The organism is Robinsoniella sp. RHS (assembly GCF_001029355.1).
In the GTDB taxonomy this organism is placed as follows: domain Bacteria; phylum Bacillota; class Clostridia; order Lachnospirales; family Lachnospiraceae; genus Robinsoniella; species Robinsoniella peoriensis.
In genome coordinates this window covers 57,672-115,342 of sequence record NZ_JNGB01000030.1, presented here as the reverse complement: position 1 = coordinate 115,342, position 57,671 = coordinate 57,672, and the positions used below count along the sequence as shown (strand labels likewise).

Annotated in this window: 53 protein-coding genes and 2 pseudogenes (2 of these 55 cut by a window edge); 5 read left to right on the top strand and 50 right to left on the bottom strand. The window is 41.6% G+C overall.

The features are described from left to right. The 6 genes from RHS_RS14920 to RHS_RS14895 all read right to left on the bottom strand — a co-directional run. A protein-coding gene (locus RHS_RS14920) for an FGGY-family carbohydrate kinase (protein WP_047833606.1) crosses the window boundary here: on the bottom strand, positions 1–1,064 show its 5' portion. 427 nt of this gene lie to the left of the window's left edge; 1,064 of the gene's 1,491 nt are visible here — the first part of the coding sequence; its start codon is at positions 1,062–1,064; its stop codon lies beyond the left edge, outside the window. Between the two features lie 25 nt (positions 1,065–1,089). Further along, the gene (locus RHS_RS14915; RefSeq protein WP_052377765.1) at positions 1,090–2,145 is read right to left on the bottom strand and encodes a DUF4432 family protein; all 1,056 of its coding nucleotides are present in this window, start codon (positions 2,143–2,145) and stop codon (positions 1,090–1,092) included. Between the two features lie 66 nt (positions 2,146–2,211). Further along, on the bottom strand, positions 2,212–3,246 hold the full coding sequence (locus RHS_RS14910; RefSeq protein ID WP_027293732.1) for a substrate-binding domain-containing protein: 1,035 nt from the start codon (positions 3,244–3,246) through the stop codon (positions 2,212–2,214). Between the two features lie 222 nt (positions 3,247–3,468). Further along, positions 3,469–4,704, bottom strand: coding sequence for an ABC transporter permease (locus tag RHS_RS14905; RefSeq protein WP_047833605.1), 1,236 nt, complete (start codon positions 4,702–4,704; stop codon positions 3,469–3,471). A 112-nt stretch (positions 4,705–4,816) separates the two neighbouring features. Next, positions 4,817–6,691, bottom strand: coding sequence for an efflux RND transporter periplasmic adaptor subunit (locus RHS_RS14900; RefSeq protein WP_395022486.1), 1,875 nt, complete (start codon positions 6,689–6,691; stop codon positions 4,817–4,819). Positions 6,692–6,733: 42 nt separating this feature from the next. Then, complete coding sequence (locus RHS_RS14895) at positions 6,734–7,420, bottom strand: ATP-binding cassette domain-containing protein (RefSeq protein WP_047833637.1); 687 nt, start codon at positions 7,418–7,420, stop codon at positions 6,734–6,736. 354 nt (positions 7,421–7,774) lie between these two features. Between RHS_RS14895 and dnaK the strand changes: the two genes are divergently transcribed. Continuing rightward, positions 7,775–9,517, top strand: a complete 1,743-nt coding sequence (dnaK, locus tag RHS_RS14890) for a molecular chaperone DnaK (RefSeq protein ID WP_047833604.1) — start codon at positions 7,775–7,777, stop codon at positions 9,515–9,517. Between the two features lie 103 nt (positions 9,518–9,620). Here the strand turns inward: dnaK and RHS_RS14885 are convergent, their stop codons facing one another. The 13 genes from RHS_RS14885 to RHS_RS14825 all read right to left on the bottom strand — a co-directional run bounded on the left by RHS_RS14885 (position 9,621) and on the right by RHS_RS14825 (position 23,928). After that, positions 9,621–10,571 (bottom strand): sugar-binding transcriptional regulator, encoded by a 951-nt coding sequence (locus RHS_RS14885; protein ID WP_395022483.1) that lies wholly within the window; start codon positions 10,569–10,571, stop codon positions 9,621–9,623. Between the two features lie 167 nt (positions 10,572–10,738). Continuing rightward, entirely contained in the window at positions 10,739–11,014 is a 276-nt protein-coding gene (locus RHS_RS14880) for a BMC domain-containing protein (protein ID WP_027293728.1), read from the bottom strand. 100 nt (positions 11,015–11,114) lie between these two features. Further along, entirely contained in the window at positions 11,115–12,179 is a 1,065-nt protein-coding gene (locus RHS_RS14875) for a galactitol-1-phosphate 5-dehydrogenase (RefSeq protein ID WP_047833602.1), read from the bottom strand. A gap of 18 nt (positions 12,180–12,197) precedes the next feature. Then, a complete protein-coding gene (gene deoC / locus RHS_RS14870) occupies positions 12,198–12,848 on the bottom strand; it encodes a deoxyribose-phosphate aldolase (RefSeq protein ID WP_047833636.1) in 651 nt (216 codons plus the stop codon). Between the two features lie 150 nt (positions 12,849–12,998). Beyond that, positions 12,999–13,751 (bottom strand): triose-phosphate isomerase, encoded by a 753-nt coding sequence (gene tpiA, locus RHS_RS14865; protein ID WP_395022481.1) that lies wholly within the window; start codon positions 13,749–13,751, stop codon positions 12,999–13,001. A gap of 259 nt (positions 13,752–14,010) precedes the next feature. Continuing rightward, positions 14,011–15,048 (bottom strand): alcohol dehydrogenase catalytic domain-containing protein, encoded by a 1,038-nt coding sequence (locus RHS_RS14860; RefSeq protein WP_395014352.1) that lies wholly within the window; start codon positions 15,046–15,048, stop codon positions 14,011–14,013. Then, the gene (locus RHS_RS14855; protein ID WP_027293723.1) at positions 15,029–15,553 is read right to left on the bottom strand and encodes an ureidoglycolate lyase; all 525 of its coding nucleotides are present in this window, start codon (positions 15,551–15,553) and stop codon (positions 15,029–15,031) included. Before RHS_RS14855 ends, RHS_RS14860 begins: the two co-directional genes overlap by 20 nt. A gap of 16 nt (positions 15,554–15,569) precedes the next feature. Continuing rightward, positions 15,570–16,649 (bottom strand): alcohol dehydrogenase catalytic domain-containing protein, encoded by a 1,080-nt coding sequence (locus RHS_RS14850; RefSeq protein ID WP_047833601.1) that lies wholly within the window; start codon positions 16,647–16,649, stop codon positions 15,570–15,572. 14 nt (positions 16,650–16,663) lie between these two features. Then, positions 16,664–18,205: an FGGY-family carbohydrate kinase gene (locus RHS_RS14845; protein WP_044292958.1), complete on the bottom strand. Its 1,542-nt coding sequence runs from the start codon at positions 18,203–18,205 to the stop codon at positions 16,664–16,666. Positions 18,206–18,266: 61 nt separating this feature from the next. Further along, complete coding sequence (locus tag RHS_RS14840; protein WP_081820458.1) at positions 18,267–19,223, bottom strand: ABC transporter permease; 957 nt, start codon at positions 19,221–19,223, stop codon at positions 18,267–18,269. Positions 19,224–19,365: 142 nt separating this feature from the next. Further along, a complete protein-coding gene (locus tag RHS_RS14835; RefSeq protein ID WP_027293719.1) occupies positions 19,366–20,859 on the bottom strand; it encodes a sugar ABC transporter ATP-binding protein in 1,494 nt (497 codons plus the stop codon). Between the two features lie 154 nt (positions 20,860–21,013). Further along, entirely contained in the window at positions 21,014–22,234 is a 1,221-nt protein-coding gene (locus RHS_RS14830) for a substrate-binding domain-containing protein (RefSeq protein ID WP_052377762.1), read from the bottom strand. Between the two features lie 170 nt (positions 22,235–22,404). After that, the gene (locus tag RHS_RS14825; protein ID WP_047833600.1) at positions 22,405–23,928 is read right to left on the bottom strand and encodes a ribulokinase; all 1,524 of its coding nucleotides are present in this window, start codon (positions 23,926–23,928) and stop codon (positions 22,405–22,407) included. A 375-nt stretch (positions 23,929–24,303) separates the two neighbouring features. Between RHS_RS14825 and RHS_RS14820 the strand changes: the two genes are divergently transcribed. After that, positions 24,304–25,467, top strand: coding sequence for an iron-containing alcohol dehydrogenase (locus RHS_RS14820; RefSeq protein WP_044292960.1), 1,164 nt, complete (start codon positions 24,304–24,306; stop codon positions 25,465–25,467). A 340-nt stretch (positions 25,468–25,807) separates the two neighbouring features. On the opposite strand, the gene RHS_RS14815 is transcribed toward RHS_RS14820, so the two are convergent. The 9 genes and pseudogenes from RHS_RS14815 to RHS_RS31085 all read right to left on the bottom strand — a co-directional run. Further along, positions 25,808–26,452, bottom strand: coding sequence for an ABC transporter ATP-binding protein (locus tag RHS_RS14815; RefSeq protein WP_047833599.1), 645 nt, complete (start codon positions 26,450–26,452; stop codon positions 25,808–25,810). 17 nt (positions 26,453–26,469) lie between these two features. After that, positions 26,470–27,063: a hypothetical protein gene (locus RHS_RS14810; protein WP_395022477.1), complete on the bottom strand. Its 594-nt coding sequence runs from the start codon at positions 27,061–27,063 to the stop codon at positions 26,470–26,472. Positions 27,064–27,331: 268 nt separating this feature from the next. Beyond that, positions 27,332–28,135, bottom strand: a complete 804-nt coding sequence (locus RHS_RS14805) for a hypothetical protein (RefSeq protein WP_047833597.1) — start codon at positions 28,133–28,135, stop codon at positions 27,332–27,334. Then, entirely contained in the window at positions 28,132–29,205 is a 1,074-nt protein-coding gene (locus RHS_RS14800; protein ID WP_047833596.1) for a hypothetical protein, read from the bottom strand. Before RHS_RS14800 ends, RHS_RS14805 begins: the two co-directional genes overlap by 4 nt. A gap of 273 nt (positions 29,206–29,478) precedes the next feature. Further along, positions 29,479–29,892 (bottom strand): hypothetical protein, encoded by a 414-nt coding sequence (locus tag RHS_RS14795; RefSeq protein WP_047833595.1) that lies wholly within the window; start codon positions 29,890–29,892, stop codon positions 29,479–29,481. A 184-nt stretch (positions 29,893–30,076) separates the two neighbouring features. Beyond that, positions 30,077–30,802: a LytTR family transcriptional regulator DNA-binding domain-containing protein gene (locus RHS_RS14790; protein ID WP_047833594.1), complete on the bottom strand. Its 726-nt coding sequence runs from the start codon at positions 30,800–30,802 to the stop codon at positions 30,077–30,079. 169 nt (positions 30,803–30,971) lie between these two features. Continuing rightward, on the bottom strand, positions 30,972–34,514 hold the full coding sequence (nifJ, locus tag RHS_RS14785; protein ID WP_027293712.1) for a pyruvate:ferredoxin (flavodoxin) oxidoreductase: 3,543 nt from the start codon (positions 34,512–34,514) through the stop codon (positions 30,972–30,974). 272 nt (positions 34,515–34,786) lie between these two features. Beyond that, positions 34,787–35,143 (bottom strand): hypothetical protein, encoded by a 357-nt coding sequence (locus RHS_RS14780; protein WP_395022473.1) that lies wholly within the window; start codon positions 35,141–35,143, stop codon positions 34,787–34,789. Between the two features lie 24 nt (positions 35,144–35,167). Continuing rightward, positions 35,168–35,242, bottom strand: a pseudogene (locus RHS_RS31085) (alpha-L-fucosidase); the annotation flags it as partial. Between the two features lie 37 nt (positions 35,243–35,279). On the opposite strand from RHS_RS31085, the gene RHS_RS14775 reads away from it, so the two are divergent. Further along, on the top strand, positions 35,280–35,639 hold the full coding sequence (locus RHS_RS14775; protein ID WP_395022471.1) for a substrate-binding domain-containing protein: 360 nt from the start codon (positions 35,280–35,282) through the stop codon (positions 35,637–35,639). 14 nt (positions 35,640–35,653) lie between these two features. Here RHS_RS14775 and RHS_RS14770 read toward each other — a convergent pair whose 3' ends face one another. The 14 genes from RHS_RS14770 to RHS_RS14705 all read right to left on the bottom strand — a co-directional run bounded on the left by RHS_RS14770 (position 35,654) and on the right by RHS_RS14705 (position 47,148). Next, on the bottom strand, positions 35,654–36,217 hold the full coding sequence (locus RHS_RS14770) for a biotin transporter BioY (RefSeq protein ID WP_027293704.1): 564 nt from the start codon (positions 36,215–36,217) through the stop codon (positions 35,654–35,656). 126 nt (positions 36,218–36,343) lie between these two features. Beyond that, positions 36,344–36,820, bottom strand: a complete 477-nt coding sequence (locus RHS_RS14765) for a YbaK/EbsC family protein (protein ID WP_027293703.1) — start codon at positions 36,818–36,820, stop codon at positions 36,344–36,346. 263 nt (positions 36,821–37,083) lie between these two features. Next, a complete protein-coding gene (locus RHS_RS14760; protein ID WP_044289309.1) occupies positions 37,084–37,629 on the bottom strand; it encodes a BMC domain-containing protein in 546 nt (181 codons plus the stop codon). Positions 37,630–37,643: 14 nt separating this feature from the next. Beyond that, positions 37,644–38,972, bottom strand: a complete 1,329-nt coding sequence (locus tag RHS_RS14755) for an SLBB domain-containing protein (protein WP_047833592.1) — start codon at positions 38,970–38,972, stop codon at positions 37,644–37,646. 15 nt (positions 38,973–38,987) lie between these two features. Next, positions 38,988–39,266, bottom strand: coding sequence for a EutN/CcmL family microcompartment protein (locus RHS_RS14750; RefSeq protein WP_027293699.1), 279 nt, complete (start codon positions 39,264–39,266; stop codon positions 38,988–38,990). Between the two features lie 211 nt (positions 39,267–39,477). Continuing rightward, positions 39,478–40,125: a phosphate propanoyltransferase gene (locus RHS_RS14745; RefSeq protein WP_395022499.1), complete on the bottom strand. Its 648-nt coding sequence runs from the start codon at positions 40,123–40,125 to the stop codon at positions 39,478–39,480. Between the two features lie 174 nt (positions 40,126–40,299). Next, positions 40,300–40,575 carry a BMC domain-containing protein gene (locus RHS_RS14740; RefSeq protein ID WP_027293697.1) on the bottom strand — a complete coding sequence of 92 codons (276 nt, stop codon included), beginning with the start codon at positions 40,573–40,575 and terminating at the stop codon, positions 40,300–40,302. A gap of 180 nt (positions 40,576–40,755) precedes the next feature. Further along, on the bottom strand, positions 40,756–41,052 hold the full coding sequence (locus RHS_RS14735) for a BMC domain-containing protein (RefSeq protein ID WP_027293696.1): 297 nt from the start codon (positions 41,050–41,052) through the stop codon (positions 40,756–40,758). A gap of 38 nt (positions 41,053–41,090) precedes the next feature. Continuing rightward, on the bottom strand, positions 41,091–41,366 hold the full coding sequence (pduA, locus tag RHS_RS14730; RefSeq protein WP_027293695.1) for a propanediol utilization microcompartment protein PduA: 276 nt from the start codon (positions 41,364–41,366) through the stop codon (positions 41,091–41,093). Positions 41,367–41,452: 86 nt separating this feature from the next. Then, positions 41,453–41,758, bottom strand: a complete 306-nt coding sequence (locus RHS_RS14725; protein ID WP_027293694.1) for a BMC domain-containing protein — start codon at positions 41,756–41,758, stop codon at positions 41,453–41,455. A 21-nt stretch (positions 41,759–41,779) separates the two neighbouring features. After that, positions 41,780–42,982 carry a zinc-binding dehydrogenase gene (locus tag RHS_RS14720; protein ID WP_330572559.1) on the bottom strand — a complete coding sequence of 401 codons (1,203 nt, stop codon included), beginning with the start codon at positions 42,980–42,982 and terminating at the stop codon, positions 41,780–41,782. Between the two features lie 18 nt (positions 42,983–43,000). Further along, entirely contained in the window at positions 43,001–44,413 is a 1,413-nt protein-coding gene (locus tag RHS_RS14715; RefSeq protein WP_044292972.1) for an aldehyde dehydrogenase family protein, read from the bottom strand. A gap of 14 nt (positions 44,414–44,427) precedes the next feature. Beyond that, the gene (locus RHS_RS14710) at positions 44,428–45,237 is read right to left on the bottom strand and encodes a class II aldolase/adducin family protein (RefSeq protein ID WP_047833590.1); all 810 of its coding nucleotides are present in this window, start codon (positions 45,235–45,237) and stop codon (positions 44,428–44,430) included. Between the two features lie 225 nt (positions 45,238–45,462). Continuing rightward, positions 45,463–47,148 carry a diguanylate cyclase domain-containing protein gene (locus RHS_RS14705; RefSeq protein WP_044292974.1) on the bottom strand — a complete coding sequence of 562 codons (1,686 nt, stop codon included), beginning with the start codon at positions 47,146–47,148 and terminating at the stop codon, positions 45,463–45,465. A 323-nt stretch (positions 47,149–47,471) separates the two neighbouring features. Here RHS_RS14705 and RHS_RS14700 point away from each other — a divergent pair. Continuing rightward, a pseudogene (locus tag RHS_RS14700) lies at positions 47,472–49,110 on the top strand (ABC-F family ATP-binding cassette domain-containing protein). A gap of 106 nt (positions 49,111–49,216) precedes the next feature. Here the strand turns inward: RHS_RS14700 and RHS_RS31080 are convergent. The 7 genes from RHS_RS31080 to RHS_RS14670 form a co-directional block, all read right to left on the bottom strand. After that, positions 49,217–49,372: a hypothetical protein gene (locus RHS_RS31080; RefSeq protein ID WP_156042869.1), complete on the bottom strand. Its 156-nt coding sequence runs from the start codon at positions 49,370–49,372 to the stop codon at positions 49,217–49,219. Positions 49,373–49,644: 272 nt separating this feature from the next. After that, on the bottom strand, positions 49,645–50,253 hold the full coding sequence (locus RHS_RS14695; RefSeq protein WP_044292975.1) for a manganese catalase family protein: 609 nt from the start codon (positions 50,251–50,253) through the stop codon (positions 49,645–49,647). Beyond that, positions 50,253–50,549 (bottom strand): spore coat protein CotJB, encoded by a 297-nt coding sequence (locus tag RHS_RS14690; protein ID WP_044292976.1) that lies wholly within the window; start codon positions 50,547–50,549, stop codon positions 50,253–50,255. The genes RHS_RS14695 and RHS_RS14690 overlap by 1 nt, the downstream gene beginning before the upstream one ends. Further along, complete coding sequence (locus tag RHS_RS14685) at positions 50,539–50,733, bottom strand: spore coat associated protein CotJA (protein ID WP_044292978.1); 195 nt, start codon at positions 50,731–50,733, stop codon at positions 50,539–50,541. The genes RHS_RS14690 and RHS_RS14685 overlap by 11 nt, the downstream gene beginning before the upstream one ends. A 154-nt stretch (positions 50,734–50,887) precedes the next feature. Then, on the bottom strand, positions 50,888–51,481 hold the full coding sequence (locus RHS_RS14680) for a zinc dependent phospholipase C family protein (RefSeq protein WP_044289308.1): 594 nt from the start codon (positions 51,479–51,481) through the stop codon (positions 50,888–50,890). A 324-nt stretch (positions 51,482–51,805) separates the two neighbouring features. After that, positions 51,806–55,003, bottom strand: coding sequence for a carbamoyl-phosphate synthase large subunit (carB, locus tag RHS_RS14675; RefSeq protein ID WP_044292980.1), 3,198 nt, complete (start codon positions 55,001–55,003; stop codon positions 51,806–51,808). Continuing rightward, positions 55,003–56,076 (bottom strand): carbamoyl phosphate synthase small subunit, encoded by a 1,074-nt coding sequence (locus RHS_RS14670; protein ID WP_044292982.1) that lies wholly within the window; start codon positions 56,074–56,076, stop codon positions 55,003–55,005. Before RHS_RS14670 ends, carB begins: the two co-directional genes overlap by 1 nt. Positions 56,077–56,579: 503 nt before the next feature. On the opposite strand from RHS_RS14670, the gene RHS_RS31075 reads away from it, so the two are divergent. Continuing rightward, complete coding sequence (locus RHS_RS31075; RefSeq protein ID WP_395022465.1) at positions 56,580–56,756, top strand: hypothetical protein; 177 nt, start codon at positions 56,580–56,582, stop codon at positions 56,754–56,756. Between the two features lie 307 nt (positions 56,757–57,063). Here the strand turns inward: RHS_RS31075 and RHS_RS14660 are convergent, their stop codons facing one another. Next, positions 57,064–57,671, bottom strand: partial view of a DUF554 domain-containing protein gene (locus RHS_RS14660; RefSeq protein WP_395022463.1) — the 3' portion only. It continues 106 nt past the right edge of the window; 608 of the gene's 714 nt are visible here — the last part of the coding sequence; its start codon lies beyond the right edge, outside the window — the gene reads right to left on this strand; its stop codon occupies positions 57,064–57,066.

Sequence of the window (57,671 nt, the reverse complement as noted above, 5' to 3'; positions counted from 1 at the left end):
AATCCAGTCAGCGTCCCTTTTGCCCTGTCGTCCCATACAGGGCATCCTGCTCCCGTGAGATAAGGGAAAAACATAAGCTCTTCCTCTCTTCCTAACTTTTGGACAGCTCCGTCATTTAAGGCTTCATAGGTGAATCCCCCCATCTGGTCTTTCCACCAGTCCAGTACAATACCACCGCCACTAATGGAAGATAAAGCTCCCCACAGCCCCGGCACAACATGTCTGGCAGGTGAGATTCCGGATTTTGTCAGCATGGGTCTATCCGTTATACTCATCACTGCCCATGCCGTGCCTGTACCAAGGAGCAGATCCCCATTTTCCACGCTGCCTGACCCCAGTGCACAACAGTACTGGTCATGGGCTCCGTTAAATACTTTTACCTCAGCCGGCAGCCCTAATTCCACAGCGGCATTCCCTGTCAATGTTCCCAGATATTCCCCTGTCCTTTTTATTTCCGGAAGCAGCTCTGACGAAATGCCGATATCCCCCAATATCTTTTCATCCCACCTCCAGGTCTGTATATCCATCATCTGGCGGATTGCTGCATTGGTAGGATCGATTACCGCATTTCCTGTCAAATGATAATTCATATATTCCAGGGTGGAAATAAATTTTAAAGCCCGCTCTGCATCTTCCCTGCGATTTCTTTTCAGCCAAAGCATTTTACAGGCATCCAGGCTGGCACTTAATTCCCATCCTGTTTTCGAATAATAATACCCTTTGCCTGCCTTTTTTTCTAATTCCTCCACCTCTTTCATAGCTCTTTTATCCATCCAGGTAACCGCATTTCCAATGGCGTGGAAATCAGCATCCACCAGCAGGGAACTGGCTCCCTGAGTAGAAAGCGCCAGTGCAGCAACCTGGGATTTTTCACACCCTGCACAGGCTTCTTTAACTGCCTTAACGGAAGCCTCCCACCAGTCTTCTGCCCTTTGTTCTACGATGCCCCCCTCTCCCGGAATCGTCTTGTAGCCCTGATATCCTCTGCCCTGCTGCTTTCCGTTTTCATCTATCAGCAGAGCCTTTGTCCCAGTCGTCCCCACATCCAGTCCAATCACAAACATGCTGCCACACCTCATTCCTTTCGATTTACAAGGGTGCGCCTGAATGATACTCCAGACACACATAAGCTTTTAGATGAGTCTCAATACTCATTCCGGCTTCTATTTTAATTCCCGCATCTTCTCTTTCCACTTCCTCCATGCTCTCCGCCAGCACCGACCAGGGTTCACAGCCCAGGGTATAGTTTCTTCCGTACCAGGGATACCCCTGTGCCGCACAATTCGGCTCCCAGATCCAGAGATACGGAAACATATCTTTCTCCCACTCCATTCCAAATCCAATGTGCAATCCATGGTTCCAAACGCAATACCTGCTGTCTTCTATTCCGGAAATCCCATATTCCAGATACTTCTTTTCTCCCGGATTACGCACTCTGGATAAATCCAACTCATTTCCGTTAACATCTTTTACCACCGGCCAGTCCATCTGCCTGTTTGCCGGCAGTGCACTCTGTATATTTAAAGTATGTACCTTACAGTCACCATTTATAATAATCTCGCAGTTCCCATCCAGAAACGGTGCACCCAGAGCAGGATGATGTCCCCACATAAACTGCAGTGGCACCGCACCTTCATTAGTGACACGCTCACGTATATAAAGAGTAGGGTCACCGCTTTTTAAGGTCATCCATTTTTCCAGATAGAACGGCGTCTTCGCAGTGCGGATCTCAAATTTCACCGTTATCTCTTCCTCGGTATCTTTTTCAATCTGGTAATCCCACTGTGCTACACAGACCTCACCGTGGATACCAAGTTCTGCATTCATATAGGTACTTGCCGCCCCGTAGTTGGGAAATAACTCCTGCCACCCGCCTTCGTATAAATCTAAAAATCTTCCATATCTGCTGTTCTTGGTCGTTACAAAAGTCTGCGGATTCTTTACCCCATGAAAAGAATGCCACATAAAATCCAAATCCATCGGCTTATAAACAAATTCAAAGATATCACTGCCTTTCCCTGCCAGAACCCCAATATGCAGGTATTCATTTTCCAGATTAACCTGCCTTACCCCCTGATACACTACTTCCCGGATCCTGCAGTTATAATTTCGCTGGTTCCGATAGCTTTCCACTGACTGATACATCTTTCCTCCTTCGTGCACTCGAGTGCACTATGTTTGTTAAAGGAAAGAGTAACCGAAAATTCTTCGTTACTCTTCTCTATACCGCAAACACTCACTAGTAATAATTGATACATCTGTATATATATTTTTCTTAACTTTTACCCCATAAGAAATATAATCACACATTTTCTGCAATACTTTATAAGCCTGTTTATCCGGATTCTGACTGAGCACCACTTTAAAATAGTCCTCTTTCAATAGCTGTTCTGTGTCATCTGACAAGTCAAAACCCATAGCAGTAATATCCCGGTTCTTAAGATCCCTCAGAACATTTCCAACAATATAGCAATCCGCATCTGCCCCCAGAATCCCCGATACCTGCTGGGTTTCTATCAGCCTGCGTACCTTGTCGTAATACTCTTTTTCATTTTTCTGTACCGTAATCTGCTGCACTTTCACCTCTGGACAATATTCCATTATATAATCCATAAATCCCCGGTTACGTTCTACCGTCTGCATCTCTTCTATACTTTGGTTAACGATAAAAACATTTCCCTTTTTCCCAATATAATTCACCATGATCTGCGCCGCAATCCTGCCTGATTCATAGGCTTTGGGTCCTACGTAACAGATGCGGTCACTGGAGGGAGCATCCGCCCCAAAAGTAAATACCGGCTTTCCTTTTTTAACCAGGGCATTGATCTCCCGGTTCAGACCGCTCATGCTGCAGGCATGCATAATCACTGCATCAATATTGTCATTATCCTGCAACTCCTGTAAAAGCTCCCTGGAAGCCAGAACTGATTCATTGGCGGGCGTAAAAAACTCAATACCAATCTTCAGTTCCCGGTATTCCCGGTAACACTTCCCAAAACCAGCTTTCGCCTCAGGAAAGAAGTACTTAAAATCGCCAATTACAATAGCGATATTATGCACCTTATTTGTAGCCAGAACACTTGCCATCCGGTTCTTGCGATACCCCAGTTCCTTGGCTACCAGTAAAATATGTTCCTTTGTCTCCGGTCTCACCGTCTCATCACCGGATAAAACTTTTTTGACCGTCCGAAGGGAAAACTTCGACTTCTCTGCTACATCTTTTAATGTTATCGGTTTCTCATACACACAACCCACGTCTCCTTTATTTGCACTCGAGTGTAATTTCTTATATCATAGCATTCCAAAGGGGGTTTGTCAAGACAAAACATCCTCCGGCAGGAGGAAATTATAGAGATATAAACAATATACCGGAGGTGATGGAAAGCGCAGGGAACACGTAAAGAAAAGCAGAGGAACCGATATCTAATATCTACGTTCCTCTGCTGCATATTGCATTTATTAATTATACTAATTTCTTCTCAATGCTTCAATCGGGCTGAGTTTCGCTGCTTTTCTAGCCGGATAAATTCCAAAGAAGATACCAACTGCACAGGCAAAAAACGTTGCCCCCAGAATTGTTCCTGCACTAATTCCCGGACTGATGGTACTTCCTAAGGAAACAGTCATAATACTGCAGATACCAAAAGCTGCTATTACCCCTAAAATGATGCCAATCACTCCGCCCAGTGCTGTAATAATTGCCGATTCAGCCAGGAATTGTACCATAATAGAAGAAGTCTTGGCTCCCAGAGATTTTCGGATACCGATTTCCCTGGTACGTTCCGTAACGGAAACCAGCATAATATTCATAACGCCAATTCCTCCTACCAGCAATGAAATCGCTGCTACAAATGAGATAAATGCAGTAACCATACCCATCATACTGTTAATACTCTGCAGCACATCCTGAAAGTTCTGAACCCGGTAGAAGTCCTCTCCCGCACTCTGATGCCTGGATTCCAGTATGTGAATTACGGAATTTGTAATTTGTTTTGCATCCATCGTCTTATCCGCAAATACATAAATACTGTAAAATGGCTCCGGATCATAACCATAATTTGTCAGTGAAGTATACGGAATATCAAGGGTAACCGGCTGCCCTTCGTAACTATAGCTTACAAATGCTGTATTTTCCTTTGCCCCGGTGATTCCCACGATACGGTATGCATATGTCATACCATCCATGGTAACATCAATATCCATTCCCACTACATCGTCAGATCCAAATAACCGTTTGGCATCTGTGTCGGTCAGAACGCAGACGTTCTTTCCTTCCTGTACATCTGCATCCGTGAAATATTTTCCTCTTTTCATCGTAAAGTTGCTCATTCTCTGCAGCATCTGTGTTCCTGCACTGAGACTCAGCTGAAATTCACCTTTTCCGGTTACCGTAGATCCACTGCTTCCGGAAGCCGGCGTAACACCTTCCACACCTTTTACTTTCGAAGTAATAGCTTCCATATCAGCCGCTGTGATCATCTGATTGGCATTTACTGCATCTTCACTACAGGATACATAGATCTGTCCGCCTCCCACATCGTTTGCTTCCGCTGTCATGGACTCCGTGGTTCCGGCGCCCACTGACATAATTGCAATAACAGAAGCAATACCAATAATGATACCCAGCATAGTCAGGAAAGAACGGCCTTTATTTGCAACAATACTTTTTATTGCCATTTTAAAATATTCAAGCAAACTACTCATATATGTGCCCCTTTCATTTTTTACTCCCGAATAGCGCAAGCTGGCTTGTGCTATTCCTTAATCAGTAGTTTGAAAGCGATTTCCTTTCAAACTTTGCAAATATCTGCTGTTCTTATGATTCTGCCTGAACTGCTCCGCCTTCCGAACCGCCGGCACTTCCTGTTCCTGCATTCATGCTGTTTTCATCCATTGGCACAACCGGGCTTCCTTCCTGATACATTCCGATATCCGGAATTATCTGGTCTCCGGGCTCCAGTCCTGATTTGATTTCAATATAACTGTCTGAGGACACACCTGTCTCAACAATCTGCTTCGCCACTACACCATCTTTTACGATATAGCAGAATGAACCATCGTTTCCGGTATTGACTACCTCAACAGGAACAATCGGAACCTGTTTCGCTTCTGCCGCCTGAATCGATACCTTTGCTTCTACGCCCAGAAAAATATCTTCATCCGGATTGTCAATGGATACTGCCGCACTGATGATCGGCGTTCCCTTTTCATTTGGAATTGCGATATGACTGATCTTACTCACAGTACCTTTGTATTCTTTTGCTCCAATCTTAACGGTTGCTTTTTGTCCCTTCTGGACTTTTTCAAAATCATATTTGGAAAGTGAGATGTTTACATCTACATCCTGGGTACTCTGAAGCGTAAACATTTCACCACCCTGTGTAACCATACCTCCCTGTGCAACCTTACTATCAGAAATAACTCCGCTGAATTCTGCGGTAATGCCCTGTTTTCCCTTTATAATTAGTTCTTCTAATGTTTTACTCTCCAGTTCCTGGAGGTTATTATTTACTTCCATCTGCGCTTTGGATTCATCTGATAAAGTTGCCCCATCTGCTTCTGCAATCGCCTTTTTAGATGCCAGATCCGACTGTAATTCAGCCAGCGTTGACTGGGCATCCTGAAGTTCCATCTGAAGATCCGTAGTATCTGCCTCTCCTGTCTGGCTCATGCCGTTTCCGGACAGATCTGTTCCTCCGGTCCCTCCCTGCGTCCCCACCTGGGTGCTGCTCTCAGGAGATGACAATTTCTGAATCTGTGCCTGGTATTCCGCTATCGGATTGTCGAAATCCTGTGCAATCTTGGCATTCAGCTCATCTGCCTTTGCCTGAGCGGCAGGTACCTTGTTGTCCTCCAGCTCATGTACAACTGCCATCTGGGCTTTTAATGCCTGGCTTGCCGTTTCAATCTTTGCCGCATCCCCTAAACCGCTTGCTTCATCATAGCTCTGCTGCAGGATGCCCTGTTGGAATTTTGCATCGTTCAACTGTCCCTGAAGCTGTGTTAAAGTCTGAACCGCCGCATTTAATTTTACGGTATATTCTGCTTTCTTCTTGGTTAATTTTTCGATTTTGTCCTTTAATTTATCTGTCTCTGCTTTGATTTCTGCTTTTGCTGCCTCTGCCTGGGCTTTAGCCTCAGATTCAGCCTGTGCCGCAGCTTCCGACTGCTTTTGGATTACTTCAGCCTGGGCATCTTTCGTCTTCTGTGCGATGGCACGGTTTAAATCCGTAACTCTCTGTTTCCACTGATCCACCTGTGCCTGCAGACTGTTTACCTGGCTGGCTGCATCTGCTTTATCGTTCGCAGCTTTATTCGATTTATTTATCGTATCCTGATATCCGTATTTGCCGGATAACACATTTAATTCTGCTTTTTTATTGTCCTTTTCCAGATTTTCCAAATCAAAAGTAATCAGCATATCACCTGCTTTCACAGAATCTCCACGCTGAAAATTCAGATTCTTTATTGTTGCATTGACTGGTGAGAAAAAGGTTTTCTTAGTACGGCTCTCAACCGTTCCACTGGTATCTACATATTCCTGCACATCTCCGGTAGTTACCGGTACTACTGCTACGGCCTGTGTATTCACCGCCTGGGTTCCCTGCCCTCTGAGGGCAAAAAAACCGACGCCCGCCACTACGACGACGCCTGCAATAATAAAAGGTAATTTTTTATGTTTCTTTTTCATAATGATCTCCTCCATCTTATTTGACTACCCGTGACTATTGACTCACTCATTCATTGTATCTGATTCTATCTTCCCATCCATAATCCGCACAACCCGTCGTGCCTGGTCTGCGATTCCATTATCGTGTGTAATCAATATGACGCTTCTTCCATCTTTATGTAAATTTTTCAATATTCCCAGTATTTCTTTACTGGATGCAGAATCCAGGTTACCGGTAGGCTCATCCGCCAGAATAACCGGTGGTTTTGCTGCGATTGCCCTGGCAATTGCTACTCTCTGCTGCTGTCCTCCCGACATTTCAGTAGGTTTGTGGTGCATGCGCTTTTCCAGCCCCACCATCTTTAGTGATTTTATTGCCAGCTTCTTTCTTTCCCTCATGTCAACTCCCCGGTATATCAGTGGAAGTTCCACATTCTCCACCGCAGTCAGATTGGCAATCAGATTAAATCCCTGAAAGATAAAACCGATCTCCCGGTTTCTTACCGCCGCCAGCTCATTATCTTTCATCGTTGATACATCCACACCATTTAAATAATATTCTCCGGATGTGGGCACATCCAGACATCCCAGCATATTCATCAGCGTAGATTTTCCGGAACCTGACTGACCGATAATCGCTACAAACTCACCTGTATTGATTTCCAGGCTGACATGATCCAGGGCACGCACTTCATTCTCTCCCGGATTGTATATCTTACTCAAATCCTTTACCTGAATTAACGACGCCATGTATTCTGCTCCTTTCCGCATTTCCATAATGGATACGTGATCACACATAACACTTTTCCATAGTCATCAATTATTTTGATTCACAAAGAACTATATCATATATAACGTCGTTTTGCTATACAAATAAAAGTTAACTTTTCATTAAACTTTCATTAAACTTCTAAAAATATTGTAAATATAAACAATTCATAAAATGATAGGGTAATTATTTTTACTTTCTTTAGAAACCATACATAAAGGTGTCACATTTATCCAATATGCTATTTGTAGAAAAGACGCCCCGGCTGTGTCGGCATCTGTCGAAATGGGGTTGTATCAAAAAGAAAAGATGAGATGAGAAAGAGGTATATGAAAATGAGTAAAATTATTGGCATTGATTTAGGTACGACGAACAGCTGTGTGGCTGTTATGGAAGGGGGCCAGCCTGTCGTAATTGCAAATGCAGAAGGATTTCGCACAACTCCATCTATTGTGGCTTTTACCAAAAATGGTGACCGCCTTATTGGCGAACCGGCTAAGCGTCAGGCTGTGACTAATCCGGATAATACTATTTTTTCCATAAAGCGGCACATGGGTTCTGACTATACAGTAAAAATAAATGGCAAAAAATATTCTCCACCGGAAATCTCCGCTATGATTCTGAAAAAATTAAAAACAGATGCTGAGAGTTACCTTGGTGAAACAGTTACCGATGCAGTTATCACGGTTCCCGCCTATTTCAGCGATTCACAGAGACAGGCTACCAAAGATGCCGGAAGGATAGCAGGCCTTAATGTTCAGCGTATCATTAATGAACCGACTTCAGCTGCTCTGGCTTACGGCCTTGACAATTTCGCACCTCAGAAAATTCTGATCTATGATCTGGGCGGCGGAACTTTTGACGTGTCCGTGATTGAGATCGGTGAGGGTGTTGTGGAAGTGCTTGCAACTGCCGGGGATAATCAGCTGGGTGGTGATGATTTCGATAAACGCATCTGCGATTACCTGATCAGTGAATTCAAAAAGCAGGAAGGTATCAACCTGACGAAAGACAATGTTGCCATGAACCGTATCCGGGAAGAAGCCGAAAAGGCCAAGAGAGAATTATCTGCAGCTACTACCGTGAATATCAATCTTCCTTTTATCAGTACTACCCGTTCCGGTCCGGTACATCTGGATATGAACCTGACCAGAGCAAAATTTGAGGAACTGACCAGTGACCTGGTGGAACGTACTGCCCTCCCTGTCCAGACTGCCTTAAATGATGCAGGAATTTCCACCTCTGAGCTTGGCAGGGTACTTCTGGTTGGCGGTTCTACACGTATTCCGGCTGTACAGGAAAAAGTAAAAATGCTGACCCGCCACGATCTGAGCAAGAATTTAAATCCGGACGAATGCGTTGCACTGGGTGCTTCTATCCAGGGTGGAAAGCTGGCTGGGGACGCAGGCCTGAACGAAATCCTCCTGCTTGACGTCACGCCCCTTTCCCTGTCCATAGAAACAGTGGGCGGAGTATGTAACGTACTGATTCCCAAAAATGCAACCATCCCCAGAAGGGAATCAAAAATTTTTACCACCGCCGGAAACTTCCAGACTTCTGTCGACATACATGTTCTTCAGGGAGAGCGACAATTCGCCAGAGATAACAAAAGTCTTGGCAAATTCCGTTTAAGCGGTATAAAACGTGCTATGGCAGGAGGGCCACAGATTGAAGTTACCTTTGATATAGATACCAACGGCATTGTACATGTCTCTGCCAAAGATCTGGGAACCGGAAAAGCTCAGGATATCACTATTACTGCGGCTTCCAACCTGTCAGAAGCCGATATTGAAAAAGCAATTCAGGATGCCCAGCAGTACGAATCCCAGGATTCCAGGCGTAAAGGCTCACTGGATACAATAAATGATGCCCAGGGAATGATTATCAAAGCAGAACAGCTTTTATCCGAACGAAAAAAAGAATTGACAAAAGATCAAAAGAATTTCTTGAAAAATGATATCGCAAATATAAGGAAACTATTGAAAAAAGCAAAACCGGAAACCATCTCAGATGTGGAAACGGATGAAATTAAAGCATCCGCGGATGCTCTTCAGCGTTCCATTGATATGGTAGGGTAGCACGAACAGTTTATGGGGGCATTCACCAGAAATGCATCAGTATTTCCTGGTGAATGCCCGCGTGCCGCTACGCTTAACACTTCCTTAATCACATTCCATCTTCTCAATTTTTATTCCAAACTAATTCCGCTGTCTCTTCATTCGTAATTAATACATTTATCAGCCCGCCATTTAGTGCTCCACAGATGGAATCGATTTTACTGGTTCCCTGTGCTACACCAATGCGGTATTCTTTTTGCCTGATTACATCCAGAGGCACTGCGATCGTTCTTTCGTCTAATTCCATATCACAGATATTCCCGTTAATGTCAATAATATGGGAACAGATATCCCCTACCGCACCTTTTTGTGAGAGTTCTTCCATTGTGCGGTCACTTAAGTAGCCTGCACGTACAATTGCGCTTTTCAACCCAAATGCCCCCATTGTGAAAACTGCAATGTTGGCATCATATCCATATTGGAGTACTTTTCCCATATTGTGATCCCGCTGGATAATATCCTTCATTTTTTTATTATCCACCACTGCCGGAAGGGGCAATACATAAGATGAGGCTCTTAGCTTGTTAGCAAAATTATTTGCAATTTCTGTAGAATAGATATTTTTCTTTAAATTACTGATACCGCCGCAAAGAAGCACTGCTGTTACATTTTCCAGGTCTTCTCTTCCAATCAGGGATTTAGAGCACTCAAATAAGGTATCGCCCCAGGAAAGCCCCAGAATATCACCATTTTTTATAATACTGTTCAGATATCTTGCCATTTCCATCCCAATGCGGGACAACGGATTCTCATCGGCATTCGATGGCGTTATAATCACTTTCTTCAAATTGAATTTATTCCTGAATTTCTGCTCCAGCTTGCTCTCTACGCTCATAGGGTCAATCACCTGGACGCGAACAATGCCCACCTCTTTCGCTTCATTCAAAAGTTTCGATATGTATGGTCTGGACAAACTTAACTTCTTTGCCACCATCTCCTGGCTATAGTCGTTTTCATAATAGAGTTTAGCAACCTGAACCAAAAGCTCTATCTTCTTATAATCATTCATCATCATTCTCCTCCCGACAATCATCTCCCTATTTTATATAAAAGGACAGTATTTGGATATTATTTAGGTATTATAACATAGTTCTGTTTTATATCCAATAATGAACAATAAGAAAGACAGGGCTTTCCATCTCAAGACCCTGCCTTTTGTCCTTATCTTATATTGTCTGGAATTTATGCCTGGGGCAATATCTTTTCCACATCACCATGAGGTCTTGGTATCACATGTACCGCAACCAGTTCCCCCAGCTTTCCTGCTGCCTGAGCTCCCACTTCAGTTGCAGCTTTCACCGCTCCCACATCTCCCCGTACCATGATCGTAACTAATCCGGATCCGATTTTCTCTGATCCCACCAATGTTACATCTGCAGCTTTTACCATCGAATCAGCTGCTTCAATTGCCGCTACCAGACCTCTTGTTTCTACTAATCCTAACGCTTCCTGTGTCATTTACTTATCCTCCTGCTTGGTTTCTATTTATTAAATATCTCAAATTTCCCGCTCCTGATGTTTCTTAAAAATGCTTTCTGCATAATGTACCGTCCACCCGTTACATCTCCGGTTTAAAGAGTACTTTCGTAAATACCTCTGTTCGGTTAAACATCATATCAAATACTTCTTTACAATCTTCCAGGCGCACCCTGTGGGTAATTAACGGGTCTACGTTCATCTGTCCGGTATGTATAAATTCCAGGGCACTCTTCCATTCGTTAATCGGCAGCGGGTTAATGGATGAGTTCCAGCTTCCGTGAATGGTCAGTTCCCCTCTTAATATAGATGCTATGACACTGTTGGGGAACGTTACATCATCATAAGTGATACCGCCGTATACGACCTCGCCATTTTTCTTACAGGAAGCTACTGCCTGTACATGGGTATATTTACTACCAGCAAATTCGATTGCAATATCTACCCCTTCCCCTCCTGTCAACTCTTTAATTGCCTTTACTGCGTCCAGGTCTTTTCCGTTTACACCGGCTGTGGCACCAAGCCGCTTAGCCAGACGAAGCTTGTCATCGGATACATCTACAGCAATTACCGTTGTGCATCCAAGGGATTTCAGCCACTGAACCGTAATAAAGCCTATGGCTCCCAACCCGAATACTGCTGCCGATTTTCCAGCTTCTATTTTTGTTTTCCGCACTGCATGCAGTCCTACCGATACGGGATCCGTAAAGGAACCTTCTTCGTAATCTACTCCGGATGGGAGTTTAAGACAGTTTTCTGACTCTACCACGATATATTCTGCCATTGCACCGTCTCTTCTGGAACCATAGTAGTCATATGTGTCGCAGAGATGTGACTGCCCTACTTTACAGTATTGGCATTCACCACATGGAATTAAAGGCATAACCGATACCCGGTCCCCCACATCCAGCTGGTTTTTCACCTTATCACCGCAGGCTATAATCTGTCCTGCAAACTCATGCCCTATTGTAGTTGGAAAATGATAGGTTCCCTTTACCATAACTCTGGGAATATCAGATCCGCATACCCCACAGCTTTTTACCTTAATCAAAACCTGGGTATCCTTTTCAATCTGGGGTACATCTACTTCCACACAACGGATATCTTTTGGTGCAAACAATCTTACAGCCCTCATTTTTTGTGCCATTTCCTTCACTCCTCTCCTTTAATAATTACTGCTTCCGGTCAAACCATTTATGATTGCAATACCGGAACTGGTACCCAGCCTTGTTGCTCCCGCCGAAATCATTTCTTTGGCTGTTTCTGCACTCTTTACACCGCCGGATGCTTTTACGCCCATCTCATTCCCAACCGTTTTCCTCATAAGTGCCACGTGAGCTGCGGTAGCCCCTCCGGTGGAAAATCCGGTGGATGTCTTTACAAAATCTGCACCAGCCGCTTTACAGATCTGGCATACATGTACAATTTCTTCCTCCGTGAGCAGGCAGGTCTCCAGGATTACTTTTACAATTGCTCTTCCATGTACAGCAGTAACCACATCTGAAATATCTTTTTTTACAAAATTCCAGTCTTCTGATTTCACTTTCCCTACATTAATCACCATATCTACTTCATTCGCTCCGTTTTCGATGGCTTCATTCGCTTCAAAAACTTTGGATTTCGTTGTAGTGGCACCCAGCGGGAATCCGATGACGGTACATACTTTTACGTCTGTCCCTCTCAGCATTTCATAGCAAAGGGGAACGTATCCGGGATTTACGCACACTGAGCAAAAATGATTATCTTTTGCTTCCTCACACAATTTTTTGATCTGTTCTTCGTTTGCATCCTGTTTCAGCAGCGTATGGTCTATCATACCTGCAATAGATCCGGACGGGGAAGATTTCAGCCCTCCCTGGCTTTCCAGCTTTCTTAAAATCTCATCTGCAATTTTTGCAACCAACTGTTCCATTTCCATATGTATGTCCTCTCTTCCTAATATATTATCTTACGGCACATTGAACTTTCAGACACTCTCCTGAATGTGGTTTAATTTCCCGGCATGAATCCCTGCACTTCCAATTAAAAATCCATCTACGGAAGGAATACTGCCAATGGCTGCCGCATTCTTTTCATTTACACTGCCTCCATAAAGTACTGGCACTTCCACACCTAAGATCTCCCGGATAATTCCTTTTAAATATACATGTGTTTCATGAATCTCTTCTATCGATGCACTTGCACCTGTTCCGATCGCCCAGACAGGTTCATATGCGATATGTAATTTTGAAACCGCCTCACAGGGCAGTCTTGCCAGATCTTTTTGAAGCTGGCTGCGAAGCGTCTCTTTCCACATGCCCTCCTGGCGTTCCTTCATACTTTCCCCAATGCAAAGCATGATTTCCATAGATGCCTGTGCAGCGGAAAACACTTTTCGATTAATTTCCTCATCCGACTCATAATTGTATATTCGCCGTTCGGAATGACCTGCCATCAGATACGTACACCCTAGCTCACGAAGCATGGGAATAGAAATCTCTCCGGTAAAGGCACCTCTCGGCTGATCGTGGAAATTCTGCGCTCCCATGAGAATATGACGCCCGGAAAACTCCTCTGCTAATGCTGCTAATGTTGTGAAGGGCGGGAAAATGACAAGTGGTACATCCGGAATATATTTTAGATCCTCTAAAAATTTCCTTCCCTCCGCTATTGTCATATTCATCTTCCAGTTTACTGCAATTATGGGCTTTTTTTTTCTGATATCTTTGGATGGTATCACGGATAATTCTTTCTAATTCTTCCTTATCTATCATCTATCCACAGCTTTCTATTTACATTTGTTCATGTTATAGTAAATTATGTTACTTTAAAATTATAATAACACAACGCATATTTAAAGTCAACAATTTATATGCGTTGTCTTATCCTGACACAATTTATATGCATTGTCTTATACTGAATTAACTGATTTATTCTTTGCTATTTATCATTTAACGGTTTACAAATGTTCCTTTAAGCAATACTTTCCATTGAAATCTTTATGGGTGGATAATTGCTTTTAGAATCCGGCCCGCCTTCAAATGTTCAAAAGCTTCCAGGATTTCTTCTAATGGGTATTCTTTCGTAATATATTTTTCCGGCTGCAGCTGTCTCCTGGCTATTTTTTCTAATATCTCCCTGTTCTGCCTGCTGGTCGAAGCATGAACACCAAAGACCCCCAGTTCTTTATAATGAATATCGTTGGAGTCTAAAAATCCCTTTCCGTCTCCCGGTATTCCTCCAAACAGGCTGATCCGGCCATGCTTTGCTGCTATCTTCAGTGCGTCCGTATGTACCTGTCCAACTGAACATGCCGTAATTACCACATCCGCCCCATTGCCGTCTGTTTCTTCCATAATTCTGTCATAACAGTTTTCCGTCTTAGAATTGATGACAATAATATCCGGGATTAATTCCCGTGCCTGACGGATGCGAAAATCCGATACTTCCATCATCATGACCTTAGATGCCCCCGCTGCAAATGCAAGTTCTGCATGGGAACAGCCGATGAAACCGGAACCAAATACAGCAACGGTATCCCCCTCTTTGATATTGCATATTTGCTGTGCATTGTAAGCACATGCCATTGGTTCTGCAAGCGCCGCTTCATTTGCCGTCACATGCTCGTTCACCTTATTGACATTCCCCTGGTGAAAGGCATCGGCAGGTATCTCCATATATTCTGCAAAAACTCCATCAAATTCAAAACCGATTGTCCTTAAATGGTCACACATATTCGTATTCCCTTTTTGGCAGGGCCTGCACACACCGCATCCAATCGCAGGCGCGATCTGAACCCGGTCCCCAAGTGCAAATCCCGGCACTTCTCTGCCGATCTCTACAATTCTTCCGCAGCACTCGTGCCCGATAATCCTGCCTGGAGTGATCTTTGGGTTTCCATTGGCATAAGTTCTCACGTCCGTTCCACAGATAGATGCAGCTTCTATTTTAATCACTGCCGTATCTTTTGATGCAGACGGTTTTTCCCTGTCTTCGATACGAAAATTTTTATCCCCATTATAAACAAATGCTTTCATAGTCTCCTCCTGTTTTGACGGTTAATAAGCTATCCCCTTCAAAGTTTACCGCTGTCAGGTCATTCCAGTAGGTGCGTTCCGGAAGTACGATCAGGACATGAACTTCTTCCTTGTTTAACGGTTGGGGCATGTAATGCCAGGTACCGGGATTCAAATGGATCATGGTACCACAGGGTATAAAAAATGCACGTATGTCTCCGGTTTCCGGTCTCCCGGTATTCCCTGCAGGCGCAAGGCACAATACGGTATCATCATCCATAGGCATCATGATTTCAGCCGTGTGATCATGATATTCCAGTGCCGGAACCAGGAACCGGACTGACCTCTCTACCTGGAGGGTTGAAAATGCAAGTGCTGATACCGGCGGTACCATGCGGATACTGTCGCGGTAAAACGTAAAATTCTGATCTCCAAAACATGCGCCTTCCTCTGCGCACATAGGATGGAACTGGCCAAATATATCAAAACTCTCTTTGCTTAACTGCTCTGCCTGTACTGTAATCATTTTCATTCCTCCATTATCATGGTTTTATAACAACCTTAAGAGATCCATCTCCTTTGGCATTCTGTTCAAAAGCCTGCTGCCACTGATCCAGGGAAAATGTATGAGTCACTACACCATCCGTATAAATGGTATTATCAGCAATCCATTCCGTTACCACATCAAAACAGTAAGGTCCTAAATGTGCTCCCAGAATATCCAGTTCCTTTCCATCACCGATTACAGACCAATCCACACTTACTTTTTGTCCGAATACGCTGAACTCAATAAATCTCCCCAATTTCCGTATGGCATCTAAACCCTGCTGCACACTGGAAGGATGTCCCGTTGCTTCTATATAAATATCACAGCCATAACCATTTGTCATGCTCTGAATCTCTTTTACTACGTCACACTCTGACGGATTGAGGCAGATATCCGCACCAAAACTTTTGGCAATCGCAAGCCTGTCTTCCTTCATATCAATTGCAATGAGCTTTTTAGGCCTTCTCAATCTCGCATAATTAACCATTGCCAGCCCCAATGTTCCCACTCCGGAAATTACAACTACATCGGTATTGGAAATATCCGCACGGTCCACTGCGTGCTTTGCACAGCTGTACGGTTCAATTAAGATGGCTTTTTCTAATTCCAGATCCTTAGGAATCTGATAAATCCTTGTCTTTTCAGGCAATATCATATATTCCGCCATGGCACCATTGACGTGGGCACGGAATCCAAAGATATCTGCCTGGTCACACATCCAATAATGCCCGGTCCTGCAGAACATGCACTCCCCGCAGGGTACAATCTGTTCACCGGTTATCCGGTCACCTGCCTTTGCACATCCCTGGTAACCTTCAGCCACCTCGACTACTTCTCCCACAAATTCATGCCCGGGAATAAACGGTGTTTTTACCCAGGGCTCTGATTTACCATCTCCCCAATAACCTTCTGCTCCATGCCAGTTTTTAATATCACTTGCGCACACACCGCAAGCCTCCACTTTAATCAGTACCTCACCCTTTTTTAATTCCGGTACCGGATAATCTGACTCCAGCCGATAATCATTCTTTCCGTAAACAACCAGTGCTTTCATTGTTTTTACTGTCTTAGCCATATTTCCTTCTCCTTCTATACCATATTATTGGATAATTGTCCTATCCGCTCATAGAAATCATGAAGCTCCACCATGTAATCCTTATATAAATGCAAGTAAGGCATATACGCTTCTCTTTTTGTTAAATCCGGTAGGAATTCCCGTTCTACTTTCACATGCTTTAATGCGGTCTCTTTTAAATCCGGAAAAACACCTATGGCATTTCCAGCCAGAATTGCAGCTCCCCACATGGCAGCATCCTCCCGGTTCAGAACCTCATATCGCTTTCCCTGGACATCGGCACACATCTGCGTCCATACCGGCGATTTGGCGCCCCCTCCAATGATTCGGACATGATCAAGCTCATATTCCGGATACAGTTCTTCCATTCGCTGCATGCACAGGGTAAAATCATAGGTAAAACTTTCTAACAGCGCTTTATAAAAATGCTCTTTGGAATGGCTCCAGTCGAATCCCATCCACATACCCCGCAGTGAACCATCAAGCGGCATAGAGCTGCCGCCCAGCAGCCCGATTCCCATCAGACCATTGCATCCCGGCGCAATGCTGCTCATTTTATGTTCCATATCTGCAAACATTTCTTTCGTACTGATGCCTGCCTGTTTTACGAAAGTATTCATAAACCAGTCTAAAGTAATCCCGGAACCTGCTGCAAAATGAGTGGCATAAAACTCTCCCGGTACCGCTGATGGAATGACATCCAGACGCCTTTCATCCATATCCGGACGATATTCACTGACACAGCAGCTCACTTCTCCATAGGACGAAGCTTCAAATATCATATCTCCATAGTTTACAATTCCAGCCCCCAGACAGCCCGCAGGCTTATCTCCTGCACCGGATACCAGAACAACCCCTTGTTTTAATCCCGTCGCTGCTGCCATTTCCTTATTTAGCCGTGCACAGATGTGGTTAGAATTCACAATTCTAGGCAGATATTTCTCATCCAGTCCAATCTCCCTGCAGATTTCCTGTGACCATCTGTCATTTTGTACATCAGCAAGTCCGGTCCACTGGGTAAAGGATCTGTCTATTACCGCATCTTCCACGGATATATCACCTAATTTTCCAATCACGTACCCACTGATCATCAGATATTTTGCAATCTTTTTGCTCTGTTCCGGATATTCCATTTTGAACCACTCATATTTTGGTGCCATTTGGGGAAAGTTCGTTCCCCCAATACATAAAAATGGATCTCTTAGTTTTTCCATTTGTTTTTCTGCATAAGGCATATACCGGCTGTCCAGAGAACAGGACCAGGTGGTGATATCATTCCAGTTTTCATCCACTCCCATGAACCCTGACATCTGTCCGGTAAAGGCAATGGCTTCAATACATTCTGCCCTTCCCTCCAGTGCAGCACATACTTTTTTCATACAGGTGATTACGGATGCTAATAATTCTTCTCCCTTTTGTATAAATACGCCGGGACCAGGTCTATAATCTTTTACCGGTTCTGTCTCCAGGGTAATACACGTACTGTCCGTATCATAAACTCCAACTTTTATAAAACTTGTGCCCAAATCCACTGCCATCAGTAAAATATCTTTCATTGCAATGCTCCTCTCTGTCAAACCATGACGTACAGCTATTAGAAAGCTATTTTATAACACTCTAGACTGTTTTATTTTTAGAAGTAAGACCCTGTAATAGCACAGAAATGATAATAATAATGCCTTTTATGATATCCTGGGGATAAGAAGGAACTGCGAGCAGATTCATGATATTGCTGATCAGTGCCAGCACCAGTACACCTACAACGGTCTTAATACAGGACCCTTCTCCGCCCGACAGGCTTGCGCCCCCAATCACGCAGGCTGCAATAGCATCCAGTTCCAATCCCTGTCCTATAATCGGTGTTCCGATAGCCGTTCTGGAAGATGCGATAATGCCACCAATAGCAGCACAGATTCCGGAGATAGCATACACGGACATTTTATACCGGTTTACACGGATTCCCGCTAATTTTACGGCCGTTTCATTACTTCCTATGGCAACTATGATACGTCCAAAAGCAGTATACTTATGAATAAACGCAAATATCAAAATAACAACTACCGCAATGACTGCCAGCCATGGAATCACGCCCCCGATCATCGCTACACCCAATTTACCAATGGTATCCTTTGGTGTCTGCACCGGCTGCCCATTGGATATAACAAATGCCAGACCTCTTGCAATGGTCATCATTGCCAATGAAGCCACAAAGGCTGCCATCTTGGCATAAGATACCAGAAATCCGGTAGCTGCACCTAATACACACCCAACCAGAACCGGTAGGAGAATTGCAGCTCCCATACCCAGACTGTGGGTTGTCAGTGCAAATGCCACCATTACGCTTCCAAGTGCCAGAATAGATCCAACAGATAAATCAATTCCCCCAGTCAGAATTACAAACAACATCCCCATACAGACAACGGTGGTACCTGAATACTGGCGCAGGATATTAATGATATTCTGTAAGGTAAAGAAATCCGGCGATATGCAGATACAGATAACCACTAACAGCAATAGCATAAAATAAGTATTATGTTTGACAAATAATTTTGCAGCTTTATTTTTTGTATTCATTTTTTCACCCATTGCATACAGCAGGCATGCCTGCTGTACTGCCACAACTAAATCAATTTGAAAGAATCAAAATGTGGCTTCCTTTCGATTTCATATTTTTCTTTCAAACCTAAACCCATGAAAACCTCAAGCCGGCTTACACTTAAACCCCCATTGCGTATTTTATCAGCACATTTTCAAATAATTCTTCTCTGGCAACTTCGCCGGTAACTCTGCCCTGCCTCATAATGATAACCCGGTCGCACATTCCGATGATTTCCGTCATCTCCGAAGAGATCATAACGATTGCAACTCCCCGTCCCGCCAGATCATTAATTACTTTATATATTTCTACCTTTGCCCCGACATCCACTCCACGGGTAGGCTCATCCAGTATCATACATTTACAGTCAGCCGCCAGCCATTTTGCAAGAGCCACTTTTTGCTGGTTGCCTCCGGATAGACTGGATACATCATCCTCCATGGATGCATATTTCGTAGACAATTGCCCCAGGATATTTTCTACTGTCTGTTTTTCTTTTTTTCCGTTGATAACGTCCATGGCGTATTTTACCTGTTTCAGGGAAGCAAGGGTCGTGTTAATACGTATGGATTGATTTAGCAGTACCCCCTGCTGCTTTCTGTCTTCGGGCAGGAATCCCAGCCCGCGTTCCACTGCATGCTTAGGCGCCTTAAACGACACCTTTTCCCCTGCCAGCGTAATTTCACCGCTTTCTTTACGGTCTATTCCAAATACGGCACGCATAGTCTCTGTCCTTCCTGCCCCCACCAGTCCGCTGAATCCCAGCACTTCACCTGCCCGAACAGAAAAAGACACATTTTGTACCATATTTCCGCAGTTCAGGTTTTTCACATCCAGAACCACCTCTCCCAGCTTCACTTTTCTCTCCGGATACAGGGTAGACATTTCCCGACCGACCATAAGATTGATCAGCCCATGCTTATCGATATCTCCGGTAGAAAGCTCTTTTACAAACTTCCCGTCTTTAAATACCGTTATTGTGTCGCATAACTGGAATATTTCTTCCAACCGGTGGGATATGTAGATGATGCTGACTCCGTCTTTTTTCAAAAGGTTCACCAGTGAAAAGAGTTTTTCAATTTCTGTAAATGTCAGCACTGCAGTTGGTTCGTCCAGAACCAGAATCTTTGCATCCCGGCTGAGATTCTTGCAGATTTCCACAACCTGCTGATATGCCACCGACAATTCCGCAACCTTTTGTTTCGGGTCAATTTCTCCAAATCCCAGCTTCTTTAATATTTCGGAAGCGTCTTTATTTAATTTTTTCCACCGAATAGCCGCTCCGCCCTGATTTAACCGGTCAATAAATATATTTTCAGCAACCGTTAAATGAGGCGCCAGCATAAACTCCTGATATATCGTTGCAATCCCCAGGTCTTTCCCTTCTCTTGGAGAGGTGATCTTTACCTCCTGCCCGTCAATCCGAATAGTCCCTCCATCCCGTAAAACCGCCCCGGATAAGATTTTCATCAAAGTAGATTTTCCTGCACCGTTTTCTCCGATTAAAGCATGGACTTCTCCTGGCTTTACCCGCAAAGAAACATCCTTCAGTGCATAGACGCCGCCAAACTTTTTGTCAATATGCTCCATCTCAACCCGATATTCACTACCCATCGCCTACACTCCTCATCATTTTCTGTGTTTCTGCTGCTTTTCTTTTTTGGGGATGCCGCATCGTTATCTTTCTTCTGATAAACTGACACAACACCCCCATTTTTGATTCCTTTATTCCCGCGGCGGTGTATTACACCTGCCTTACATTACGTTGTTAAAATGCCGCATTTTCATCATAGTAGTCTTTTGCATTTTCAATGGTATAACAAAGAGGCGGTGTCCGTGTGATATCCTCATAATCGTCTGCTGTCTTACCATTCAGTAAAACATCGTCTGCAACCTGCATAGCCATAGCCGCAACCGTCTTTGGATTATTATCCCCAGTAGCAATATAACCCGTATTATCTGCGATTAGTTTGATTGCTTCCTTCTGTCCGTCTGCTGCTGCCGCGAGTTTAATCTTATCGGTTAAGCCTGCATTTTCAATAGCAGTCATAGCTCCTAATAACATATTGTCATTCTCGCCTAATACCAGGTTGATATCCTTATTTGCTACCAGTAAATCCTCCATTGCCGGAAGACCTTCATCTGCAGTCCAGTTACCCCAGCCCTGGCCGTTGATCTTGAAATCTGCATCCGCATTTTCTGCTTTACCTTTGTCCATCAGCTCCTGTTCCATTGTTTTTGCTGCAGCCCAGGCTTCATCTTCCGTACAGCCTGTTCTCTGTTCAATAATTCCGCACATAAGACCGGTACGTCTTTCCTGAGATACCACCGCACCTTTTACACCGGATAGGAGTACGGATACAATCGGGTCTTTCCCGAACTGCTCACCAACATAGAGTCCTACTGCTCTTCCGTTTCTCAGGTTATCGGAACAAACGGTCGTAATATTATCAGCCGATGTATCGCAGGCATTATCTACATTGATTACCGGAATACCTGCTGCTGTTGCATTTGCAATCGCCGGAAGACAGGCCTCGGAATCTACACAGTTCATAATAATACAATCATAATTCTGGGAAACGAACGTTTCCATATTTTCCATTTCCTTGGAAATATCTTCGGAAGCATCCAGGCTGGCATAAGACCATCCCCTTGATTCGACTTCTTCTTTGAGGGCTGCATCCAGAGCTACAAAATATGGGTTATTTAAGGTCTTATTTACATAGCCGACTTTAAAACTTTTACCGGAAGCATCCGCTTTTTTCTCTGCTTCCGTGACTGCCTCTGATGCTGTTTCTTTTGCTGATTCCGTTACTGCTTCTTTTGTTTCTGCTGCCTTTGTCTCTGCAGCTTTTGTCTCTGCCTGAGCCTCTGTTTTTGCCGCGGTGTCCGCATCAGAACTCTTCGTTGTGCCTCCACATGCCGACAGCATGGAAACGGACATTGCCACCGTTAATAAAATCCCCAACATCTTTTTGTACCTTCTCATTTTATTCCTCCTTAGAATATGAATATTTTCGGCTGCTGCTATTCTGGTGCGTGTCAGAAAAGTTTTCTGTTTCTGCAAGATTATGCATTCCGCTTATTGTGGCGGATCGCTGAATCTGCAACAGGCTCCCGGAAGCAGTCTGCCATATATTAGATTTATTTAGCACCATGCTAAATAAGGCTAATCTCCTGGGTATCATGCATCAAATCCTTCAAACTCCGGTAAAGCTTCAGATATCTCCGGAATGGTTCCTGATACAATTTGTGCTTTTCCATATCGGGTTTGATCACTATTTCGGGCACTACCATCTTATCTGCTGCATCCTGAAAACTATGATAATGTCTTCCTTTTGATGCAGCTGCCACACAGCACCCCAATACCCCTGCCTGGCTGTTCCGATTGATAATAATCTTTTTACCGGTTACATCCGATATCATCTGAATCCATCCACGGTCTTTGGTAACTCCCCCGCAGACAGTCAGCGAATTTATTTCATATCCCTGGGTTTCATAATTCCGTATAATGTTGTATGTACCAAATGATACGGATTCCAACACAGCATGGTAAATATGTTTCCAGGTATGTTTGACATTCAGTCCATAGATCACACCTTTGGCCATTGCATCCTTATACGGTGTTCGGTTTCCCTGGAAAAAATCCAGAACCGTTAACCCGTCAGATCCTGGATCGACTTCCTCTGCCGCCCGAAGCAGTCTGGCATAAGGATTACCGTCTTCTTCTCCGATATGAAAATTTTTCCGAAACCAGTTTACCAGTCCGGCAGCCGATATCTGACCTCCTTCAAGCAGCCAGAGTCCGTCTACCAGTGCACTGTCATAAGGCCCCCAGATGCCTTTTAGATCCGGCTTCTCTTTGGACATACACAGATGTACAAAACTGGTTCCCATAACAATACCCAGTTTATGAGGCTTAATAACATCCAGTCCAAACATCGCCATATGGGCATCAATTCCTCCCTGTACCACCACTAAATCAGGATTAAATCCAAAACGCTCTGCCAGTCCGGGTCTTATTTTCCCCACAACCTCACCGATTTTATCTACCTGTGTGACGATTTTTTCCTTATAATCTTCAAAACCTATCCGTTCAAAGTATTCTTTCTGGTAACCGCCTTTTGATTCTATGTAATTCCATTTGCATGTCGTATTGCAGATGGAACTGGATAGCTTTCCGCATAACATGTAATTAATCCAGTCCAGTTGTTCTACCAGCCGGAAACACTTATCGTAAATATCCCTGCGGTGTTTTTTGATCCATAATGCTTTTGGAATCATCCATTCAAAGGATGTCTCCTTCCCACAGTAATCCAGAACCGGATCATGCGTTTCATTGATCTCATTCATTTCCTCCCGGGATCTGGCATCCATCCACATCATGGCATCCATAAGAGGCTTTCCCTGTTCATCGATAGCCAGTACCGTAGAAGATGTAGCACAGACACAGCACGCCTTCACGGATTTCTTCTGCTCATCCGTCATTTCACGGGAGCACTGTTTTAGCACCTCCAGAATGCTCTCCCACCAATCCATAGGATTTTGTTCTGCCCAGCCGACTTTAGGATAAGAAGTTTCCCACTTTTTTTCATGGCTGATCAGCATTTCACCATCTTCATCAACAATTCCAACCCGTACTCCCTGAGTCCCCGTATCAATTCCAATAAAATACGATTTCATTCCCTTGTCCTTTCAAACATATTATAGGAACATATGTAACTATATGATTATCATTTGTATACATGGATAATACTATAAGTTTTGTGCATTGTCAATATAAATTGCAATTATTTTTATAATATCAGGGCATTTTGTCGATTTTCATAATTTTTACACTTAAAATTCAGTAAACATTTTATAGCTTTATATCATTAAAGCAGCTCTCCCTGGGTAATTTGTTGAGAAAGATTTGCTATTACCCTATTACTGGCATTTTGTAACCTTGCCTCATTGACTTTCCATTTAATTTATGCTATTTTAGTTTTAATAACATATGTTTTTATTGCACTATCATTTGTTCATGAAATGCTATTAAATGTATAGGAGGGTGTTTAAATGAATTATCGAGAATTGTACCAACCGGCACATACGTTGATTGGTAAGGGCTGTATTTGTGAAATACCGCGGCACATTGATCTTATATCAGGTAAGAAAGCTTTTATTGTCACTGATAAGCCGCTTGTAGATATTGGAACTGTAAAGAAGGTCACTGATGTGCTGGATAGTGCCGGTAAAGACTATACGATTTATGACGGAGTTAAACCGAATCCGACTGTTTCTATCGTAAATGAGGCTAAATCACTTTTTGACCGGGAACACTGTGACTACATGATCGGGATTGGAGGCGGCTCTTCCCTGGATGTTTCCAAGGCTGTCAGTATACTTGCTAATAATGGCGGGGATATTGCCGCTTATAACGGATTGAATAAATCAAAAAACCCCGGTATTCCGCTTATTGCCATTAATACAACTGCAGGGACCGGCTCAGAAGTAACCCGGGCTTATGTGGTTACGGATGAAATTAATAAAGTAAAAATGCTGATGGTTGATGCCAACTGCCTCTCTTATCTGGCAATTAATGATCCCATGCTGATGCTGGATATGCCTGCCTTTTTGACGGCATCTACCGGAATGGATGCTCTGACACATGCCATTGAGGCTTATACTGCCAAATCTCATTTTCCTTTTACCGATGGAATCGCACTTGAAGCAATTCATTTAATTGGTATGTCCCTGGAAAAGGCCGTATTTGAAGGCAGAAATATAGAAGCCCGTACCGACATGTGCTGGGCAGAATATATGGCTGGTCTTGCATTTTCTAATTCGGGTCTTGGAATGGTACACGCTATGGCTCACCAGCTGGGCGGTTTTTATAATACCCCTCATGGTGTTGCAAATGCTATCCTGCTGCCCTATGTTATGAAATACAATACATCTGTATGTAAAGAACGGTATTCCCGGATTGGTCAGGCACTTGGTATTGACACTTCCCGGATGACGGCAGATCAGGGGGCAGCCGCAGCTATCTGCCACATCCGCGAACTATCACAACGGATCGGAATTCCTAAATTGAACACAACATCATTTCGGCCTTCTGATGTGGTGACTTTGTCTTTACATGCTCTGGAGGATACAGGAATGCCTGAAAATCCGAAAGAGGCTGCACTGGTAGATGTGCAGAAGGTTTATATGGACGCTTATTATGACAGTGCTCCCTGATCCAGAATTATTATTTCTTCATATAAAAAACCGGCTGCAGCAGCCGGTTTCAGATTGTAGATAAAGTAAATTATGCTATATAGCACTGTATATCAAGAGAATAGGGTTCTTTCTCATGTTTGTATATTTTGTATCAATTGGCAATTCTGATTTTCTTATGCCAGAATGCATTATGCAAAATTAGGAGTCCATTGAATATCCAAAGTTAAGTAAGAACCAGAGAATAGATATACAGTGCTCTATTTTTGTTTTTTTTGATATCATTAAATAAACGGGAATTACGTTAAGCAACTGCAAGAATCTGATACTACCGAAATAATTTTCGTCCCAACGGTAAATTTTAGAATCTCTTCATGATTCCCCTGTCTATTTCATATACTTCATCGCATAACACATTGATATCCTCTTTGTTGTGACTTGCCAGCAGAATCGTTTTGCCACACGCCTTCAGTTCCAGGAATAACTCTCTCATTTCAAGGACTCCCTGGTTGTCCAGTCCGTTCATGGGTTCATCCAGGATTAAGATTTCCTTGTCCTCCATGATCGCCTGAGCTATGGCCAGCCGTTGCCGCATCCCCATGGAATAATTCCCCACCTTTTTTTTAGAAAGGGCATCCAAGCCTACCTTGTTAAGAATACGAATAAGGTGGTCTCTGTTCTTTTTGTTGTTAATCATGTAGAGGTATTCCAAATTTTTATATCCATTTTCATTTTTTAGAAAAGCAGGTTCTTCAATAATAATTCCGCTGTTGGTTAAAAGATCAAGATCCTGTCCCATCTTTTTGCCTTCAACCCGTATCTCCCCTTCATCCAGTTTCAAAAATCCGCAGATGCATTTGAACAATACCGTTTTACCTGATCCGTTTCTCCCAATAATGCCATATATTTTACCCGGTCTGCACTCTAATGAAATATTTTGTAAAACTTTTTGATTTTTAAAGCTTTTTGAACCATCCACAATTTTAATAATGCTTTCTGTTAACATTCATTTCTACTCCTTATTTATTCTTCCTTGTTCCATTTTAACTCAATGTACTTAAATCTGATTAGTATGAGAACCGACATTAGTATAATCAAGATGCAAAGTGCCGGAATGCTGTAATGCAATGGCGGGATAGTTCCATAGCCAAATCGAGTCTCCCCAATTCTTGTAATCTGCATCCATGCCAGGGGCAAAAAATAGTATAACCCTTCCTGAATTTTCGGATGAAAGTTTTCAACTATCACAACCCCAGTTAACAGAACCATAGTTATGCTGATTGCAACAGTACGATTTAGGAAAACACTGAAAAAGAACATAAAAATTCCCGTAAAAGAAATGGTAAGTCCGCAAACGCCCCATGCCAGCAGCATGGCGGGAATTGGCTGTATTTTATTTATTAAATTATAAGAAATGGCAAAAGACAAATTGTATCCTACACCCAGGTCCGTAAGGGAAAGAGTATGCAGCAGCTTCCCCCATTCACTGGTAAGAAAAACCCTTGGCGCAAGTATGATGACTGAGAGAAATAACGCTGCCGCTGCAAGAGTGAATCCGCTAAAAATAATGCTTATGATCTGGGAAATACACCAGCGATAACGTCCGCTGCGAATCATTTGGTACATACCTGCATGATTTAAGAACGGTGCATTTGAGTAAAAATATATAATTCCCAAAATAAATGTAAATAAAAAGTACAGGTGTGACATCAAATGTGGAAAGACCCAGGGCGATATTTTATATCCAGTGTCCTTGGATACAGCCTTCAGCGGCGATATATATACGAAAATCAGAAAAGCTAATAGTATTAGAAAAGTAACGCTGCGTTTAGAGCATATCTTATGCCGGGTTTCGCAATATGTTAAGTTTAGAATAGATAAAATATTATGCACTCCGGATCCTCCCCCTGATTTTTTTGTATATAAGACCCATCAGACAGCCAGAAAAAATACCTCCGAAAAGAATTGGCCAAAAAAAGGATATAAGGTCATTTTCCCATACATTATATCTGGCATCAAAAATAATAGAAATATTAAATATAGAATCATGGCCCCATATGGAATTTCCTAAATACAGTAAAAAATAGTATCCCATAACGGGAATTGACAATACCAGAAGAGAATTAACAATATACAAAGACGCATACGCTGCCAGAAGGGATAAAGAAGCAGCAAGGATTCCCTTTTGCACCGTGAATAGGAAAAAATATACCGGGTACCTGCCAGGGGTAAGAAAATACCGCAATCCTCCTACTTCCTGAAGTAAAGATATCGAGGTAAAATTAACATCCTCCCAGGGCATTCTGCACCGCAGATACAGGACAAACAGCATTGTTCCAAAGGAATAAGTCAACAGGGCAGTTAGAAATATCGTGATAGACCTGGATAAAGTATACAGGAAGACAGATCCCTTCTGAACCATAAGATACGCATAACGATTCTCCATATCCTGACAGAAACTGTTTGCATAGGGATAGGCACAAAACAGCATTACGATCATAACAGGCATACCAAACTGTATCTGATCAAAAACAAAGAAAACCGTTGTATCCAGGGTAATATCATCCAACGTACCAAACATCAGGGTAAAGAAGACACCCGCGATGCCCAGAAGAAATTCTCTGGAACAAATTCCTCTGCTTATGTCCATCCGCAGATATCTGAATAATTTCTCACAGGTCTTTATCATTGGATGATCTCCTCTCCCGTAACCGCATTTACGATGACCTGGTTCAATACCGAGTGCTCCTCAGCAGAACCTTCCCCAGACTGCAGCTTCAAATTCTCGGTAACGTCGAATACCCATACAGGGGTTAACAGATAACTCTCATTCTTCTCCTGCCGTGCCATCATCATTAACTGGGCCTTGGTAACAATATAATTATCATCTGATATAATATTTGCATACTTGTACTCCACAGTGCCTGCAATTTCCTCAAAGTGCTTTAATTTTAGCTTTGTATCCTCTTTTTGAAATTTAAAGGTCTTGTCCATCAAAAGATAAAACAAACCATCTTTTGAATAGGCAGCCTGTACTTGCGCAAATGCATCGGAGGCCTCTTTATAAATATCGCTATAGATATAATAAATCGGCAACGATTGGCATGTCTGGCGCAGGGCAAAATAATAACAGTCATCGTCAGGAGACCAGTTCTCCTTGTATTGTGAGGTATCCGCCTCTCCTTGCATCCCTAATACTGTCTCTTCATTTTTCATCGTTTGATAGTCCAGAGAATACCCACTATAACTATAATCATTCCCAATCATTATGCCCATTTTTGAAAGTATGTCCAATATATCTGTCAGCGCTGTTTCCCGTGTAGCGAAAGAAAATTCCTCCGACTGTGAATATTTGTTCCCATTATAATTATATTTGTAGGATAGACTGAGTACTCTTGGCAAATGGTCAGCAAAAGATTTGTATAAATGAACTGATTCAGGATATATCAACAATGTTTCCCCATTCTGCCCTGCATAGTAATAGTCTGTCTGACCAGAGTCGTTTGTCGTGATCTCTTCCTGGTAATCAATTCCGGAAAAAAGTGTATTCAGGGTATTAGAGGGGTCCGGGTGCTGTTGGGTAGCTGTATAAGCGTAGATTTCATTAGGGTTAAAATCCTTATTCAGCTCAACCTTGGTGTTAAATGTAATGTTTCCCGTTTCCTTTTCATACTTTTTGGGAAAGATGATTCCGTCATTGTCTGAAGGGGATGTATCTTCCGCTATATCAGTTTCTTCAGAAGAGTTCACTACGGGCATATCACTTTCCTGGCATCCAGTGTATAATAATGAGCTTATTATTAAGATGCCCCATACTAAAATTGATTTTTTATTTAACATATGTAATCCATTTCTTTTTGTTTTTTCAGTTTATTGATTTTAATATTTTCACGGAGTAAACAGTTAAAAATTTAAAAACAGAATACTTCACTATTTTTTAAAAATTTAACTGTCATAGTCCGCAAGATACGAGTCTGGCTTTTCATAAGTATCTAAAGCTATTTTTAAAAACAAGGTCGGAATAATTAAAAATTATGGACAATATTTTCCCCAGGCATTGACTGTCATAGCTTCTGAAGAGCCACGGCGTGAACTCATGTAAAAAAGCTGATGCCGTTTAGCCGTTCCATTTTTATAAGAGTTAGAATAACGCCTTTCACCCGCAGAAGAAAGATGTGCAGTACATTTTGTCTCGTAAGAATCAACTCCGCCATTCGCTGGAACAGATTTGACAAGAATGCTTCCGGTTCTTATGTTAAAACCTGATGTTGTTACATAATATGTCTGAGCGTTGTCATCTTTTGCCTCACGATAAGAATATGGATCTGGGTTTGAGTTTACACCAACCGTAACATCAAACGCTATCGTACCGGCAAATGCTACTGACCCCATACTCAAAGCTAAAGCCATAATGCTGGGTATTACTAGTAGTTTTTTCAGTTTCATTTTGTTTCTCCTTTCCAGTCTTATCTGATGGTATTGCTTTTCTACCACCATAAATTAAATTGTAATATGTAAAAAAGACGTCTTTCTTTATATTTATAACACATTTTACCCGATATTTCTTTTATGTGGTAAAAAATGCATATTTTTTTGGTAAAAATAGACTGTAAGTAGATCAATGTTTTGTCTATACATCACCAACAACACCCATATGGCTTAATATCCTTTCTCTTATATCTTTTCGATATGTCTTACTGATAGCCAAAACCTCACCATTACTCATTTTCACAGATTCAAAACAATATTCTTTTATATAATTTAAATTAATAATATACGATTTGTGGATTCTTATAAATTTTTGCAGAGGAACCTCAGACATAATCAGATCAATTTTCCCATAGAATTCTTTGCTATGATCATCTAAAATAATATATACTTTTTTACCTTCACTTTTAAAATAAAGAATACTACTATATAATATTCTATGATAAGTCCTGCCATTTTTATATTGATAGCAAAGGTTTTGTTTTTCAATTAATTGTACAGCCTTATGCAGATTTTTCCACATGGCTGAATCATAAACAGGCTTAATCAAAAAATTTAGCGGCCTTATCTGAAATAATTTCATAGCGTGATTGGTACTCTCGGAAATATAAATGAGATGTGTTGCATCATTTCCCAGCTTCTCCCTCAAATAGAGTCCCACATCTATCCCACTCATTTTCTGTAATTGAATATCTAAACAGATCAGATCATAATAATTAGAATTTTCTAAAGACTTGCACAGAGCTTCACCACTATAATAAATGTCTATTTCCACATTAATAGCATTTTCCCGGGCATACTTTCGAATAATATGTTCCATAAACGAACATATCTTGTTATCTACATCACAAACTGCAATATATATCATAAAATCATCTCCCATAAATAGTATAGCATAAAAATAAATCGCTCCATACTATTTTATCATCAAACTCATAACTTCCCTTCTTCCCTCATACCTTTTCCCTCACACCCTTAAGAAAAGACCGGACAGCCAATCGCCATCCGGTCTTTATTTTCTTTAAAATATTTCTATCTTATTGTTCTCCACCATACAGTGTAATTAATTTCTGCAGGTAAGCATATCTTTCTTTTGCGTATTCTTCAGATTTAGCGAAGAGTACAGCAGCTTTTTCAGGATTAGAACGTTTCAGTGAATTGTAACGAACTTCTCCGTCTAAGAATGCCTGGTAATCTCCTGTTGGAGCTTTGCTGTCTAAGCTGAATGCAGCTTTTCCTTCTTCAGCCAATGTTGGGTTGAAGCGGAAGCAATGCCAGTAACCAGCTTTTACTGCGTTATCTTCTTCTGTCTGAGCTTTGCTCATACCGATCTTGATTCCGTGGTTGATACATGGAGCATAAGCGATAATTAAGGATGGTCCTGGATAAGCTTCTGCTTCCGCAATTGCTTTTACAGTCTGATTGTAATCAGCACCCATAGCGATCTGTGCTACATATACATAACCATAGCTCATAGCGATACTTGCAAGGTCTTTTTTCTTCGCTTCTTTACCACCGGCAGCGAACTGTGCTACAGCTCCTGTAGGTGTAGATTTGGAAGACTGTCCGCCTGTATTAGAGTAAACTTCTGTATCGAATACCATGATGTTGATATCCTGTCCGCTTGCTAATACATGGTCAACACCGCCGAAACCGATGTCATAAGCCCATCCGTCACCACCGAAGATCCACTGGGATTTCTTAGCTAAGAAGTCTTTGTTATTTACAACTTCTTTGCATGTATCGCAGTCTTTGCCTTCTAAAGCAGCTACCATTCTGTCAGTTGCAGAACCATTTGTAGCGCCAGAATTAAAGGTATCGATCCAATCCTGGCAAGCAGCTTTTACATCAGAGTCTTCTGTATTTGCAATGATTTCTTCAACTTTTGCTTTTAAGCCGTTTCTCAGGGCTTTCTGAGCTAATAACATACCATAACCAAATTCTGCATTATCTTCGAATAAGGAGTTACACCATGCTGGTCCCTGTCCTTTTGCATTTACAGTATAAGGTGTGGATGGTGAAGAGTTACCCCAGATAGAAGAACATCCTGTAGCATTTGCAATGTACATTCTGTCACCAAATAACTGAGTGATTAATTTAGCGTAAGGTGTTTCACCACAACCTGCACAAGCTCCTGAGAACTCAAGTAATGGCTGTTTGAACTGGCTTCCCTTTACGGTATTTTCTTTGAATTTTTCAACAACATCTGCTTTTGCAGGTAATTCTACAGCGTAGTCAAAGTATTTCTGGCAGCCAGCATTTGCTTCCATATTTTCAAGAACAAGTGCTTTTTCACCCTTCTTACCTGGACATACGTTCGCACAAGATCCACATCCTGTACAGTCATAAGCAGAAACGGTTATTGCAAATTTATAATTTGGCATACCTGTCATTGGAATGGTTGTCATTCCTTCCGGTGCTGCAGCAACTTCTTCATCTGTCATAGGAACCGGACGGATAACTGCATGAGGACATACATAAGCACATCTGTTACACTGGATACAGTTTTCTGGTTTCCAAACAGGGATATCTACTGCGATACCACGTTTTTCATATGCAGAAGAACCGGATGGTGTAGATCCGTCTACATATTCTTTGAATGCAGATACTGGTAAGGAGTTACCTTCCTGTGCATTTACTTTGCTCTGGATATTGTTAACGAAATCAACAACGTCTTTTCTTCCGCCTTCAGCGTGAGACATTGCAAGTCCTTCGTCAGCAGAATCTTTCCAGCTGTCCGGTACAGTGATTTCAACAACCTGTTTCGCACCGGCATCAATTGCATCATAGTTCATCTGTACAATCTTATCGCCTTTTCTTCCGTAAGTAGCTTTTGCAGCTGCTTTCATCAGGTCAATAGCCTGTTCTTCCGGAATGATGTTTGCAAGTTTGAAGAATGCTGACTGAAGAACAGTATTGATACGTCCGCCAAGTCCGATTTCTTTACCAATCTTGATACCGTCGATTACATATAATTTAATACCGTGGTTAGCGATAAAGCTCTTAACCTGTCCTGGTAAATGTTTCTCAAGACCTTCCATATCCCATGGGCAGTTTAATAAGAATTTGCCGCCGTCTACTAATTCCTGAACCATGTTATATTTATTAACATAAGATGGGTTGTGACAAGCAACAAAGTTAGCCTGACGGATTAAGTAAGTAGATTTGATCGGGCTCTTACCAAAACGTAAATGGGACATGGTAACACCGCCGGATTTCTTTGAATCATAATCAAAGTAAGCCTGAGCGTACATATCTGTGTTATCACCGATAATCTTAATGGAGTTCTTATTAGCACCAACAGTACCGTCAGCACCAAGTCCCCAGAATTTACAGTTGATTGTTCCTTCTGGTGTAGTAACAAGCGGTGTTCCTAATTCAAGAGACAGATTTGTTACATCATCCACGATACCGATTGTGAATTTCTTCTTTTCTGCATTTTTGTATACAGCAACGATCTGAGTAGGTGTTGTATCTTTAGAACCTAATCCGTAACGTCCAGAGTATACCGGAACTGCATCAAATTTAGTTTCTTTTAATGCTGCAACTACATCTAAGTATAATGGTTCGCCAAGTGCGCCTGGTTCTTTTGTTCTGTCTAATACGGAGATCTGTTTTACAGTTTCCGGAATAGCATTAATCAAAGCTTCTGCGCTGAATGGTCTGTAAAGACGAACTTTTACAACACCGACTTTTTCGCCTGCTGCTGTTAAGTAGTCAATTGTTTCTTCGATTGTGTCACATACGGAACCCATAGCGATGATTACGTGTGTAGCATCTGCTGCTCCGTAGTAGTTGAATAATTTATAATCTGTACCGATTTTTTCATTTACTTTGTCCATGTAGTCCTGAACGATAGCCGGTAAAGCATCGTAGCTCTCGTTACAAGCTTCTCTAGCCTGGAAGAAGATATCAGGATTCTGTGCAGAACCTCTGTGGCATGGATGATTTGGATTTAAAGCATGTTTACGGAAAGCATCAACTGCATCCATATCTACCATATCTTTTAAATCTTCATAATCCCATGTTTCGATCTTCTGGATTTCATGAGATGTACGGAATCCGTCGAAGAAGTTGATAAATGGAATACGTCCTTTGATGGAAGCGAGGTGAGCAACAGCTGTTAAGTCCATTACTTCCTGTACGCTGGATTCACAAAGCATAGCGCATCCTGTCTGACGACATGCATAAACGTCAGAATGGTCACCGAATATAGATAATGCATGGCTTGCAAGAGCACGTGCGGAAACATTGAATACACCTGGTAACTGCTCGCCTGCAATTTTGTATAAGTTAGGGATCATAAGTAAAAGTCCCTGAGATGCTGTATAAGTAGTTGTTAAAGCACCTGCTGCAAGGGATCCGTGAACGGTACCGGCAGCACCTGCCTCAGACTGCATTTCAGTTACCTGAACTTCCTGTCCGAAGATATTTTTTCTTCCCTGGGTTGCCCATTCATCAGTTGCTTCAGCCATAACAGATGATGGTGTGATCGGATAGATTGCTGCTACGTCTGTAAACGCATACGAAGCATGAGCTGCAGCATGATTACCATCCATGGTCTTCATTTTTCTAGCCATTTGTGTTTTTCCTCCTTATTATTTAGAATCCCCGAAAGGATTCATTTGTACATATGGATTTATGATTTTCCTCATATGAACTAATCATAGCACATTTCGGGATACTTGTCCATTTGCCTGGTACTTAATTTAACATTTTTTTTGTACTTTTCACAATACACAAAAAATTAGGGATGCACTGCCAAAAGAGCGTATCTTAAAATATTTGAGTCTGTACTGTCCGCTTCACACAAGCGTCAGACAGGTGCAATTATTCTAAGACACGCTCTATACTATCCTCTTATCGGTTCAAATACCGGATCTTTTTCCTCTGTCTCAAGGCAGACACAGTAATTTTTTTCATCCCATAATTCTTCCGGGACTTCTACTTCAATCACACCTGCTCCCTCACAGGTAACGGAACACTCGTATTCCAGTTCCTGTCCATTGCTTACTAAATATGCACTTTTTACTTTATTGCCTACATTAAGCAATTCAATACGGCGCCTCGGAGCTAAGACATGTACAAATAACTTATAATCTTTCTGTGTAAATTGAGCCCACTCTAATTCATAAGCATAGAGGTCTACTCTTCTGGTTCCAAAGATACTGTCCGCATTATCCTGAACATATTTTCCCACCTCGTCCAAAATAGCGATGCTTCTGTCCGGTACATGTCCGGTTGCATCCGGACCGATATTCAGAAGGTAATTGCCTCCCCTGCTGGTTACTTTCAGCAGAAGCCGGATAATATCGTCCGGGTTCTTCCAGTTATGGTCATCCTTGTTGAATCCCCCCCATTCCGGAGCTGTACAGCTGCGCCGTATGTTAGAGCTGACCCCTCGCCCTACTGCAGTTTTAATTCTGGGCTATATCACGACACTGGGTGTCATTATGGAACTCAATACCCTTGGTATATCTATTCCCCAAGACCTGTCTATCCTGACATTTGACGACGATGAAATCTTCTCTGCCTTTGAGCCGCCCATTACAGCTATCGTACAAAACTTGCAGGAAATGGGGAAACAGGCAGCAAAACTACTGCTCAAACGCATCAATGGATGTGAGACCAATTTCCCCGTGGTAAAAATGATCGACACCAATTTTATCGAACGAAAATCCGTACGTAATATTACCAAAATATAACACCGGACATTTTCTTAGAATGTTTTTGCATAGGTTAAAATATTGGCAGCATTCAATGATTTTCGCAATACGGCTCCTACTACAAAAGCAAGTACTATAGAAATAATGTCTTTAATCAGATACGGAACAGAAACCAACACGGCTGATGACCAGAATGACATATTCATCAACAGCATAAACTGCAGGATACCAAGTATATGGCAGATCAGCAGACCGCATACGGCAAATACTCCGCCAATCACCCTATTTTTTATACTGACGGCCAGTCCGCACAGAAGGGAAAGGAAAATAAATCCAAATATGAATCCTCCTGTTTTGCCAAATAAAATCCCTAATCCCCCCGCTAAGCCGGAAAATACAGGAACACCAACTCCACCCAGAACAATATAGATTACCGTTGCCATAGTTCCTTTTTTCCACCCCAGTACACACCCGGTTAAAGCTACTGCAAAGGTTTGCATTGTTACAGGCACCCCTGACGGCATCGGAATTGAAATCTGGGATAGTACTGCCAGGATAGCGGCAAACATTCCCACGAGAACTATAGACTGCGTTTTTATATTATTTTTCTTATTCATAAGATCCCTTTCATTGTAAACTAATATGTATATTTTGTTGACAATCACATTATAAACGAAGGCATACCTATTGTCAACCTTACTTTTAATAAAGTTAACAACAGCCATGCCTCTTTCAAAAACTTCTTATTCCCAGCCTTTACATACGTCGACCCATTCCTTTGCCTTTGCATATAGCTCTAACTGGGAACAGGTCAGTTCTATAGCGCTATTGCTGCTGCCACACGCCGGAAAGACAGTATCAAACCTTTTTAATGATTCGTCCAGATATATTTCTGCCGACTCTGGCACTGCAAAAGGACATACCCCTCCTATAGCATGACCCACCAGATCTTCCACTTCTTCCGGTGCCAACATCTTCGCTTTCATGCCAAAAAAGCCCTTGAATTTGCTGTTATCTATTTTCGTATCTCCCGCCGCAACAATTAAAACTGCATGATCTCCGGACTTACTCTTAAAAGAAAGTGTCTTTGCTATTCTCGCCGGCTCTACTCCCGCTGCCTGGGCAGCCAGTTCCACGGTCGCACTGGAAGTATCGAATTCCAATACTTGATCATCCATATTAAATACTTTTAAATAAGCCCTAACTTTCTCAATTGCCATGATGTACACTCCTTTTCTGGTCGTCTTTTTTCTTTTTGTGATTTTTCTTGTTCTATCAGCCGTCTGATCTTTAAAAACTACTTATCATTATAATCAGAATATGCTAAATATTCAATCCCCCAGTTCATAGAAAGTGGATTAATCCCCGTATTCCACCATACTGTGAAAATCAGCCTTGTATCAATAAAATGCATCGGAAAACCATATCCATATAATGCGAAAAAAAGCCCGGTGATAAACACCAGGCTTTTTTCCGACAAGGTTTAAATTAAGGTTTTTACAAACTCTTTAGAAGGACTAGGAATGACTGCATAATCCAGTACAAGACCCTCTTCTTTTATTAAAGCAACAGCAGAGGTTACAGATTCTGTAACTGCAGATACTGTTCCTGTTAATAACACATATGATTTACCGCACATACCTCTTGCAATTCTGATTTCAAAAAGGTCTACTTCTGCGGTTTTTGCTGCGTGATCAGCAGCTACAATAGCCGATGCTCCGGTAAAGGTTTCAATTACACCTAAAGCTTGAACATCTTCGATATCTGCTGTGCAGTTAAGTGCTTTAAATACGGATTCGTGCGGGTTACCCAGCACGAAGCTGTCAATCATGCTTTCCGGATACTCTTTTTTAGCAGCATCTACGGAAACTCTGATTGCACTTAGATCGCCGGTAAATAAGATAATGAATTTACCCGGGCAAACTGTTTGAGCCTGAATCAGCTCAACATCAGCTGTTTTCACAATAAGGTCTGCCGCCTTAATACCTGTGGAAACAGTTTTATATTCCACCATTCCAATTGCTCTCATTGTTCTCATCTCCATTATGATTTAATGCTGATAAAGTTATCAGTAACTGCCGTAACTTTTCCGGCAATACTTGCATGTAAACAGGTTCCTAAAGCGCCTTCCGGCGGTGCAGCGATTTGTTGTCCGACAGTCACCTCATCTCCCACCTTTACAGATGGTACACAAGGTGCGCCAATATTCTGACGAAGCATTAATTTTACTTCGTTAATTTCAATCGGACAGCCTTTCATCGGTGCCGGAATATCAAATTTAGCCAGACCAAGCCTGAGCATCAGACGGTGTTCCGGAACTTTACGTTCCTCACGCATACTGCTTGCCACGCCTTTCCCTGCTTTATCCGGTATCTTCACGCCTTTGCTTCTCAGACCCGTTTTATATGCATCCAGTAATCTTCTTGGAGATAAATCCTGATGACAAGAATACAGTTCACATAATCCACATGAACAACAGAAGAAAGAGTTCAGGAACGGCTCTACATTATAAGTAGTTCCATTTGCGATCGCTCTCATAAATTCATGAGGTTTAATTGACTGTCCAAGTAAATTCCTAGGACATAAACTTGTACACATGGAGCATTGTGAACAGACAGACATTGCATTTCTAAGGTCTAACTTATTGCTTCTCTGTCTCTTAACGACTGGCGGACAGGTAGGAGGCAATACTAAAATTGCTTTTGTAGTCTTCGTTACAATATCTCTCGCGGAACAAATGCGTCCCGTCATAGGACCACCCATGATTATCACATGATCTTCCGCAGAGAATCCACCTGCCATGTCTACTAATTCTTTAACCGTAATACCAATCGGCACTTCTACCGTAAGCGGATCGTTTACCAAACCTGCTACCGTTACAAACTTCGTAACAACATTGGTATCGCTTGTTACCTTGCGATACAGGTTCAATACTGTCTCCACGTTAACAACAACACATCCAACCAGGATCGGAATCTTACCCTGGGGTACGATTTTTCCCGTGGTTTCATAAATTAATACGACTTCATCTCCCGCCGGATAGATGTCCGGTAAAATATGAAGGCGAAGTTTATTATAATTACCAATGCAACTGTTTACTGCCTCTATGGAAGCAGTATAAGACTTTTTCACAGCGATGATTCCTTCGTTGGCACCTAACGTATCAGCAAGCATCTGCATGCCCGAAAGTATTTCGTTTATGTAATCACTCATGAGCTGTCTGTCAACCTTGATCAAAGGTTCACACTCTGCACAGTTCAAAATGATTGTCTCTGCCTGGTCTGAAAGTTTTGCATGAGTCGGGAAACCTGCTCCGCCTGCTCCTACAACACCGCCATCGAATAAAGCCTTTTTCATATCTACCATATTCATTGCGTCCACTCCAACCTATTCTACTATGACTATTTTTTGCGGGTCATCTACAATACCTACAATACATGCATCAATCGGAGAATCCGGATCACCACAGCCAAGCCGCGCAGAACTACCTGTTGTCACCAGCACGATATCACCGATACCAGCTCCTACGTTATCCACAGCAACAAGACGATTACTATTTTCAGTTTTCATCTTTTCCATTGGATCTACGATCAGGAATTTGCTTCCAACAAGATCATTATTCTTTCTTGTACAAATTACCGTTCCTACTACTTTGCCTATAATCATGTTTTCCTCCTATGTCGCATTTGCTGCGTCATTCGTCACACTACCGCAACATTTGCCGCATTTGCTGCGTCATTTACCGCACTCACTGCGTCATTTGCTGCATCTGCTGCGACATTACTTTATCGGGAATATCCGCTAATTCATACTTTTTCCTCATGCAGTCATCCATAATTATATGGATTTATACGAATGCCGATCGGGTTTCATCGAATTATTTAATTAAAATTCCCTTATCTTTACCGATACCCAAGCCATTTGCTTCATCGGTATCTATATGCATCTCTAATGTAAATGTATTATCTACTCTGATTACAACATCTTCAAAAACACCGCCGCGGCCGCTGTCAAAACGTACTTTAACAACCTGCTTATCTTTTACGCCATATCTGGCTGCATCTGCCGGTGCCATATGAATATGTCTTTTGGCAACAATACATCCTTCTTTCAAATATACAACACCCTTTGGACCAACCATAGCAATTGGTGCGGAGCCTGCAAGATCCCCTGACTGACGAACCGGCGGGTTTAATCCCAGACGTATCGCATCTGTCTTGGCAACTTCAACCTGAGACTGGATTCTCTCCGGTCCCAAAACTCTGACATTTTCAATTGCTCTTAATTTTGTTCCAACGATGGTTACACACTCCTGGGCTGCGAACTGTCCGCCCATAAGTTCTTTTTTCTTATTTAACTGATAGCCCTTACCAAATAAGGTTTCTACATCTTCTCTGCTAAGATGCACATGTCTTGCAGAAATTCCAATAGGAATCTCATCTGCCGGGTTATATACATCAACACTATTTTTTAATTGCTCAGCTACTAACCTTGCAATCTCATCTACTAATTGTTGTTCCTGCATTTTTTCGGTCCCTCTCTTCATGGGGTTATTCAATTCATAGAGCATCCTGGACACAGCTACCATATCCATTATGTTGGATTTCAAAAAATCACTTCCTGACATATAAAGTCAACTGCATGCCTCTTCCCGGGCAATTATCTGTCCGCGAAAAAAGCATGCAATGTCATTTGTTTATTAAAACTGTGGAAGGATCTTTTCTACATCTGTATGAGGTCTTGGGATTACATGAACAGCGATAACTTCGCCTAATCTTCCAGCAGAAGCGCTTCCAGCTTCAACAGCTGCTTTCACTGCTCCAACATCGCCACGAACCATAACACTTACAAGACCGGAACCGATTTTCTCTGTTCCAACTAAAACTACATTAGCTGCTTTTAACATAGCATCTGCTGCTTCGATTGAAGCAATAAGTCCTCTTGTTTCTATCATTCCTAATGCCTGAAGTTCCATTCTGATATCCTCCTTAATTACTGGTTTTGCTGCCGGTGCGGCAGCATTCGCATTTTTGCGGGTTGTTCTTGGTTTTCTTTTTGCAGGAGCTTTCGCAGCTGCAGTTTTTACATTTTTTTCATCGGCCATATCTTTTACCTCGATTTATCCTGAAGTCTTAGAATCTGTTTATAACAGATTTTAATCTTCCTGTAGAAATTTATATTTCTTTCTACTGATTTCTACAAGGTTCATCGTTTCTTCATGTGGATTTGCTATTACTGCAGATGCCACAATATTGCCTACTGCACTTCTCTTTGCAGACTCTATTGCTTCCGTCACCGCAGAAACATTGCCTTGAACGATTATGGTTACCAGTCGTCCGCCTAACTTCTTTTCCCAAGTCAGGAACCTGATATCTGCTGTTTTCAGCATGACATCAAGAGCCTGAATCGCATCCGTAATATTAGGTAATTCAATTAATCCAATTGATTTCATATATCTTTCCTTCTGTTTTCAGGATATTGGAGCACGTTTTAGATGCTTGGTAATATTTTTTCTACGTCTGTGTGAGGTCTTGGGATAACGTGTACTGCTACTAACTCGCCAAGTTTTCCTGCTGCTGCTGCGCCTACTTCTGTAGCTGCTTTAACAGCTCCAACATCTCCACGAACTAAAACTGTTACAAGACCTGATCCGATTTTTTCTGTTCCTACTAACTGAACGTCTGCTGCTTTCACCATAGCGTCAGATGCTTCAATTGCTGCTACTAAACCTCTTGTTTCTACCATTCCTAAAGCTTCCTGTGTCATTATAAAAATCCTCCTTAATTAACCTTGTTGTTGTTTTCCAACATCAGATATTCTTCATTTTATCTACTCTAAACATTTATTCTACACTATATTGCACTTAATCTCAACATCTTTTCAGTATCCTCTGATGGAGCTGGGATAACATATCTCGTTACAACACCTGTAATACTGTTTGCTGCTTCTTCTGCCGCATCCATTGCAGCATTAACATCTGCAACACTGCCTCTGATTTTTAAGCAAGTAATAAGCGGTACCGGTAACGCATCTGCATTTGCAGGTTTGTTCTTGTCGATGGATTCGATCCGGACATTTGCCGCTTTTGCTGCTGCATCCGCTGCCACAAATGCTGCTACGCATCCAAACACTTCTAAAATTCCTGCTGCTTCACGCATGGCCTAACACACCCCTTTCACTTACTCATTGATGATAGCGATCTTAAGACCTTCCATCTTCAGGTTTGTTACATGAGCTTCATTAATTTCACTTAACGGGAACTTATGTGTGATCAGTTTCTTCATTGGAAGTCCGATAGCCTGAGCGCCCTTTAAGAATTCAAATGTAGTTGCGTAATCTCTGAGTGTATATACCCAGGAACCAACGATTGTGATTTCTTTGGAGCAGATATCAAAGTGAGGATTGATTGTTGCATCTCCACCATTGATGAAGAATCCAAGTTCACAAAGTCCGCCGCCGTTACGGATGAATTTGTAGATATTTGCATGAGCGATCGGAGATCCGGTACACTGGAATGCAAAGTCTGCAAGGTATCCGCCAAATGCTGCTTTCACGCCTTCTGCAAGAGCTTCAATTCCTTTGTGGTCTTTGAAGTTTACAGTTTGAGATGCGCCCATTTCTTTTGCGAAATCAAGTCTCTTCTGCTCGCCGTCTACTGCGACGATATTCTGAATTCCCATAGTCTTTAAGATTGAGATACAGATCAAACCGATCGGTCCGCATCCCTGAACAACAACTCTGCTGTTGAATCTTAAGATTCCGGTTGTTTTAGCTCTTTCTACAGCATGGATTAATACTGCACATGGCTCAATTAAGATTCTGGACTCTAAATCCAGTTCACTTACATTAAATACGGTAGAACCTTTACGGATTACCAGGTAGTCTGCAAACCATCCGTTCAGATGAACATCATCATCCGGAAGTAAGCCGTATACATCAGCTCCGCCTACGTTCTGCTTATTTAAATCGAACATTGTAATGTCCGGATCGTCTTTGAAAATCATACAGGTAACAACTTTGTCACCAAGTCCAAGAGATTTGCCTGCGCTGTCTTTTTTCACGTTTTTACCGATTTTAACAATTTCACCGGTTCCTTCATGTCCAAGTACAACAGGAATTAAACCAAATGGATCTCTTTTGAATTCGTGTGCATCTGTACCACAAACGCCGCATCCTTCAACCTTAACCAGGATGTCGTCATCTCCGATTTCAGGAATCGGGAACTCTTTAATATCATAATGCTCTAATGCTGTCAGCATAGCTACTTTTGAAGTTGCCGGAATTGTTCCGGAAGCTTTGCAAGGAGCTGCTGCCGGTGCTGCGCTGCTGGTATTGCCCTGCATTTCAGAAAGCACCTGTTTTACAATTTCTTCTATATTCATTTCCACGTCTATCACTCCTTATCTGATGCAAAGTGCATCGCCCATTACGCATCTTCTGCTCTTAGTAAAGTTTTTAGCGGAGGTTAATCCTTCACCTGTACGGCTGCAGATTGTGAAAGTAGGATATCCTTCTCCTCCAAAACCAAGTGCTGCATAAGATGGGGCATTTTTAACAAAGATCGCGGTGTCGATCATTTTACCAAACTTTGTAAGGTTATTTACATTTGTTGAATGCATATGTGCGGAATGTCTGTTGCCATGTTCTAATTCAAGAGCAATGCCCATACCTTCTTCTACATTCTTTACTCTTACGATACCCAGAATCGGCATCATAAGCTCTTCCCAGATCATAGGATTTGTTTTTTCACCTTCGAATATGATACAACGGATTTCATCGCCAACCGTAACTCCGATTTTGCCAAGAAGAACTTTTGCACTGCGTCCAACGCACTGTCTGTTCAGGGTTCTCTTACCATTGTTTTCAATAAAAACAGTCTGGATCAATTTCTGAACTTCTTCTGCGTTTGCATGATAACATCCAACCTGTTCCATATGGTAGATCAGCTCGTCCGCTATCATATCAACTGCAACAACTTCCTTTTCAGCAATACAAGGCAGGTTATTGTCAAATGTACATCCATTGATGATATCTTCTGCAGCTTTCGGGATATTAGCTGTTTCATCAACTAAAACAGGTGGATTTCCTGCGCCCGCTCCCATTGCTCTCTTACCGGAAGAAAGAACGGTGGTAACTACACCCGGGCCTCCTGTTGCTACTAATAATGAGATATCTTTATGTGAGAAAATCACTTTGCTGACTTCCATAGTCGGTTCTTTTACAGCAACGGCTATATTTTCCGGTCCGCCCACTTCAACACTGGCTCTGTTAATCATATCAATTGCCAGATTTGAAACGTTTTTAGCAGATGGATGTGGTGCAAATACAACTGTGTTTCCTGCTGCGATCATTCCGATAGAATTACATACTACGGTTTCCGTAGGGTTCGTAGACGGACAAACTGCACCGATAACTCCGAACGGTCCCATTTCTACCAGAGTAAGTCCTCTGTCTCCTGACCATGCCACTGTAGACAGATCTTCCGTACCCGGAGTCTTCTCTGCAACCAGCTGGTGTTTCAAAATTTTATGTCCTACATTTCCCATTCCGGTTTCTTCTACACCGAGTTCAGCAAACATTTTTGCATTTTCCAGTGTTTTCTTACGGATATTGGAGATGATCTTTTCACGAAACTCTAATGGCATTGGCTGAATTTCTTTCTGGGCTTCTTTGGCTGCTGCTATCGCATCATTGATATCATCAAATACACCCAGTAATTTTTTAGAAGATCCTGCCGGTTTATCCGCCGTCGTACCCATGCCTTTTAACACGCTTCGAACAATATCTTGAATTTCTTGTTCGTTAATAGCCATTTTGTGGTACCCCCTTATTTCATCTGAGCAAGGATTTTCTTTGTCACTTCTGCAACGATTGCTTCAACGCTAGGTTCGTCAGCTTTTGCTGATCCACAGTTGCAGCCTTCTGCTGAGTGGCATCCGCCGCCGCATTTTCCGCCTAATTCAGCGCAGATATTTGCAGGATGTTTTCCTGGAAGACCCATCTGTCTTCTGATTTCATATAATTTAGCGATCTGCTCTTTGTCAAATTCCTTTGGTCCTCCAAGCATTTTGGATTTGTATAATAACTCTGCGTAGAATTCAACAGATTCCATTTTGTGGTAAGCAGCTAACAGGTCTGTGCTCCATGTTAAAGCTCCGTGGCTTTCCAGTAATACTGCATCATAATATGGTAAGTATTTTTCTACATTGTCTGGAATTTCAACTGTAGAAGGTGTACCGTATTCAGCGATCGGAACGCATCCTAAAGCGATAACTGCTTCCGGCATGATTGGCTGTGTTAAAGGAATACCTGCGATTGCAAAGCTTGTTGCAAATGTAGGATGAGCATGTACTACTGCTCCAACATCCGGTCTTTTTTCGTAAACTCTCATATGCATTTTGATTTCAGATGAAGGTCTGAAGTTTCCGTTTGCCTGAAGAACATTTCCTTTTCCATCTACTTTACAGATAAATTCTGGTGTCATGAATCCTTTAGAAACACCTGTTGGTGTACATAAGAACTCGTTATCGCTTATTTTTACTGAAATGTTACCGTCGTTTGCAGCAACCATATTCCTGTCGTAAATTCTCTTACCGATCTCACAAATTTGTTTTTTGATTTCATATTCATTAGCCATGAAAAAAATCCTCCTTACATGTTTGTTTGTGTTGTTTTATTTTTGGTTTAATTTATTTTAACACGAATGCCACTAAAAATCAACATCTTTCTCAATAATTTTTAAGACAAAAAAAACCCTGTAAAATACAGGGTTTCAGAGGAATTAGCAGATTTTGGGGACAGGGTTTTCTTCACTCCACACAATACCACGCAATCCCAAATCCAAAGATTTGATAAAAATTTATCATTGTATCATGCCGGGCTTATAGAATACATATTGGTTTCTGCCCCGGCGTTTTGCTTCATATAATGCCAGATCTGCCTTTTTGTATAATCCGTCAAAATCTTTTCCATCCTTTGGATAGACGGCAATTCCAAGGCTCCCGGTAATATTATAGGCGCTGCCCGTGGAAAACGCCAGTTTTTGCAGAAGCGTATCCAGGCGTTCCTGTATAACATGTTCATCCGGTACATCTTTTAAGAAAGCTATAAACTCATCGCCTCCCAGACGCCCCAGTATGTCATCTGCCCGCAGGGATTCTTTTAATTTACTGGTTATCACCGACAGCACCCAGTCTCCAAACTGATGTCCCTTGTTGTCGTTTAATTCTTTAAAATGATCAATATCTACCATGATAAAGATGTGTTTGCTGTTTGGCTGGCTTTTATCCAATACATCCGTAACCTGGTCAATGATCGCCCGCCTGTTAAGAACCCCGGTCAGCGGATCACGCCTTGACCGTTCATGAAGTTCCAGGGCTTTGCGTTTTTCTTTGTCAATATCTGTTATCAGTATAAATGCTTTTATGTGATCCGAATAGGGATCGGGCAACATCTGGAGGGATGCCATAACCCAGTATACATTCCCATCCTTTGCATATCGCTGGCATTCCATTTTCATTTCCCGCTTCCCGTTATGGAACTGGCGGATCATTTCACTCCTGCAGAATAACTCTACATAACCCTGCCTGTCCTCCGGCACGATCAGGTTGTCCACAACATATTCTAATGTTTTATCATAGGACACTACTGCATCTTCCGGCAGTATATTATTGATATCGGTCCTGACACTTTCCAGAATATTTTTCGTTATATCACACTCATAATAAGCTACAGCTTTTTCCTGCTGTGACTGATTAAACTGGCTCCATTTCTCATATGCAATTTCTTTTTCCCGCTGTTCACTGATATCTTCAAAAGAAACTACAGCATGCAATGGCATTCCGTCACGGTTATATACCATAGAAAAGGAACATTCATACCAGGTATAATCCCCGGTCTTGTTTCTAAAATGCAGGATTGCAGTTCCCTTAGGCTGGCCTTCCAGCATTCGGTCATAAAAATTTATAAATTCTGTTCTGCTCTCTTTTGCGGGATACGTATCCGCAATACTCTCCGGCAGATTTTCCACTTTGACCGGCAGCCCAAGTTCCAGCGCCGTATCTTCTGACAACACAGCAGCTCGTGTCATGGGATAAAATCGAAACGCGAACCGTTTGGCATGTCCAAGCAGCAGCATTTTCTCTTTTTCTCCCATTTTAAGGACTTCAATAGCCTCCATCCGTTTACTGATATCCAGTACGACACAATTGAAGCAGTCTGCTTCGTGAGGATCAGCCGTACACTTTATCAGACTCCAGAGTACGCTTCCGGATCTATGTATTGCTTTTACTTCTATATCTATATAATCTAATTTCTCTTTCTTACATCTGTCTACTTTCTCTTTTGCCTTCGGCCAGTCAGCCGGATATATGATATTACTAATTGTCGTGAAGCCTGCAGATTCTGCTTCCTGCGGTACGTATCCAAAACTCTTATAAAAGAGGGCATTTGCACTCACAATTGTCAGATCATCATCATTTCTAATTTTGCAGAAACCACATGGGAGATTGTCAATTTCTATGACGTCCTCCTCCCCATTATTCCGCATATCTGATCTCCTCCTGTCAATGGCATATTTTCCAAATCATTTTTTTCATTATAGAACATTTTATCAACAAATACAACTCAATAAATAGCTTGAATTATTCCACTTTTTTTCTATACTGTCTGAATTTGTCGCTTTGTCTGGATTTATAGATTTTTACGCATAATTGCTTAAAGAAATAGTGCAGAATAAGTCATGATCCCCCGAAAAAAGTTGAATGATTTTTTTAAACATATTTCCCCTTGCATTTTTCCAATTTTCGGTTACAATAGAAGGGACTATGCAATATGATTTTTATATAGAAAGATAAAAAGAGGTTCTAGAACATGATAAGTGCAAATAATGTAACACTTCGAATTGGTAAAAAAAGCGTTGTTTGAAGATGTAAACATTAAATTTACAGAGGGAAACTGCTATGGTTTAATCGGTGCCAATGGTGCAGGTAAATCTACATTCTTAAAAATTCTTTCCGGACAGTTAGACACAACAAAGGGTGATATCGTCATTACACCGGGTCAGCGTCTCTCATTCTTACAACAGGATCATTTTAAATATGATGAGTATACCGTTTTGGATACTGTCATTATGGGAAATAAGAGACTGTATGAAATTATGAAAGAAAAAGAAGCCATCTACGCAAAGGAAGATTTCACCGAAGAAGATGGTATCCGGGCAAGTGAACTGGAAGGTGAGTTTGCTGAAATGAATGGATGGGAATCAGAATCCGATGCTGCCCAGTTATTAAACGGACTTGGCATTGAAACAGATCTTCACTATTCTATTATGAAAGATTTAAAAGGTAGTGAAAAAGTTAAGGTACTTCTCGCCCAGGCGTTATTCGGTAATCCTGACATCCTTCTACTGGATGAGCCTACCAACCATTTGGATCTGGATGCAATTGAGTGGCTGGAAGAATTCCTGATCAACTTTGATAATACAGTTATCGTTGTATCCCATGACCGTTATTTCCTGAATAAGGTATGTACCCATACTGCTGATATTGACTATGGTAAGATTCAGCTTTACGCCGGAAATTATGATTTCTGGTACGAATCCAGCCAGCTGCTGATCAAACAGATGAAAGAAGCAAACAAGAAGAAAGAGGACAAGATCAAAGAGTTACAGGATTTTATCTCCCGATTCAGTGCTAATGCTTCAAAATCCAAACAGGCAACTTCCAGAAAACGTGCTTTGGAAAAAATCGAGCTGGATACGATCCGTCCTTCCAGCCGTAAATATCCATATATTGATTTCCGTCCAAGCCGTGATATCGGAAATGAAGTTCTGACTGTCGAGGGTCTTTCAAAGACAATTGAAGGTGTGAAAATTCTGGACAACTTGTCCTTTACATTAAATCACGATGATAAAGTTGCGCTGGTAGGCGGAAACGAACTGGCAAAAACTGTTCTTTTCAAAATTTTAGTTGGTGAAATGGAGCCGGATTCCGGATCTTATAAATGGGGTATCACTACTTCCCAGGCATATTTTCCAAAGGACAGCACCAAAGAATTTGATAATGACTATATAATCGTAGACTGGTTAACACAGTATTCCGAAATCAAAGATGCTACTTATGTGCGTGGATTCCTTGGACGTATGCTTTTTGCCGGCGATGACGGCGTGAAAAAAGTAAAGGTATTATCCGGTGGTGAAAAGGTTCGCTGCCTGTTATCCAAGATGATGATCTCAGGTGCTAACGTATTAATCCTGGACGAACCAACCAACCATTTGGATATGGAATCTATCACAGCATTAAATAACGGTTTGATTAAATTCCCAGGAGCAATTATGTTCGCATCCCATGACCATCAGATCGTACAGACCACTGCTAACCGTATCATGGAGATCATGCCGGGTGGTGCACTGATCGATAAGATCACTACTTACGACGAATATCTTGCAAGTGATGAAATGGCCAGAAAACGTCAGGTATACTCCACAGAGGGCGATTTAGACGATAATTAAATACTAATTTTAAAAAAGAGGCTGATAAAAAATCAGTCTCTTTTTCTACCAGCCGCCAGTTTCTTTCATGATTTGTATTCGGTCTGTATCTGTTCTTCATATTTCGTTATCTTTGTATTTTCGCATTCTGCATCACAATATTTACTTCCGCTTCCATTTCCGTTACCGGTTCCATCTCTTTAGCCGTCTTTAGTTGTGTACAGGCTGTGACATTGCACAATACCATTAACAAGAAACCCATTATTACGATTTTCTTCTTCATCTTCATCCCTCCAGAAAATTACAAACAAGTTTACATGTTCTTCTCCAAATATTATAAGCAGCAATTGGAAAATCTGTCTGTAGGTTCAGGTAAAGAATTTGTAAAATTTGAAACTGCACGATTGGTATCTATTTATATTTTAATTGTATGTATGATTTGATGTTATGTCAAGTAATATTGGATTTTTATGGGTTGGATTTTTTATGGGTTGAATTTACTGTATCCCGGAAAAAAAGGACAAAGCACCCCTTTGTCCTTTCTCCCTCCCCTATTTAATGAACAGGAAATTTATCAAACTCCGGATTCGTAAAATAATAATTATTGGAATCCATTTTTTCTTTTGTCTTCTCCAGTGCCTCTCCAAATCTCTGGAAATGCACTACTTCCCTTGCTCTGAGAAACTGGATCGGTTCTCGGATCTCCGGATTTTGTACCAGTCTCAGAATATTGTCATAAGTTGTTCTGGCTTTTTGTTCTGCTGCCAGATCTTCGAATAGATCGGTAATCGCATCTCCTTTTGATTGAAACTCACATGCGTTAAAAGGAATTCCGCCGGCTGCCTGTGGCCAGAGAGCGGTGGTATGGTCAATATAATAAGCATCAAACCCCGATGTTTTCGCTTCATCTATGGTAAGATTTTTTGTTAACTGGTAAATCATAGCACATATAATTTCCAGATGTGCCAGTTCTTCCGTTCCAATATCGGTTAATAATCCGGCAACTTCTTTGCATGGCATCGTGTAACGCTGGGACAGATACCGCATAGATGCTGCCAGTTCTCCGTCCGGACCGCCAAACTGGCTGATGATCAATTGTGCTGTTTTGGGGCACGTCTGGGTTATTTTTACCGGATACTGTAATCTTTTTTCATAAGTCCACATTACTCTAGACCCCCTTCCCATGGTGTTCTTCCATCTACCCAGGTAAAATGACGTTGTCCATCATAAGAACACTCTGATTTTGCCTCATGAATTCCTTCTGCCTTAACGCAGTCAATGGTCAGGGGCTCAAATTTAGATTCAAACGCTTCCATCAGGGCTTTTCTTTTCCCAAGATATTCACCAAACAGGTCTAATGCCTGGACATCTGTCGGATGAGTATCCAGATATAATGTTAAATCATTGACACAAAAACTGACCGCATCCAATTCATTTAACAATGCATTCCTATCTTCCATCGTTTCCACCTCCTACATAAAAAGGCAGATCCAGATCACGGAATATAGTTCCACGCTTCAGAGCCTCCTGTGGTTCGTATACTGCTCCAAATGTCTGCCTGGGTACGGTAGCCATTGCCAAAATGCAGGTACAGCTTTGTGAAAAACAAGCAGATTTCCCATCCTGATTGCAAGAACATTCCATAACTTCATTCTCCTTTCAGATTTTCATGATAACTTTAATTTAGTCATCATTTTTATTATGTCTGAATTTGTCGATTTTAAGATAGGGATTTCTTGTAGAAATGTCATAAAATGCAAAAAAAGCAAAGACACTGAAGTCTTTACTTTTCCTATTTTTATGCGATTGCATAATTACGTGCTAATTGACCGACTCTTATATTCAACAACTGTACAATCGATACCACAACCTGCTGGCAAAGAGATATAATGTATTTCACATCCTCTTCTACGGAACGCTTAAATTTCAGATATTCCTGATGTGAAGTTTCAATAAAATGGAATAAAGCTTCTACTGTTTTGAAAGTTTTCATTTCTTTCTGCTGTCTTAACGCTTCTCCACTTTTGATATATTCTTTTAAATGTTTTTTCAAATGTTTTTCGTAAATGCAGTGATCTTTCAAATTCCCATCATAAGTATCATTATGGGGAAAAGTAAAATAGTCAGCAACGTAATGGATTACTTCTCCAAGACGTCTCCAGTATACACGCTCGTTTCTTCCAAATATATCACAATCTTCTGTTAAATTACGGATATCCTCACGTACCTGATCAAAAGTTCCAAAAAACTCATGTTTCTTAGTCAAAAAAGAAGGCTTACAATCTGGAAGTATACTTCCCAAATAAAATGCTTTCTTATGGTTATCAAGCTCCTGGGTGTTCAGATTATTAACAATATATCTCGCAACTGAGATATGAGATTTTTTTCTCAATGGATTGGCCTCCTGGCTTTTGCTTAACCTTTTTTGCTACCTTTCTCATTGTAGCCTTTTCAAAGTAAAAAAGCAAGTGAAAATTTAGTGAAAAGCATAACACATTTTAACAATCTTGTTAGATTATTCTTATGCATTATCAACAAGCAAAAAATATTCATAAAAACAATTAGATAAATCATGCATGCTTTTTCATTTTAATTTGGATGTTATTAACAGTACCATATTTTTCATTAGTAAATATTTCTAACAAATTTAAAAAAGTCTGGATACTATTTTCAGGAAACACCCGTTTTTCATATCCAGACTTTTCTTTATCAAATTTTAAACAGTCGCTATATCAATTAATGTAAGCTTTTCTATATCAGTATTTTCAAGACTGGTTATCAAAGCCTCTGCCGTATCCAGAGAAGTCAGGACATTTACGCCGGTTTCAATGGCATTACGTCGAATCAGGAAACCATCCTTCGCACGTTCCACCCCTGGTGATGGAGTATCAATAACCAGGTCGATTTCATGTCCCAGAATCAAATCCAATAAGTTTGGCGATTCCTGTTCAATCTTATTAATTCGAATTGCATGTACGCCATTTTCATTTAATTTTTTGGCAGTACTTCTGGTTGCGTATATTTTATAACCGATTGCTTCAAATCTTCTTCCAATCTCTACCGCATCTTCTTTATCTGCATCCTTCACTGTCATAATCATATTCTTATATTTCGGAAGATTTATGCCTGCGCCAAGGAAAGCTTTGTAAAGGGCTTCATCGAAAGTTTTCGCAATACCCAGACATTCACCTGTGGATTTCATTTCCGGACCAAGGCTGATATCGGCACCGCGGATTTTTTCAAATGAAAATACCGGCATCTTAATTGCAATATAGTCCGCTTCCGGCTGTACTCCGGGTGTATAACCCAGATCTTTTATTTTAGAACCTAAAATTACTTTCGTAGCAAGGGTCACAATTGGAATTCCGGTAACCTTGCTGATATAAGGAACGGTACGGCTGGAACGGGGATTTACTTCAATTACATACACATCTTCCTGGCATACGATGAACTGGATATTAATTAATCCGATTACATGAAGTGACTGCGCCAGCTTTTTGGTATAATCTTCGATCTTAGCCTTTACCTTTGCATCCAGGCTCTGTGCCGGATATACAGAAATACTGTCACCGGAATGAATGCCTGCTCTTTCAATATGCTCCATGATTCCAGGGATTAAGATGTCGTCTCCATCACATACCGCATCTACTTCGATTTCTTTACCAACCAGATATTTATCTACCAGAATCGGATGTTCCTGTGCAATTCGGTTGATAATTCCGATAAACTCATCTACATCTTCATCATTAATTGCTATCTGCATTCCCTGTCCGCCCAATACGTAAGAAGGTCTTACCAGTACGGGATAACCCAGTTCATTTGCTACTTTCTTCGCTTCTTCTGCCGTAAATACGGTATGTCCTGCCGGCCTTGGAATCTGGCATTCCTCCAGAATCTTGTCAAACAGTTCCCTGTCTTCTGCCGCATCTACATTTTCTGCGGAAGTTCCTAAAATCGGAACACCCATCTTCATCAGCGCTTCCGTGAGCTTAATCGCAGTCTGACCGCCAAACTGCACCACTGCTCCGTCCGGTTTTTCAAAGCGAACAATATTTTCCACATCTTCCGGTGTAAGCGGTTCAAAATACAGTTTATCTGCAATATCAAAATCGGTACTTACCGTTTCCGGATTATTATTTACAATAATAGTCTCATAACCTTCATTTGAAAATGCCCAGGTACAATGTACGGAACAGAAGTCAAATTCAATCCCCTGTCCAATTCGAATAGGACCGGAACCTAATACCAGTACCTTTTTACGGTCTTTGGTTTCGATTGCTTCATTTTCACTTCCGAATACAGAGTAATAATAAGGTGTGGTTGCCGCGAATTCTGCTGCACAGGTATCTACCATCTTGTATGCTGCAACAATTCCGTTATCATAACGCATATCGCGGATTTCTTTCTCTGTTTTTCCGGTAAGTGCTGCAATTACATTATCCGGGAATTCAATGCGCTTCGCTTCTTCCAGTAATTCTTTTGTTAATTCCTGTCCCTTAAGCGCCTGTTCCATTTCCACTAAAATTGCAAGTTTATCAATAAACCATATATCGATCTTGGTTATATCATGAATCACTTCATAAGATACGCCCTGGCGGATTGCTTCTGCGATAACCCAGATTCTTCTGTCATCAATTTTCCCAAGCTGCTTTAACAGGTCATCCCCATGTAGATTTGAGAAATCATAAGACATTAAACTGTCCACATGCTGTTCCAGTGAGCGGATCGCTTTCATAAGTGCACCTTCAAAATTATTGCAGATGCTCATTACTTCTCCGGTTGCTTTCATCTGTGTAGTAAGTGTTCTCTTTGCACTGATGAATTTATCAAATGGAAGTCTGGGTATTTTTACAACACAATAGTCCAGCATCGGCTCAAAGCTTGCATATGTCTTTCCGGTTATGGCATTTTTAATTTCATCCAGCGTATAGCCAACTGCGATTTTAGCAGCAACCTTTGCAATTGGGTAACCGGTTGCTTTGGATGCCAAAGCAGATGAACGGCTTACTCGTGGGTTTACTTCGATAACACAATATTCAAAACTGGTTGGATGCAGTGCATACTGAACGTTGCAGCCTCCGGTGATTTTAAGCTCACTGATGATATTCAGTGCAGAGGTACGAAGCATCTGATATTCTTTATCTCCCAGCGTCTGTGACGGTGCCACTACAATACTGTCTCCGGTGTGAACGCCTACGGGATCAAGATTTTCCATATTACAAACTGTAATTACGTTTCCTGCGCTGTCACGCATTACTTCGTATTCGATTTCTTTCCATCCGGAGATACAGCGTTCTACCAGAACCTGTCCCACACGGCTTAAACGAAGTCCGTTACCAAGGATTTCAACCAGTTCTTCTTCGTTGTGGGCAATGCCGCCGCCGCTGCCGCCCAGGGTATATGCAGGTCTTAATACGATTGGATATCCAATAGTATTCGTAAATGCGATACCGTCTTCAATATTTTCTACAACCTTGGAAGCTGCAACCGGCTCTCCTATTTTTTCCATGGTACTCTTAAATTCCAGACGGTCTTCTGCTTTCTTAATGGTCATGGAAGTGGTACCAATTAATTTTACATTGTTCTTTTCAAAGAAGCCCTCTTCATCCAGCTCCATCGCCAGATTCAGTCCCGCCTGTCCGCCAAGGGTAGGAAGCACGCTGTCCGGTCTTTCTTTTAAAATCAGCTGCTTTACAACTTCTGTTGTCAGTGGTTCAATATATACTTTATCCGCAATCTGCTTATCTGTCATAATCGTAGCCGGATTAGAATTCAGCAATACAACTTCTAAGCCTTCTTCCTTCAGAGAGCGGCAGGCCTGTGTACCTGCATAGTCAAATTCTGCTGCCTGTCCAATGATAATCGGACCGGAACCAATTACTAATACTTTTTTTATCTCAGGATTTTTTGGCATTATTTTGTCACCTCCATCATTTTCATAAACCGGTCAAATAAGTATCCGGAATCTAACGGTCCCGGACAAGCTTCCGGATGGAACTGTACGGTAAAAATATTCTTACCTGTATATGCCAGCCCTTCATTTGTTTCATCATTTACATTTACAAAAGCAGGTGTAGCAACAGCCGGATCCAGATTGTCCGTATCTACTACATAACCATGATTCTGTGAAGAGATGTAAACTCTTCCTGTAGACAGGTCTTTAACCGGATGATTGCCTCCACGATGTCCATATTTCATTTTATGAGTATCTGCACCTGTAGCCAGTGCCATTAACTGATGTCCAAGACAGATTGCGAAAATCGGAATCTCAGAGTCATATAACTTCTTGATTTCTTCGATAATAGAAGTACACTCTTTGGGATCTCCAGGTCCATTGGAAAGCATGATGCCATCCGGATTGGATGCGATAATTTCCTCAGCAGTAGTCAGCGCCGGATAAACCGTCACTTCACATCCCAGCTGATTCAAAGAACGTGCAATATTTCTTTTAGCTCCTAAATCTAACAGGGCAACTTTCGGGCCATTCCCTTCCAGTACATATTTTTCCTTACAGGAAACCTTTTCCACTACTTTTCCAGTGGTATATGCTTTTAGTTTCGGAATAATTTCTTCTATCATATAATGCTCGTTTGTGGTTATCATCCCGTTCATGGTACCCTTTTCACGAAGGATCTTCGTGAGCGCTCTGGTATCAATTCCTGCAATACCGGGTATATCATGCTTTTTCAGAAATTCCTGAATCGTACCTTCACTTCTGAAGTTACTTGGGATTCTGGATAACTCACGCACGATGTAACCGTCCGGCCATGGCCTTGCAGATTCCATATCCTCATGGCAGATACCATAATTACCAATCAGCGGATAGGTCATTACCACTGCCTGTCCTGCATAAGAAGGATCTGTCAGAACCTCCAGATATCCTGTCATGGATGTATTAAATACGATCTCACTGATAATCTCCTTCTCGGCTCCGATACTGGTTCCGGTAAATACAGTGCCATCTTCTAGTATTAGAAAAGCTTTCATATGCCACCTTGCCCTTTCTTTTTCTTTTATTTATAGTAACCATTTTGTACGAACCATAACCCTTATTTCCAAAGCAATCTGTTCAAGAAAACCTTGAAAAAATACTTAAGTTCCTATCTTCGCGCAAAAAAAAAGAGAACGCCACTAAAATCTCAGGCTCCTATAGCCGCAAAATTTTGCCATGCGCTCCCCCTCGAGTCAAACTTTGAAGTCTGAATCCAAATTCAGGCTTCTTTGTATCACCACACTATAGGTTCTCAAATTGTTAAGATTCTACCATATCTTACGACACATTTCAACCTTTTTTTTGAGAAATTTTTGGAATTATTTTTTTGAAATCATTCGTATCTCTGTTTTAGCCTGAAGCTATACCGCTTTTTATACAAGATTGGTATGATTTCCGCTTATGAATTTATAAAAATTTCACTTGATTAATGAGGGGGATCTGCGTTAAACTATAACTGTAGATTTAAAACATAACAAAGTAGAAAGGAGTGTCGATTATGGCAACAGTATCTTTTACAACACCACGTGTAATACGTAATGATCAGGAAGCAGAGGCTTTGATAAAGGCTTTGGAGGAATCGGCTGCAAATCCGGTTACAGCAATTCCAACTTCAAATCTAATTCAAAAATCTGAAGAAGGCTGGGAATTTTTACGAAACTTTTTGTCAAAGTAAAAGATCTGATATGTTCTCAAATTCAAAAGATTTATCTGCATATCTCATTGGGCAAATCTCCAAAAATTTTAAATATTCACAATATCTGACGTTTATATCTATAAACGAAATATTAAATGCTGCTCAAACTATCATCCTCCCAAGCCACAAAAACATAGGCGGCCGCTTTATCTTTCTCGATTGTAAAAAAGAGAATTCTAAAGTAGCCGCCCTCTACGAAAGCAATGGATTCAAGTCTTATCAGGAAATCACCATGTCCGATGGCAGTACCTATCTTCAGATGGTTAAAATCTTCTAATAAATTTCATTATCCTAAAAGTAACCCTTTTATCAAAAACCAGACAGGCGGTACAAGCAGCGCCGGGAGCATGTTCAATGTTTTACAGTCTTTTATTTTTAGAATAGAAAGTCCTGAACTGGCAATCAGAAAACCTCCAACAATAGAAATCTCCGTCAAAAGTTCCGGTGTTAAAAAACCGCTTAAAAGTCCTGCCCCCAGATAAATACTTCCCTGCCATACAAACAATACCCCTGCTGTTATCGCCATCCCGATTCCATAAGTGGAAGCAAGAACCATAGAGGTCACAAAATCTAATGCAGCATTTGTAAATAAATAAGTATTGTCCCCATGAAGTGCACTTTCCATAGGTCCCAAAATTGACAACGTACCAATGCAGAATAATAAAATTCCGGTAGCCAGCCCCTGCCCCAGATTACTGCTTGAAAATTTACTGGTTAACAGCGCAAACCGTCTGTCTATGCCGAGCATCGTGCCAAGCAGGCTGCCAATTGCCAGACTGAAAATAAACAATACCGGGAACTGGCTTTTAGGCATGTTCTGTACGATTGCATTGATGCCAAGTCCTGCTGCAGCCAGACCCATTGCGTTAAAAAGTGCCCCCTGATATTCTACTT

What these genes read in the sequence shown, in the direction of transcription:
- RHS_RS14915 (WP_052377765.1), bottom strand. Translation starts at nt 2,145, where the DNA reads ATGTATCAGTCAGTGGAAAGCTATCGGAACCAGCGAAATTATAACTGC.
- RHS_RS14905 (WP_047833605.1), bottom strand. Translation starts at nt 4,704, where the DNA reads ATGAGTAGTTTGCTTGAATATTTTAAAATGGCAATAAAAAGTATTGTT.
- RHS_RS14900 (WP_395022486.1), bottom strand. Translation starts at nt 6,691, where the DNA reads ATGAAAAAGAAACATAAAAAATTACCTTTTATTATTGCAGGCGTCGTC.
- RHS_RS14895 (WP_047833637.1), bottom strand. Translation starts at nt 7,420, where the DNA reads ATGGCGTCGTTAATTCAGGTAAAGGATTTGAGTAAGATATACAATCCG.
- dnaK (WP_047833604.1), top strand. Translation starts at nt 7,775, where the DNA reads ATGAGTAAAATTATTGGCATTGATTTAGGTACGACGAACAGCTGTGTG.
- RHS_RS14885 (WP_395022483.1), bottom strand. Translation starts at nt 10,571, where the DNA reads ATGATGATGAATGATTATAAGAAGATAGAGCTTTTGGTTCAGGTTGCT.
- RHS_RS14880 (WP_027293728.1), bottom strand. Translation starts at nt 11,014, where the DNA reads ATGACACAGGAAGCGTTAGGATTAGTAGAAACAAGAGGTCTGGTAGCG.
- RHS_RS14875 (WP_047833602.1), bottom strand. Translation starts at nt 12,179, where the DNA reads ATGGCACAAAAAATGAGGGCTGTAAGATTGTTTGCACCAAAAGATATC.
- deoC (WP_047833636.1), bottom strand. Translation starts at nt 12,848, where the DNA reads ATGATAGACCATACGCTGCTGAAACAGGATGCAAACGAAGAACAGATC.
- RHS_RS14860 (WP_395014352.1), bottom strand. Translation starts at nt 15,048, where the DNA reads ATGAAAGCATTTGTTTATAATGGGGATAAAAATTTTCGTATCGAAGAC.
- RHS_RS14855 (WP_027293723.1), bottom strand. Translation starts at nt 15,553, where the DNA reads ATGATTACAGTACAGGCAGAGCAGTTAAGCAAAGAGAGTTTTGATATA.
- RHS_RS14850 (WP_047833601.1), bottom strand. Translation starts at nt 16,649, where the DNA reads ATGGCTAAGACAGTAAAAACAATGAAAGCACTGGTTGTTTACGGAAAG.
- RHS_RS14845 (WP_044292958.1), bottom strand. Translation starts at nt 18,205, where the DNA reads ATGAAAGATATTTTACTGATGGCAGTGGATTTGGGCACAAGTTTTATA.
- RHS_RS14840 (WP_081820458.1), bottom strand. Translation starts at nt 19,223, where the DNA reads ATGAATACAAAAAATAAAGCTGCAAAATTATTTGTCAAACATAATACT.
- RHS_RS14835 (WP_027293719.1), bottom strand. Translation starts at nt 20,859, where the DNA reads ATGGGTAGTGAATATCGGGTTGAGATGGAGCATATTGACAAAAAGTTT.
- RHS_RS14830 (WP_052377762.1), bottom strand. Translation starts at nt 22,234, where the DNA reads ATGAGAAGGTACAAAAAGATGTTGGGGATTTTATTAACGGTGGCAATG.
- RHS_RS14825 (WP_047833600.1), bottom strand. Translation starts at nt 23,928, where the DNA reads ATGAAATCGTATTTTATTGGAATTGATACGGGGACTCAGGGAGTACGG.
- RHS_RS14820 (WP_044292960.1), top strand. Translation starts at nt 24,304, where the DNA reads ATGAATTATCGAGAATTGTACCAACCGGCACATACGTTGATTGGTAAG.
- RHS_RS14815 (WP_047833599.1), bottom strand. Translation starts at nt 26,452, where the DNA reads ATGTTAACAGAAAGCATTATTAAAATTGTGGATGGTTCAAAAAGCTTT.
- RHS_RS14810 (WP_395022477.1), bottom strand. Translation starts at nt 27,063, where the DNA reads ATGATTCGCAGCGGACGTTATCGCTGGTGTATTTCCCAGATCATAAGC.
- RHS_RS14805 (WP_047833597.1), bottom strand. Translation starts at nt 28,135, where the DNA reads ATGATAAAGACCTGTGAGAAATTATTCAGATATCTGCGGATGGACATA.
- RHS_RS14800 (WP_047833596.1), bottom strand. Translation starts at nt 29,205, where the DNA reads ATGCCCGTAGTGAACTCTTCTGAAGAAACTGATATAGCGGAAGATACA.
- RHS_RS14795 (WP_047833595.1), bottom strand. Translation starts at nt 29,892, where the DNA reads ATGAAACTGAAAAAACTACTAGTAATACCCAGCATTATGGCTTTAGCT.
- RHS_RS14790 (WP_047833594.1), bottom strand. Translation starts at nt 30,802, where the DNA reads ATGATATATATTGCAGTTTGTGATGTAGATAACAAGATATGTTCGTTT.
- nifJ (WP_027293712.1), bottom strand. Translation starts at nt 34,514, where the DNA reads ATGGCTAGAAAAATGAAGACCATGGATGGTAATCATGCTGCAGCTCAT.
- RHS_RS14770 (WP_027293704.1), bottom strand. Translation starts at nt 36,217, where the DNA reads ATGAATAAGAAAAATAATATAAAAACGCAGTCTATAGTTCTCGTGGGA.
- RHS_RS14765 (WP_027293703.1), bottom strand. Translation starts at nt 36,820, where the DNA reads ATGGCAATTGAGAAAGTTAGGGCTTATTTAAAAGTATTTAATATGGAT.
- RHS_RS14760 (WP_044289309.1), bottom strand. Translation starts at nt 37,629, where the DNA reads ATGAGAGCAATTGGAATGGTGGAATATAAAACTGTTTCCACAGGTATT.
- RHS_RS14755 (WP_047833592.1), bottom strand. Translation starts at nt 38,972, where the DNA reads ATGAATATGGTAGATATGAAAAAGGCTTTATTCGATGGCGGTGTTGTA.
- RHS_RS14750 (WP_027293699.1), bottom strand. Translation starts at nt 39,266, where the DNA reads ATGATTATAGGCAAAGTAGTAGGAACGGTAATTTGTACAAGAAAGAAT.
- RHS_RS14745 (WP_395022499.1), bottom strand. Translation starts at nt 40,125, where the DNA reads ATGCAGGAACAACAATTAGTAGATGAGATTGCAAGGTTAGTAGCTGAG.
- RHS_RS14740 (WP_027293697.1), bottom strand. Translation starts at nt 40,575, where the DNA reads ATGGAACTTCAGGCATTAGGAATGATAGAAACAAGAGGACTTATTGCT.
- RHS_RS14735 (WP_027293696.1), bottom strand. Translation starts at nt 41,052, where the DNA reads ATGAAATCAATTGGATTAATTGAATTACCTAATATTACGGATGCGATT.
- pduA (WP_027293695.1), bottom strand. Translation starts at nt 41,366, where the DNA reads ATGACACAGGAAGCTTTAGGAATGGTAGAAACAAGAGGTTTAGTAGCA.
- RHS_RS14725 (WP_027293694.1), bottom strand. Translation starts at nt 41,758, where the DNA reads ATGCGTGAAGCAGCAGGAATTTTAGAAGTGTTTGGATGCGTAGCAGCA.
- RHS_RS14720 (WP_330572559.1), bottom strand. Translation starts at nt 42,982, where the DNA reads ATGAATATAGAAGAAATTGTAAAACAGGTGCTTTCTGAAATGCAGGGC.
- RHS_RS14715 (WP_044292972.1), bottom strand. Translation starts at nt 44,413, where the DNA reads ATGGCTATTAACGAACAAGAAATTCAAGATATTGTTCGAAGCGTGTTA.
- RHS_RS14710 (WP_047833590.1), bottom strand. Translation starts at nt 45,237, where the DNA reads ATGGCTAATGAATATGAAATCAAAAAACAAATTTGTGAGATCGGTAAG.
- RHS_RS14705 (WP_044292974.1), bottom strand. Translation starts at nt 47,148, where the DNA reads ATGCGGAATAATGGGGAGGAGGACGTCATAGAAATTGACAATCTCCCA.
- RHS_RS31080 (WP_156042869.1), bottom strand. Translation starts at nt 49,372, where the DNA reads ATGAAGAAGAAAATCGTAATAATGGGTTTCTTGTTAATGGTATTGTGC.
- RHS_RS14695 (WP_044292975.1), bottom strand. Translation starts at nt 50,253, where the DNA reads ATGTGGACTTATGAAAAAAGATTACAGTATCCGGTAAAAATAACCCAG.
- RHS_RS14690 (WP_044292976.1), bottom strand. Translation starts at nt 50,549, where the DNA reads ATGGAAGATAGGAATGCATTGTTAAATGAATTGGATGCGGTCAGTTTT.
- RHS_RS14685 (WP_044292978.1), bottom strand. Translation starts at nt 50,733, where the DNA reads ATGGAATGTTCTTGCAATCAGGATGGGAAATCTGCTTGTTTTTCACAA.
- carB (WP_044292980.1), bottom strand. Translation starts at nt 55,003, where the DNA reads ATGCCAAAAAATCCTGAGATAAAAAAAGTATTAGTAATTGGTTCCGGT.
- RHS_RS14670 (WP_044292982.1), bottom strand. Translation starts at nt 56,076, where the DNA reads ATGAAAGCTTTTCTAATACTAGAAGATGGCACTGTATTTACCGGAACC.
- RHS_RS31075 (WP_395022465.1), top strand. Translation starts at nt 56,580, where the DNA reads ATGGCAACAGTATCTTTTACAACACCACGTGTAATACGTAATGATCAG.